We start from the raw sequence: 51,561 nt of genomic DNA, 5'->3' as shown, positions 1-51,561 counted from the left end.
AGGTACTGGTACTCAGCGCCAGGAGCTTCATTTTTCTATTCTCAGTACCGCTTAGACCTTAACCGAGAAGTATTGGAACCTGATGGATTCTTTGGTAATGATACTGAGAAGGCAGTGCGGCAGTTTCAGCAGCAGAAAGGGCTAATGGCGGATGGTGTTGTAGGTGCCCAAACACGAAAAGAATTGGGACTATAACATCGATTGTGTAACCAAATTCAAACAGATTGGAGAAAACCATGACTGACTCAAGCGATCTTCTATTTAATCAACCTGTAATTGTCGAAGCCTGTGAAGAATTTGTCGAACGGGATATGTTGGGAGTTAGAGGGAGTTTCGCCGGATTGGTCCAAGATGCACCCATGTTTTCGACGGCGGTGGTCAATGGCTTATCCCAGCAGTTGATATATCAACTGCAACTGATGATGCCAGATGCCTTTGTCAGTTTTGATGACTTCAATGTAGACTTGCAGGATGCAGCCTTTCCCTATGTACAACCCTCAGCAAAACAGGCACTCCAGAAAGCCATTCAAGATCGAGGTCAAACGATGCAGGTGAACTCTGCCTACCGCACGATCGCTCAGCAAATGCTGCTATACAACGATCGCTTCAACAACTCTAATCCTGTAGCTCCACCGGGAGCCAGCAACCACCAAACTGGGTTAGCGATCGATATTGATGATCCAACAGGCTGGGAAGTTTATTTAATGCGGTATGGCTGGAATCCATTGCCGGGCGATCCACCTCACTTCGACTACCAAGGCGACGGGACGATCGATCTTCGCAGTCAATCAATACTTGCTTTTCAGCAGCTTTGGAATCAGAATCATCCCGATCAAAGCATTACCGAAGATGGCGGCTTTGGCCCTCAAACCGAGGATGCACTTAATCGAGCTCCTGCTCCAGGGTTTCCTAAAGCGCCGTGGGATGACAAACCCAGAACTTTGCGCTTGGCGATGCCCAGAATGGAAGGCTCGGATGTACTCAAGCTTCAGGAAGGCTTGAAAAAGGTTGGGATTTTAGTTGGGACTGATGGTGAATTTGGGCCGGGGACAGATAAAGCCGTCAAGGAATTTCAGCAGAAGAAGGGTTTGAAGCCAGACGGCATTGTCGCTGTCAAAACCCGCGAACAAATGGCTTGAACTGTTGGCGATCGAGTTAACAAAATCTTGAGCTGAAGAATAAGTTGCTGAATGAGCAGAGTTTTCTGAAGAGCTATAACTTACGGCTCTAGAACTCTGCTGATACCTCAACTCTCTGAGTTAAATACAAATGCTGGAGTGATGAGGTAAAAATGGCTGACAAACCCGATCAAACACTGAATTTTTACGCCTTATTAATAGGTATTGACTACTACCTACCCAATCGGTTGTACAAGAATCTTAAAGGAGCCGTGCGTGACATTAACCTTGTAGCAAGCTACCTGTCCGAGACACTGAAGATTCCATCCGAACGGATTTTCAGGCTGACTTCTCCGAATCCTGAAGTCGCTGAAACGATCGCAACCAAAGACCCGGAACCAACTTATGAAAATATTGTGGCAAAGTTTCAGGCCATTACAGAAATAGCTCAGCCGGGAGAGCAGGTTTACATTCACTATTCTGGACATGGAGGACGGACGACAACCATCTATCCAGAATTGAAGGGGGATGACCAACTCGATGAGGGAATTGTGCCAATAGATGTTGGCAACGAATCTGGGCGCTACCTGCGGGATGTGGAATTGGCTACACTGCTGAAGCGGATGACGGACAAAGGGTTGATTGTCACGCTTGTCTTGGATAGCTGCCACTCTGGAGAAGCAACTAGAGGCGGCGATGTTGCAATTCGAGGTGCTGGAGAAACCGATACAGCATCGCGAGACTCCGAAAGCTTGGTTGCCCAGCGACAAGAGCTGATCGAAAACTGGCAGGCTCTGACTGATGAAATTCCTGCAAGTATTACCCCCGGGCAGTGGCTTCCTCAACCTAGAGATTACGTTTTGCTAGCTGCCTGTCGTCCTAGCGAGTATGCCTACGAGTATCGGGTGAATGGTAAGGAGCGACATGGGGCGCTGACGTACTGGATGATCGATACGTTAACCAGTAGCCCTTCAGGATTGACGTACAAAACATTGCACGATCGCGTCAGTGCGAAAATTCAAAGTAAGATGCCATCACAGATGCCGATGCTGTTGGGAGAAAGCAATCGCTTTGTCTTCGGAGTCGATCGCGGATCTTTACAATATGCCGTAAATGTGCTTGAAATAATTGAGGAAGAAGTCACTGAGGCAGACTCAGAACCGCAGCAAGTCCCCAAGCAAGTCCGACTAGATGCGGGGATGGCAAACGGTCTAAGTTCGGGCGCTCATTTTGCGATATATCCGTTTGGTATTACAGATTTTACCCAGAAAAATCAGCAATTGGCGATCGTTGAAATCTCAAGAGTTGGTGCTTCAGATGCCTGGGCTGATGTGATTGCAGTGCTGCGTGAGGACAAGATTGAGCAAGGATCTCAGGCAGTGATGCTGTCAGCCCCGATCGAGCTGGTGCGCGGAGTGCGCCTCTTCAAAAAAGAGGTTGGCGATCAAGAAAATGAATTGTCTCCAGCCATCAAGGAGCGGGAAGAAGTCGCACTAAATGCAGTTAAGTCAGCACTCGCAGAAAATGGCTGGTTGAAATTAGTAGATGCCCAACAGAAGGAAAATTATCAAGTTGCAGTTAACCAACATGGTGAGTATGAAATTTGCGTTGGCACGCCCATTAAAAACCTGCTACCCGCACTGAAAATTGAGGATACTGAGGCTCCGCAAAAAGTAGTGCAGCGTCTGATACACCTCGCAAAATATCAGGCGATTCAGGAGTTGAGCAATCAATTTTCTGAGTTGACTAATCAGCTAGAAGTGGAGTTTATGAGTCAGCCAAACTGGCAACCGGGAATGCCTAAAAAACCACAGTCATTTCCCGATTCAACTAATTTAGTGGTGAAATCGGGTGAAGCTACATTTTTACGAATCAAAAATGTTTCGCCTCAAGTTTTAAATATTAGAGTGTTAAATCTCCAAGCAACTTGGGAAGTTTCTAGCATTAATATCCGAAATCAAGCAACTTCATTTTACCCACTCAATCCCAATGACGAAATTTTAGAGCCGATGAACTTTCAGCTACCTGATACGGAGAGATATAACCAAGCTAGGGAAACGCTGAAAGTTTTTGCGACGATTGGGAAAAACGATTTTCGTTGGCTGGAATTACCGTCACTTGATGAAGAAATTGCGCCAAAGTCAGAAGTCTTCGCTCGTGACAATAGTCCGCTGGGAATGCTCTTGGCTGCGATCGGTGCTGATGTTAGCGAACCTCCGTTGCGATCGAGACGAGCAGTACCGATATTCGATCCGAGTCAAGAGTGGACAACAAAGGAGATTCAAATATCGATCGTGCGATAGATGTTTCAGAGAAGGGGACTTTCGATCCAGCGAAAGTAACGAGTAATACCAATTTCATAAAGTAGCGCTAGATATTACCCCCCCAACCCCCCCGCGAGTTCGGGGGGGCTAAGACTTCATCCATAGCACATCTTTAGAAAAATGGTATAAAATCTCAATCAGAGAACGAGGATTCGTATGTCAGACTTTGAACATAGCTATGCCCTAGTTATTGGGATTAACGACTACATCAACGGCATCTCTTCACTCAAAACTGCCGCCAGCGATGCTACAGAAATCGCCCATCTCCTCGATCGCGAATATCACTACACGGTTACTCTACTGCTCGATCGCGCGGCTACTCTCAGCCAACTTCGCCACGTACTAGAAACAGAATTACCGCAAAAAATCCAGAAGGGCGATCGTTTTCTCTTGTACTTCGCCGGACATGGCATTGCCCTAAACGGCGAGGATGGGCCTGAAGGCTATCTGATTCCTCAAAATGCGAAATTGGGCAACGTGAGCACTTACTTGCGGATGTCAGACGTAAATAAAGCCTTAAATGAGCTTTCCTGTCGCCACTTCCTAGGTATTTTCGACTGTTGTTTTGCGGGTGCTTTTCGCTGGTCGAGTACGCGCAAAGCGATTCTGATGGAATTGGGTACGATTCACAAAGAACGGTACGATCGCTTTATTCAAGACCCTGCATGGCAAATCCTCACCTCAGCGGCTTACGATCAAACGGCACTGGATGCTTTTAACCTGAAAGACGATCGCGGACAAACAGGAGTAGGAGTGCATTCACCGTTTGCCTGTGCGTTGATCGAAGCACTTGAGGGTAAAGCCGATGCCTTTCCTCCAGCAGAACCGGGTAAGCCAGCCGGAGATGGGGTGATTACGGCATCTGAACTTTATTTATATTTGCGCGATCGGGTGGAAATTGCCACAACAGCGCGGGCCATCCGTCAAACTCCTGGCATTTATCCGCTCAAAAAACACGACAAAGGCGAGTATATTTTCCTCACGCCAGGACACGCCCTAAATCTACCTCCCGCACCACCATTAGATCAATCCCAAAATCCCTATCGCGGTTTGCAACCGTTTGAAGAGGAACACAGCAAGCTATTTTTCGGGAGAACCGAACTCATAGAAAAATTACAAAATTTTGTCAAAACTCATCCTCTAACCGTGGTACTAGGTGGTTCGGGTTCGGGGAAATCTAGTTTAGTCAAAGCCGGATTAATTCCCAAATTGAAACAGGAAAAGAGCGACAAATGGTGTATGTTATCACCGATCCGTCCCGGTGAAACACCGTTTTCCGCCCTAAATAATGCCCTGGTTGATGCCGGATTACCAAATATCGAGTTAAGAAACCCCAAAAAAACTCTGACTCAAAGTATTGCTATTTGGGCTAAAAATTATCCCACTTGTAAGTTATTCATCTTTATCGATCAAAGCGAAGAAATCATTACACTCTGTCCCGATGAGCATGAGCGCCAGGAATTTTTCCAACAGATACTGAAAGCAATTAATGCCAATGGGGATAAATTACGGGTAGTATTAAGCCTGCGATCGGACTTTGAACCACAAGTTAGAGATGCTGGCTTAAAGTTAGTCTGCCAAGAACTTAAATTGAGCAATACCTTATTAACAAAAGGTTGGCAAAGCGGACGATTTATTATTCCGGCAATGACGCGAGGGGAGCTGCGCGAAGCAATTGAAAAACCTGCTGAAGCACGGGTTATGTATTTTCAACCCCATAATTTAGTCGAACAATTAATTGATGAAGTGGCAGATATGCCCGGAGCATTGCCACTACTTTCTTTCGCCTTGAGCGAACTATATCTTAAGTTTTTAAAGCGACAACAGGCAGCACGAGACAAAGGTGCAATAATCGATCGGACTTTGACTCAAGAAGATTATCAAGAACTAGGAGGAGTCATTCTCTCGTTAACTCGCAGGGCTGACGAGGAATATCAGGCGTTATTTCAAGAAAATCTAGCCTATGAACAAGTTATCCGTCATCTGATGCTGCGAATGGTTGCCTTCGGTGGCGGTGAGTTGGCGCGCAGACAAGTCCCGCTATCAGAATTGGAATATCCGCCACAAAAAAATAGTTTGGTCAAAGACGTAATTGAGCGTTTTCGCACAGCCAGGTTGTTAGTGAAAGGGCAAGATGCTGATGGGAATCCCTACGTGGAACCAGCCCATGATGCGTTAGTGCGGGGATGGGAAAAGTTGCTAGCCTGGACACAAGCGGAAAAAGAAAATTTAGTTTTACAACGGCGGTTGACACCTGCCGCTTTCGAGTGGAACAGCCAGCAACTGACAAGGCTTGATTGGAATGCCAATCCGCGCGATCGCTGGAAAAAGTTGTGGAAAAGAAAGCAACAGGCAAAATTTCTGTGGGATACTAACCCCCGCCTCGATTCCTTAAAGCAGGTACTTAATTCAACAGATAACTGGTTCAACCAGGTAGAGGCTGAGTTTGTACAGCGCAGCCTCCAGCGCCAGCATAGCAACCGCCTCCGAACAATTGGTTTGGTGGCGATCGCGTTTGCCGTTGTCTTGGGATTTGCTGGGTTGCAGTGGTATCAAAATCAAGTGGCTCAGATTAAAACCCTAACTGCATCTTCAGAAACACTGTTTGCCTCTGACCAAAAGTTAGATGCAGTGATAGAAGGCTTAAAAGCTGGGAAAAAAGTCAAAAGGGCAATTGGGGTAGATGACGATACCAGGTTCCGCGCTATAACCGCACTACAACACGCAGTTTACGAGGTGAGAGAGCGTAACCGCTTGGAAGGGCATCAGCAAAAGGTTGGGTTCATAGCTTGGAGTCCCGATGGCAAGATACTAGCTTCGGGAAGTGCTGACAAGACTATTAAAATCTGGAACGAAGACGGCAAGGAACTCAAGACATTCAAACATAATAGCCGTGACGTTTATAGCGTCGCTTGGAGTCCTGATAGCAAGATGCTAGCTTTCGGAAGTAGGGACGGCACTATCAAACTCTGGAACAAAGATGGTCAGGAACTCAAGATGCTCAAAGGGCATAAGGGTGAAGTTTTGAGCGTCGCTTGGAGTCCCAATGGCAAGATACTAGCTTCGGGAAGTAGGGACGGCACTATCAAACTCTCGAACAAAGATGGTCAGGAACTCAAAACGCTCAAACATAGCTCTGTTGTTCGTAGCGTCGCTTGGAGTCCCGATGGCAAGATACTAGCTTCGGGAAGTGCTGACAAGACCATCAAACTCTGGAACAAAGACGGTCAGGAAGTCAAGACGCTCAAACATAGCGCTGTTGTTCGTAGCGTCGCTTGGAGTCCCGATGGCAAGATGCTAGTTTCGGGAAGTGCTGACAAGACCATCAAACTCTGGAACAAAGACGGTCAGGAACTCAAGACGTTCAAACACAGCGCTGAAGTTTGGAGCATTAGCTTCAGCCCCGATCGTACACTGCTAGCTTTGGTTTCCGGGAGCTATGCAAAGACTATCAAACTCTGGAGTGCGGTGGATGGTAAGGAACTTTGGAGTCATAAGGCGCATAGTGATTATGTCAGGAGTGTAGTTTGGAGTCCCGACGGCAAGATGCTCGCTTCAGCGAGTATTGACAAAACCGTCAAACTCTGGAGTCTTAAGGGTGAAGAACTCAGGACGATTAAAAATAGTAGCTGGGTTGAAAGCGCAGCTTGGAGTCCCGACGGCAAGATGTTGGCTTGGGGAAGTAATGACGGTAGCATTAAACTTTGGGCGCTTGAGGGTAAGGAACTCAAGACACTCACAGGGCATGACGATGTGGTTAGGAGCGTTAACTTCAGCGCTGATGGCAGGATGCTGGCTTCGGGGAGTGATGACAATACTGTCAAACTCTGGAATATTGAAGGCAAGGAATTGCCTAGGATTCAAGGGAGTCATCGCGATAAAGTCTATAGCGTCGCTTGGAGTCCCGACGGTAAGATGCTGGCTTGGGGAAGTGCTGACAAGACCATCAAAGTCTGGAACTTGGTGAACGGCGGCAAAGAACTCTGGAAACACAAAGAGCGTAGCAATGTCAGGAGTGTCAGCTTTAGCCCCGATGGCCAACTGCTAGCTTCGACGAGTGGCTCTACCATCAAACTTTGGAACAAAGACGGTAAGGAAATCGCAACACTCAAAGGGCATAAGCAGGAAGTTTGGAGCGTCAGCTTCAGTCATGACGGTCAGATGTTGGCTTCCGGAAGTAGGGACAGCACTATTAAAATCTGGAACAAAGACGGCAAGGAACTCAAGACGCTTAGGGGGCATCGGGGTGAGGTAAGGAGCGTCGCTTGGAGTCCCGATGGCAAGATGCTAGCTTCGGGAAGTACGGACAAGACTATCAAACTCTGGAGTCTAGAGAATCGCAAGGAACTCTGGACATCTAATGGAGGTGATGGCTGGGTGTACAGCGTTAGTTTCAGCCCCGATGGCAAGATGCTAGCTTCGGGGAGTGATTACGGCGCCATCAAACTCTGGAGCCTTCAGGGTAAGGAATTGATGATACTCAAACGTAGCGAAGCTGTCAGGAGTGTAGCTTGGAGTCCCGACGGTAAGTGGCTGGCTTCGGGAAGTAGTGACAAAACCGTGCGGCTGTGGAACTTGGAGCTATTGGATCTCGATCGGGTATTGGAGCGCGGGTGTGAATGGGTGCGCGGCTATTTGGAGAATAACCCTAATGTTGAGAAGATCGATCGCCACCTATGCGACACCTATGCGACGAAAAGCGATCTTGATTGATGAGTAGATAGCTAAGCGACTGCTGGGATTTTAAAACAGCCCGTGCGATCGCCCTCCCCTAGAATTTCTGTGGCTCAGCTTGCGGGTTTGGGCAGGTTTTGCTGCCAAGTTTCACAAATTCCCGTAGCGGTATAATTGGCAATCTTTTTGATAATCAACGTGGCCAGTAGGGTAGCAATAGCAGGAGCAAGTCCCAGTCCAGAGATGAGAGCAGGAGCTAACATACTCGCAGCTTTGGTGTAATTCTGGCCGCTCGCTTCATCCAGGATTTTCTGAGTCTGTGCATCGTTTCCTCCGAGGGGTTTGCACATCAGCTCGTAAGCTAAGGGGTTTACGCGATCGACAAGCTGCCGACCAGCATCTAAAAATCTTGGATCGATCGATGCTCTAGCCGCAACGTTCACATCAATAGATTCCAAGGAAGCTGGGTCTATCCCTCTTGCTCCACGTCGTCCAGCAACATCATCCCCTATGGCTTGTACGCGAGAGCCAATCTGTGCTTCTAGCTGATCCTCATCAAGTTCCCACAAACTTTCTACAATAACTTCCACTTCTGCCATGATTACTTGTCTCCAGGTTTTAGTTAACAAGAGTGTTACTGATTATTATTGGCGTAGGAAACAATCTCCGGCAACCAATTAATGCAGTGTAACCAGGATCTAGTTAGATCTCAAAAATCTCAATTATTCTTATCATTTTTTGATTGAGCCATTATCTCTCTGGAGATGAGCCATGTTCGCGACTAATATCATTCCGGCCCGGCCGGAATGATATTACCCAAAAAAAGAAGTCGGGGGTAGCGCACGAGATCGTTTTACCTTTAATTAGAACGACCTACTTAATTACTAACCTCAGCCATTTCAATCACGCGGCCGTCATAATCCTTGACCAAAAAATTCAGTGGCTTTTCTCGGCGAATTTTATAACTAATGCCACGAGTTTGCACCCTCATCAATAGCTGATCCAAACAATCGCGATCGAAACAAACGTGACGTTCGCGATTTTTTTCCCCTACACCAGCCCCGCTAATAATGTGGAGTTGGGTATTTTTCATCAACTGATACCACAAACCCTCGGGACTCCCCATCGTTTGAGAGCTCGTTCCCCTGCCGACATTCGGCGACAAATACAGGGGATCGATACCAGTTGTCCCCAAGGTTTGCTCGTAATTGTAGTAGTAATGCAGTGGCACTTCTGCAACGGGGAGGTTTAGCATACCTTCATAGAACTCCCTGGCTTGTCCGAGATCCGATACCATCACCGTGTGTACTTTGGGAGCACTGGTGAGAAACATCCACATCGCCCCCGCATAGGCGGCCAGCAGCATCACCATAATCCCTTGAGTCGAAAACAAGCCGTCCAGGGGCAAGTCGGGCAAAAAAGAGCTCAAGTACAAAGGCCGAAGTCCAAAAGCCATAAAACTAACTGCTAGAGTCATGAATTATAAGGAAGGGTAAACAACGAAATTTATCAAGATTGCGGTCGCGATCGCCCGCGAGACTTAAACTATTAGCTTAGCCATCTATGTTAGCAAAAACTAGCGGTTAGGCCCTACTCGATGAAAGTCTTTGTCTACGGCACTCTCAAACCGAGGGAGTGCAACTACCGGCGCTACTGCGAGGGAAAGGTTGTGGATGCTTTGCCTGCGATCGCCCGTGGCCAACTTTTTGCACTGCCGATCGGCTATCCTGCGATGGTGGCCGGAGAGGGCATCGTCTGCGGTTTTCTCCTCTGTTTTGCAAATTCCGCTATTTTGGACGATTTAGACCGACTGGAAGACTACGATCCGCTGCGAGAACCGACGGAAAACGAATATCAGCGGGAAGAAGTGGAAATTTGCGATCGACAACTCAAACCCTTCGGCACGGCTTGGACATACTTTATGTTACCCGATCGCGTTCGTGCTCTTGGAGGCATCTGGCTGCCCGATGGGACGTGGGAAAATTGGTTTTTCACAAAATAATATTAGACGGCGGTTTCAACCGCCCTGTCTTCTGATCCCAAGCGTATTGCGTCAAACCTGTTACCCTAACCCCGAACTGTTTGAATAAACTGCGAGCCCGCAGCATCCAATTGAATCATTTTCTTATGAATTTGACCCATATGCACGCTAACAACTTGCTCTTCTGCTGCATCATTGGAGTTCCAACCCCAGATTTTTTCGATTAGCTGTTGGCGACTCCAAGATTGACCAGAATGATTTGCAAAAAAATACAAAATATTAAATTACAACGCTGTTAACTTGATAATTTTGTCGTTCAATGTTACTTCCCGACTCGCTGGATCGATCGCAAATCGAGCGAATACAATCCGTGATGGAGTCACACACCTTATGCGTCTCAACACAACTTCGATCCGAATGCCAATTGCGCCAGACCAAATGGTTTGCAGATATAATCATCAGCACCTGCGGACAGAAATTTAAGTCTATCAGCTTCATCTGTACGGCGGCTGAGCATAATCACAAAAACATTAGTACGGCGCTGCATTTCCCGACAAAGGTGATAGCCAGTAGTATCAGGCAAATTCCAATCGAGAATTACTACCATCGGCTTGAATTCCTCAAATACGGCTAAAGCTGTGTCGCCATCTGCTGCCGAATCTACTTGATATCTCTGGTTTAAAAAGCGATGAACTAGATTGCGGATCGGTGGTGGGTCATCCACAACTAGATTTTTAGCAGCAGTATTAGTAGTCATGGCAAAACTATTTTTTCCTAGTGTCAATTCAGACCTTACATATAGACCAAAGAAACCGGATTTTTCAAACAATCGGCAATTATAGCGAAGGATTCTCTTGAAAAAATCGGTTTGTTACCACCCGTGGTAAAGCCATGTTTTAGTGAAGCGTAAATTCCAGCTCGTCCCAAGCAAATGGACTTGTTTCTGCCAAGTCTTCTTGCAACTTAGATTTCAAATCAAAGGGTTTACCATAATCCCAAATTTTTATTTCTAGGTGTGATGGAAAAATTGTTATTTCCAGATCAATTGGAGTTGCCAATGGCAGATCTTTATGAGCATGGCGAACAGCATTTGTGAACCCTTCGATGCTGACGAGCTTAAATTCGCAAAAAACTGTTTCGGGAATAGGTAGATTCTCAAAAACTGCATCGACCCACTCTAAGACTTGAGCCACAGCCTTGATATCAGAATTTACTTTTAAGCTGATTTTTTTAAGTGGCTGATCTGATTGGCTATCTCGTTGCTTTTGCAGAAAATTCAAGCTTTTTAAAACATCTATTTGCTGCTTAAAAAAATAAGTTTCAGTGCTGGGTTTGGGCTGATATTTTTTCACAATTAACAGACAGTTTCGGCTGTCAAAAGTGCGGGTATAGCTTAGCTCATCGGCAATTTTGCCAATGACTTTTATACCTATTCCGCCTGATGGGATTTCATCAAAGTTATTTTTCATTGTGCTATCCTTTGTCATTTTAATGTGTACTTTTTTACCTAAAAAGGGAGTGGCATTATTTCACACTCCGTGCGATCGCCAGATCTCGCTAGAGATATAAAACCCATCTGGGATCTATAGCAGGGCTATTTCATTCTCAGGAAAATCATGATTTTGTAAGATCGTGCCCCGTGCCGACCCTCTCCTATCCAGGGCAACCACTCTTGCCACAAGGCTCCTACAAAAAATGAGATGGCCCTCGGAGCTATAGCCTGTGCTGTGCGGGACACTTGCCCTCTGTGAAAAAGCTTTTTACACTCCAGAGAGATGATCCCGTTGTTGTCCTTATCATTTTGTCTTGGTTGCTCACGTTTTGACAAACTTAGTTTGCGATCGCTAAACTGATCGAAAACTGACATTGACAAATAAACAAGTAAATTATATAATGACCAGCCTCAAGGTCTCTGAGGAGGGACTAGCAAGAATTAAGGAATGAAAATTTAATAACTTAAACACCTCTGATCCAAATTCCTCTCCCAGAAGTGCCGAGGGGAAAAGAGGCTCTTCCTCCAGATCTGCGTTACCAGGCTCTTCCTGGTAAGGAGGAAATACTGATTTTATTACCAAAAAATTGGGTTTAAAGCCCCGTCGTTCTACGACGGCTTTCCCAAAACTTGTGTTCTAATAACTTCAACAATCAAATTCTTTGATTGTAGTCGCCCTGAAGGGCATGGGGAGACTTTAAACGGACGGGGAGCGACAGTAAGACGACAATGGTCGCAAGTTGCGATGAACCAAATCCCCGTCCGTTCTACGGCGGGGAGTATGTCAAATTAGAGTTCTTGCAAAAGTCTTTTTAATCAAATTTTCGGACGGGCTATAAGAACCCATCCCACCAGAGAAAAAACTTTTTGTGGGATGGGCTCTTATAGAACCCATTTGACATCTTTTGTAAAATCCTTACAGGGGAACCATTCTAGCCTAAATCTAGAATTCTGCTGAAACCTAGTTCTGGTAATCAGTCTGGAATAGATCTCAAATGGGTTCTATAACAGCCGGGTATTCTGATTTTCGGTTACTGCTCAAAACAGAAATAAATGCTACTGCGCCTTTGGCAATGACTTGTGAGGGCTTGCTACACCAACTTTCGGAATATCCATCACCGGTGCATTCACCCCAAGCATCAAATCATTGGGATTAACAATCTCCATCACAGGCTCATTCAAAGCCACAATCAAACCATCAGATTCAGCAGGAACAGGCGATGCAGCAAACTGAGGAGCAAACAATTGGCGGCCGCCAGCGACACCAGACACCGCCGCAATCAACAAAGCTGCGATCGCACCTCCACCCAAAACCCAAGTCCGTTTCGTCTTGCGTTCCACCCGCTGCAAAACCTTCGCCGCCAACTCCTGTGCAGATTGTTCCGCAGCAGACACCGGCATTGACTGAAAGCCCTGCTGCATCATCATCAGTCGCGAGTACAAACGCTTCGTAGTGGGGTCATTTGTCAGCCATTCCTCAACTTGCCGACGTTCCGCCGCCGTAACTTCGCCGTCGATGTAGGCACTCAGCAATTCAAAGCGATCGCGCATCATAGTAGTCACATTCCCCTGGGGATAATTGTTGTTAGCTTGACTTTGGGCAAGTGAATCCCCGATACCTTGCTGATTCTGATTTTTATCCGATTCAAATTTATCATTCATATTTCACACCACTTGCTCAAATTGGGGGAAGCACGCGCTCGTTATTAGGATGATTTACTGCTTATTTATATTGTAAAATAGAATTTTTGATGTCACAGCAAATTTCATCAAATCTTCCGCGACCACACCTCGGAAATCACTCTTGCTAATGACCGTCGAGATATTTTTGCAATTGCAACTGCAATCTTTGACGAGCTCTAGCAATTCTCGACTTGACCGTTCCCAGAGAAACTCCGGTTATTTCCGCTATTTCCTCATAGGCTAAACCTTCAATTTCTCTCAAAACAATAGTCGTGCGGAAAACTTCCGGCAAATCGGCGATCGCCGATCGCAACTCGTCGTAAAATTCCCTAGTCGTCAAATCTTCATCAGGCCCCGGACTGTCGGCCGCAATTTCCCAGTCAATCTCCCCATCTTCCAGAGCACGGGGTACGTCCAGCGACAACGGAGTGCGAACTCGCTTGCGCTTCCGCAACTCATCGTAAAACAAATTAGTCGCGATGCGGCTCAACCAGCCCCGAAATTTAACAGGCTCTTGCAAGCGGTTAATATTCCGATAGACTCGAATCCAGACTTCCTGAGCCAAGTCTGCTCGGTCTTGCCAGTCAGGGGCCAAGTGATATAGAACCCTGTCTACGTGCGACTGATACCGCTTTAACAGTTCTGAAAAAGCAGCGCTTTCAGGTCTATTTCCTTCCTGACACCGCAACACCAAGTCATAATTAGAGAGTTTTTCGGCTGGCAATTGCACTCTTTGAACGGTCGCCACAACCGCAGACCAGGACAGGGAAATAAATTCGCTCATGGGTGGAATTGGCTCATCGAACATTCCATTGTGTTTGACGCAGCCCGATCGCGATTGGTTCCTGGACTCGGAAACTGCGATCGGCTTCTGACTAATGCCCAACAACTTCGCACGCTCCAATACTAACCCAACTGCTTGAACCGTCGGCCCAATGTTCCTTTTTCCAAATCGGTACATTGTGTTTGAGCGTATCTATTGCGTACTGGCAAGCTGCAAAGGCTTCGCCCCGGTGGGGACAGCCCACAGCCACCATTACGCTAATTTCCCCCACCTGCAAGTGTCCGACGCGGTGGTGAATCACGACCCGATTGATATCGACCCACTGGCGGCGGATTTCTGTAGCGATTTGCTGGAATACTCGCACGGCCATCGGTTCGTAGGCTTGATATTCTAGGGAAACTACAGCTTGACCGTCAGTTTGGTTGCGGACAGTACCGCTCATCATTACCACGGCTCCGTTGGCCGCGTCATCTGCCAAAGTGTAGATTTCCTCCACAGACAAAGGGGCTAAGGTAATGGCAAAACTGTCTTGAGTATTGCGTTCAGGAATTGTGCTGATCGAAAGTGCAGCGCTATAGTTCATTGCGAAAGAAATGGTGCGGTCGTACTCGATCGATCTTGACACAAATCAAGTCGCGAGCGATCGATCTTGCATCCTGATCAGGGATACATCAAAGTCAATCTTTAGCGAGATGTCGATTGCCCCGAACCGTTGTAACACTGCGATCAGGTAAGATATGTCTCCCATGAACAAAATTAAGACAGTGCTGGAAGATGACTAAGTAGGAGACTTGTGCGATCGAATAGTCGATCGGGCTGTAGCAACTCAATCAGTAAGCACACCAAAATCAGTAGTATCATGCCCAACTCGCTGCAAGCAATCTCAAACCCCAAGCAATGACTGCGCTCCCTTTTGAATGAAACCGTTAAGTTGAATTCTACCCTGATCGCGATCGGTGTAATCCAAATTTTCAGCAGAGAATGTAAACTTTATTTATTTTTTGATCCAGAAAGCTACTTAGATGACATCATGTATCTGTGCAGAGTTCAGCCGAATTGGCCGATACTCGGCAAAAGGAAAACGGTAACAACCTCTTGTGCCTGTTCTGACCAAAGAACAAGACGCAAACCCGGGGCTACCGACACGGGGAAAAGTAGGCTGCGGTTTCAACGCCTTGAATATTTCTTTACACAATAATCGAAATAGTTGTGTTAAAGTCACCAAAGCAAGTAGGAGAAACCATCTACGTGTTGAAACATCCTAGTACGGAAAAATTCCGGCAACTGACATATCCGACGCAAGAAGATTCGGAATAGTTAAAAGGCAAATAATGGCAGGTTGTAGAGCGTACCATATCTGTTGGCTAGCGATGGTCTGAAAGCGTCAAAAAAACAACAACGTATACACAATGTTTGGAGAAATCTAAACTGAGTGGGTAGGGGCGATTTGATAGCGCCTTTGAAAATCCAGATTCGGATTCCTCAAGAATCCCTTCGCCTTTAGGCATGGGGAGTATCAACTGAGTCTGCACCAAAAAACGTTAATCATAATCACGAGGAAACTATGGAAGCACTAGCATTGAGCCACTCTTTTGTTGCTTATGAATCTCCCGAGTCCGAGCTCCAACTGGAATTTAAAATTCCTAAATCTGCCGTAATAGGCGTTGCAGGTCTGGCAGTAGCCCTGTCTGTTCTGAGTGTCAGTGGCGAAGCGCAGGCAAGTTGCCACTACAAGCGCTGCGGCGGCGGTCATCACGGCCATAACAGCTACGGCGAAGTTGCCACCAATGGCGGCCGTCTGAATATCCGCCACCGCCCCAATGGCTGCGCTCGTGTCATCGGCAAGTTATACAATGGAGATAACGTAGGATTGACAGGTCGTTACAGACGCGGCTGGGCCCAACTAAAAGGCGGCGGCTGGGTTTCTACTGCCTGGATCAACTAATTCTTAACTAGAGTAATTTACATTTTCTAGAAAGAATTTTAATCGTTACCCGGTCGGCCCGGGTAACGATTATATTTTAAAGAGGCGATCGCTCCTGAGAATCATCAAAGCTCCGAAATTAATCACTAACAGCCCACAAGCTAAACTTTACCGCCGCCGATCAGATACAGTAAAGCCATCCGCACCGCCACGCCGCTGGTAACTTGCTGAGAAATCAAGCTAAATTGGGGATCGTCCATCAAATCTGAGCTAATTTCCACGCCGCGGTTGACCGGGCCTGGGTGCAAAACCTTTACATCCGGTTTGCAGAGTTTCAGCCGATCGCGCGTCACCCCATACAAAGCATGATACTCTCGTAAACTCGGCAGCAAATGCTGGCTCATCCGTTCCTTTTGTAGCCGCAAAGTCATCACAAAATCAGCATCAGCCAAAGCAGGTTCAAGCTGCCAGTGCAAAAATAACTTACCTTCCCTACCATCGCCACACTCAGCAAACAACAGCGGCAGCAAAGTCGGCGGCCCGGCCAAATGAACCTCAGCCCCGGAAGCCGTGAGACTCCAAATATTCGACCTCGCCACCCGCGAATGCAAAATATCCCCCACCACAGCAATTTTTTTGCCCGCTAAAAGTTCTAGGCGTGGACGTTCGGCATCTAACAAAGAACAAATAGTAAATAAGTCTAGCAAACCTTGCGACGGGTGTTCGTGCTGACCGTCTCCAGCATTCAGAACGCTGACTCTCGAACCCAATCTATCCATTTCCGAAGCAATTGTACTGGGAACTCCAGCTTGTTCGTGCCGGATTACCATCAAATCCGTTCCCATCGCCAGATAAGTCTTAGCGGTATCCAGAATAGTCTCCCCCTTGGTCAGAGAAGAACTTCCCGGTGTAAAATTCAGGGTATCGGCCGACAGTCGCTTCGCCGCCAACTCAAAACTGTTGCGAGTCCGGGTAGAAGGTTCAAAAAACAAATTCGCGACTACTTGACCCTGCAAAGCCGGCACTTTCTTGGTGCGGCGGCCGAGCACTTCCCGAAAACTGGCGGCAGTTTGCAGCACCGTGTCGTATTCGTCGGAGGTAAAATCAGCTAGAGTGAGAATGTGTCGCCTTGTCCAAGTCATACAATTTTAGATTTGAGATTTGAGATTTAGTGCATCAGGACGATGGGTTTGGAATTTGCGCGGGCCTGCGTGGGCCAGCTAGAATGTTCGATCGACAGTCGCGGGGATTCCGATCAACAGTATCCAACAATTTTTGACCACCTTTGCAGTCACTAGAGTTTGACTACATCGCCCAATACTTGACTAAAGTTACAAAGAAGATAGCGGAATGCGGAAAGCGAGCGTGACTTTAGTCCGCTCGATGAAAGCGAGGCGAGGGACTTCAGTCCCCTTCAATTTTTCTTAAATTTATTCCTAAAACTACGGGAAATTTCATTACTTGTGTTACACTGTAATAGTCAAGGTTAAACTCCTTTGCCGGAAGTGAAACAGAAACTAAGACACACTTTTAGGCATAAACCAGGGGACAAAGAGCGACGATAACTCTATAAACAGTCGGGGACTAAACAAAACAGTCCTGAATCCAGTAAACAAAATAATTTCCTTTTTGTTAAGTAGGGTAGGGCATACCCAAACTCTTCTTGTCAATATCCTAGTATGCTTTTGGAGATAAACCCAAGACGGGTGGCTGCGAATCAGGCTCGTTAATTGGTAGGATTCTACGGTTAAAAGGTCTGAGTATTGCCTTTCATGACGTAACGCTTAAAGGTCAGTCGCTGAATTAAGAATCGAGCGTGGTTTTAACCCGCTTGAGTGTCAATCATAGCTATCGATAACGAGGGTATTGACAGGTTGGTAATTATCTGCTAGCTTAAACATAATGCCGGGAACCAAGGCTTAAAATATTTTCAAAAAGTAAACCGCAGTCAATTCAGAACTGACCAGCCTGCAAAAAGGTCGAACGGAATACCACGATTCGTTAAATTGGTTGAAAATAATGGTTGAACAATAGCTAAAAGCTTCAAAAGCAATAGTTATAAGCGGGCAACGCATAGGGTGTTGCTCCACTCGAATCTACGCCTGTGAACAAGTAGGAGCCGACTCCTGCTGATTGAGACAGGAAGCAGACCTTCGGGAATTACTTCTAGTTGAATGGTGAAACAAAGATCAAGTTTAACCAAGTTTGGTAGAGCAGCTATAATGAGTTTATCTAGCTCAAACGCCACTCTCACAGACCAGCTAGCGTCAAAGTGGCAACAGGTGGGGTTTAGTCGCCCGAAAGCGGAAATTAGGCTGTAACAGCGAAAGACCAGTAATTGCAGTTTGTCGCCAACTAAGCCTTGTCAAAAAAAGCCGATCGCAGCCGTTGCATCTGCTATCATGTGGAAATAATCGAAGCGGCAAACCTCCCACTGCTGATCGACAGCATATAGCGCGACATTTAAAAGATGATTAATTCTTTGAAGTCGGTCTTGACTCTTCAGTCTTGCTTATAGGCCCTTGTCAAAATGAACTGTGTTAAGATACAAGTTGAATATGTAGCTTCCCGACAAAAATCTACACGTATCTTGGCTAGACGGTTCTTGGCGAAACTGCGGTAAAAAGTGTGCGCTGGGAAGTAGTAATTACACAAAATTTAAACAATTCAAGAGGTATTATGAGCCAGCAGGTTATACAGCCGATGGTTAAGTTCCAGCGTCAGGTGCATTCTCTCGTCACGTCTGACATTATCAAGCCGACAGACAGTATTTGGAAAATCGCTCTGCTTTATGGCGACGAATGGCCTTACTGGAAACAGCAACTCCTAGAGTTTGATTTTTCTATGCAAGACCCCGTTAGCGAGTTGATAGCTGTAGAAGCTTGGGACGAGGAATAACAGTTGACAGTTGACAGTTGACGGTTGACAGTTGACGGTTGACAGCTTGCCGTGAGCTCCGTCGTTCGGTTGACAGATAACAGCTTGCCCGAAAGCCGGTCGTTCGGTTGACGGCAGGACTCCTAACTAATGACTAATGACCAATGACTAATGACTTCTTTTAGAGGCAAGCTGCTAAAGCTCTAGCTAATTGTTGAGCAGTTTGAAAACGATCGCCAGGCTTAGCTGCTGTGGTTCGCAAAATGACCTCCCGCAACTTCGGGGCGATCGTCGGAATATTTTCGAGCTTAAACCCGTAACCTCTAGGGATTTTTCCGTAAAACTTTTGAGGGCTTTCCGCCGTCAGCAAAAAAATCAAAGTAGGCCCGATCGCATATAAATCCGACTGAGGGAGAGGCTGTCCCCGGTCTTGTTCTGGTGCGGTGTAGCCTTCCACGCCGATGCGAGTGCCCGGAGGAGTGCCGATTTCTTTAACGGCGCCAAAATCCAGCACTGTAATGCCATTGTCGCGGTGCCTCACTAGCAAATTAGCAGGTTTAATATCCCGGTGGACGATCGGGGGTTTTTGAGAGTGAATGTAGTCCAAAATTTCACAGGTTTGGATCATCCACTCGATCGCCTGTTTGGGAGCAACAGGGCCGCGGTTGTAGATGCGTTTTTCTAAATCCTCGCCGTGAAGCATTTCCATTACCAAATATTTTTTCCCCCCTTCGACAAAAAAGTCAAAAAACTGAGGAATACCCGGATGGTGCAGCGCTTTGAGGGTCTTAGCTTCACGTTCAAACAGTTCTTGAGCTTTGACTATTTGAGCCATGTCAGCGTTCATTTCCTTAAGGACTACCAAAGAAGCTGCGGGGGAACTTCCGGGTTGTTGAGCTTTGGCTTTTTCTCGATCCCAGGCTAAAGTCGTTGTTCCCATACCGCCTTGGCCCAAAGTTCGCAACACTTGGTAGTGGCGGATTGTGCGATCGACTTTAATCGGTTCACCACAGTGGATGCAGAATAAATTCCCCGGCGGATTTCCCGCGTGGGTACACCGTGGCATCGCGGGGCTGAAGGTAGGGATCGCTTCAATTTTGCCGCCGAGTTCAATCGTGACAGCTTGGAAATGCAGAGTTGGGCCGCCCCGCGCCAACTGGATCAGGGCACCGTCGGCTATCCAACCCTGAGACATGAGAATACCGTTAACAAAAGTGCCATTTGTCCCCGAATTGACTAAATACCACTGACTGTCGGTGCCGCTTTTAAGTCTTTGCAATTCCACGTGATCCCGCGACACAAGAGCATTGAAGAGCACAACGTGATTTTCAGGAGAGCGGCCGATGCGGACAATGGACTCGCTCTCGAAACTCCACTGTTGCAGGGGGGTCTGTTTTTCTGGATCTAAAAGAGTCAGCAGCATTTTCGATTCATAGGATTAATTCTGCTCGGTAAGATTTATATAACGTGGACAAGACTGATATCAAGGACAGATTTGAAACTTATTTCCTGCTTCTTTCTAGGGAGTCGGTTGCTTCTAGTTTACAGGCGGGAATTCAGGACGGCGTATCCTTGACGAGCCAAACTCACCGATAACGGGAATTAGAGCTCGAATCATTGCTGCGTTTAAGTCCCCATCGAGAGATGGTCAGACTCACAATCACAAACTCGTTTTTTTGGCATTGGTTGCTTGTTACCGCCAGCGCCACAAGTTTTTGATGATGGATATGTCGAAGGGTTGACAGTTAACTGTTACCTCTGGCTAAAAGGAAGAAAATTGAAACAATGAATAATTTTGTTTTATTTCCCCCTCAAAGGAGGAGGCTTTAAACCCATTTTTCTCGGTAACAGGACAGAAAGTCAAGCCTTGCCCGGAAAAGGCCGTTGCTGTTCCCGAACCCCCAACAATTACAGTTTTAACCTAGCCGGCCAGGGCGCTGCTTTGGAACCGTTGACAGCAGCCAAATTCTAAAATCGAAATGGGCCTACCTGCGCCCGAATGATAATTGCCGTGATATTGTCGTGACCGTTGCGTTTGTTAGCCAGTTCAATCAACTCAGCAACTCCCTGGTCGAGATTAGCTTGGGGATTGAACAGAGGTTCGAGAGTGTTCCGCCAGTGAGTTTCCAACAAATCATTATCTGTCAGACCGTCGGATGCCAAAATCAATAAAGTATCTTCGCACAAGTCTAAAAACTGCACGTCAGGCTTGAGAAAATTACCGTCTCGCGGGCCGAGGGCTTGAGTTAGTTGATAGGCGTCGGGACGGGAATAAGCAGTTTCCGCGTCAACCCCGCGCTTAATTTCGCGTTGCCCTACTTCGTGGTCTGAGGTGATTTTTTCTAGTGTCTGTCCCTTGCGGAGTCGGTAGAGGCGGCTGTCGCCGACGTGGGCAACGGCGAATTTGGTGTCTTGAACTAAGACTACGACTAGGGTTGTACCCATGCGGGCGCTGCCGGAACGGCCGTCCTTTTGATTGATTTCAAAGATGGCTTTGTTGGCTAGTAGGACTCCTTCGCGGATGGTGTCGGCCTGGGGGAGTTGATTTTGCCAACTGGTTTGAAAGAAGTCTCTGAGGGTTTCAGCGGCTAGTTGGCTGGCTACTTCTCCGCTGTCGTGTCCGCCCATGCCGTCGCAAAGAATGTAAAGCCCTTTGGTTTGAAAGATTCGACCGAAGGAGGTTTCGAGTTTGTTAATCTGAGTCCAGATGCTGAAGAAGTCTTCGTTGTGGTCGCGGGTGCGGCCGACATCGGTGAGGCCTGCATCTTCTAAGCAGTAAATCTGGACTGGCATGGGCTGGGTTAAGACTTCGCCAACAACTTCGGGGGGCGAGTTGTCGGGGATGTGATTTTGGAAACGGGTGGGGGTTAAGGTTGGTGGAGGTGCGGGTTGAAGTTCGAGGGGAACGGTTTCTAGGCGCGATCGCAATTCTTCTATTGTGCTAATCTCGCCTCTATACATTTGTTGCAATAGTTCGAGCAATGCGCCAAACTGAGTGCGATCGGAATGGTTAAATATCACCTGCCACAGTTGCCCCAAATCTACCAGTTGCAGGTTTGAGCCGTCGGGTTCTGGATACAGACGTTCCAGTCGTAAAGAGGCCAAGGAAAAGGAAGAGTCGGGGTTGACTCGCAAATTTGTCAGTTCCAACAAGCTTTGCCGGCAGCGCCAGGGTTCTAGGGCTGCCCAGAGTTCTGTCATTTCGTGCAGCCAGTATAAGATTTGCTGGGTGGAAGTTTCGGGTTGACTCCAGCGTTCTACCAGCAGTGGCCATTGCGAACAATCTTCTAGCAGCAGCACTGCCTGTTCGTTGTCTGACCAGCTATCGTGAATGACTGGCAGGTTGTGAGAAAATTGCCACCGGAGTGCTAGATAAGGTTCAGCTATGCCTTGACAAAGCTCTGCTAAGGCGGAATTGGTCGAATCTTCTCCGTCTGTGATTGCTCTGTAGGGAGAAGTTCGTTGGGCGACGCTGGCTCCTTTGGCTGCTAGCATTGCTTTGAGGGGTGACATTTGCAGCGGCTGACAGTCCAATACTGTTACTGCTACTGTGTCTGAGGGTTTTCTTGCGGGCAGGGTTTCTAGGAGTTGGTAGCGCTGCTGGCTGTCTAAATAAGCTCCTGCTGGCTGGGAAGAAATTAAATATTCGGCATTGGAGACGGGGATTTCTGGGGATTGGGGAGATGCGTCGTCGGGGCTGTCTGTTGGTTCCTGCCTTGCTTCAGGCTGTGGTGCGGTTGTGAAATTGTTGTCAGATGGGGTTATTTCGCGCTCTGGCGCTGTAGTAGAGATTTTTTGGTCTGTTTGAAATGATTCTGGCGCGATCGCCCCTACGCCAACCACAATGTCAATTTCTGGGCTGCTGCATTCGGCGGCATCGGCCTGTTGAGAATCGGCGGTGATTTCTGTTTTAATGGCGTCTTTGATTGGTTTGGGAGGGTTTTGGGCCGATGCGGTTGCTGAAAAATTGTCGGTTTTTTGTGTAATCTCGGCTGATGGTATGGTTGACTGGTCTAGCTGGACTACTGGAAAGTTCGATCGACCGTAGATTACTGCCCGCCACACTTGACCTGTTGCGACGCCACAATTCTGACATAATGCGGCGCTAACAGGGACTTGGGTACCGCATTCGTGGCAAGGTTTGTAAATTAGGGAATTTCCGCATTGTTGACAAAACTTGTTTGGGTCGGGATTTTCAAATTGGCAGCGGGGACAGAGGAGCATAGGGGTTTTATATTGGAGATGTGCGATCGAGTTTGAGGGTTCGGCAGTTTTGGGTTTTGGGCTGTGAGTTATAGGTTATGAGTTTTGGGCGTGACTCGCAACGGATAACTCCCATTGCCATATACCTTATTTTATCGATGAATTGAGAACTAAGATATTTCTTACAACTGAGATGTTGCGTCCCTGTCAGGAATTAGCCCTGCGAGGGAGAGAGGGAGAGGGGGAGAATGGAGAATGGGAGAATGAGAATAGAGGATTGAAATATACAATTTAAATCCAGTAAAGTTTGAAAGCCTTCTCCATCTAAGATTTCGCGTGTTCGCCTGACAAAAAAGTTATTTGATGAGTGGAACAGGCATCTTGCCTGTTTTTCATCATTGTGGCAGATATCAATTAAAAGGGATTTTCTGTATAATCTTCTTGAAAAATGGTCTCTCGCGCGATCGACACAATGGTAGAAATGGGTACTTCACAAAAATATTTCCTGCGGAATTGTTCTTCAGAGACTGCTGCTAGGAATTGCGCTGCATAACGGGCGGCGATGGGGGAATTTTGCTCTGAGAATTGGGTTGAGGGGCTAGAAAATAAGGTTTTGGAGATGTGATCTCCGATTTCTCTGGTTTCGGGTTGTCTGGTGATGTGGAAAGCTCGATCGCGATAATTGACTTTGAAACCGAGATGTTTTAATGTGGTAAACCCTAGTTGCAGGGAAGTGTCGCTGATGGCGAGTTTTTGGCGGAGTTGCTGTCTGGTGACGGGTTTTTTGGTGCGGCTGAGGTATTTGGCGATGCCGATTAGCTGTTGGCAGATTTGCTGTGGGGCTACGAATGGCGGCAATGTATAGGCGATCGCCAGTTTTTGTTGCTTCTGCTGTGCTTGCCGAAACCACACGCGCAATTCGTCCCAGCTTGCGGGGCATTCTTTAAGGATAATTGATTTTTCGCGATCGAGCATTCCTGAATTGTCAGCTAGATTGTCCGCTGAAATTTGAGATTCCAAGTTTGTGCTAACCGCTAACAACTCTTGATCATTATTTCTATTACGCCAGTCTAAGATCCAATCTATTTTAGTTGGGGAATTAATTTTGCCCTCTTCCGTGCGGGAATGCACTGATATCAACCGCACTTCATAGTCCGATGTATAAGTATTAAAATCGAGTTCAACAGTGGCATCGCACCGCCCTTCGGGAACTTCGTCTCGATAGTGTCCCCACCAAATGCCTGAAAATCCTTGATCGCTAGATTCATCCCAAATTTCAAAAGAAGTTTTGATATACTTTACTTCTTTTCCTTGTGAATCTTTAATATTCCTATTGTAGATATTCTTAAACCAGCAGTTTTCAATCAGCAATTTAGGTGCGGGGTTGCCCATTCCACAGGGTTCGAGCAATTTTAACTCTTGAAATAACTGTTTGCCTAATTCGGCGACAGTAATTTTTAAGTCGGCTTGAACAGGGGCGGCTGTTAAACTATCTATGCTGTATTGTTGTCGCAGTTGCTGATTTACAGCATCGGTAAATAAAGGAATATTTTCAACAGGGAGACTCAATCCGGCGGCGAAGGGATGACCGCCGAATCTATCCAATAAATGTGCTTGATCTTTGACTAATTTATAAAGGTCGATTTGATTTGCTGAACGGGCAGAACCGCGGGCGATTTTAGATTTGGGATTTGGAATTTTAGATTGGGAAAGTTTTTGCGAATCGGGGTTGAAAGAATCGATAAGCTGAGTGTCAGGAAGACTTTCTTTGATTTCTTCGCTACCTTCTGTGCAGAATAAAATTACCGGGCGGCCGTATTCTTGGGCGATTTGTCCCGCAACTAATCCTAATACTCCTACGGGCCATTGTGGGTCACTGAGGACAATCACGCTGGTGGTTGAGATGTCGAGTTTAGCTAATTTTTGGGCTGCATCTTTAGCCACATCTTTTTGCAAAGATTTGCGTCTGGTGTTGGCAATTTCGGTTAAATTTGCTAGTTCTTCGCAGCGTTTTTTGTCGCGGCTGGTGAGGAGTTCTACGCAGAAGCTGGCGTCGCCTTGGATGCGGCTGACGGCGTTGATTCGGGGGCCGAGGCCGAAGGAAATGTCGGTTGGGCGATCGCCCGCTCGTTTGCATAGTTCGAGTAATTTAGCAACTCCCGGACGAGTGGGATTTGCAATTTGTTTTTGCAGTTGTTCGATGCCGAGTTGTGCTAAGTAGCGACAGTCTCCTGTAAGTTGGACTAAATCGGCAATTAAGCCGATCGCCACTAACTCCAATAAATCCGTAAGCGGGCGCTGCGGAATATCCGGCAATGTGTGATATAGTGCTTCGATTAATTTGTAAGCTACCGCAACGCCCGACAAGTTAAACAGTTGGTGGTTGGGATCAAAGTAGCGGGGATTGATGATTGCTGTCGCTGGCGGGCGATCGTCTGGTAATGTATGATGATCAGTGATAATTGTATCGATGTTTAAGCTAGTGGCATATTTGATTTCAGCGATATTTGTGCTACCAGTATCACAGGTAATAATTAAGTTAATTCCAGATTTTGCTAACGCATCTATTCCGGGAATATTGAGTCCATGAGATTCAGTTAAGCGGTTAGGAATATAATAAGTTAATTGGTCATTTTGAGCAAAAAACTCTCCCAATCCATCCCACAAAACAGAGGTTGAGGTAATGCCATCAGCATCAAAGTCTCCCCAAATTGCGACTTTTTCGCTATTGTTTATTGCTTGCTGAATTCGTGTCATCGCCCAATTCATTTCTAGTCCGAATTCAAAGGGACTTGCTGGCTGGTAAAGTTTGGCATTTAAGAAACCTGGTATTTCTTCGGGGTTTTGAATTCCTCTATACCAGAGAAGTGCAGCCGCATAGTTTCCCGGAAGTTCTGGCGCGTGATTTCTGACAGCTTGGATTAGCCAATCTGGGGGTTGGGGTAAGGGTTGATTTTGCCAGTTTTGAAGTAATTCTGTCATAGGTTATTTCATAAATTCCTGTAGGGGCGGGTTCACCAACAATCTTTAATTCAAATCGACAATATCTATAAACCCGCCCCCACCCAGCGACGATCCAAAGAGTTTGGATAGTGAAATTTTTAGTTAAATAGATATTTCCTCGATTATAGCAAGATTTGGCAGCCAATTTACGGGAGTTTCTGCTGGAAGATTTGATGAGGAAGCTTTGCTGTCTTGGGTGCGGTTACAGCGAGTGGCGAATTGACAGGAATCGCAGAGATTGGAACTAATTTGTACTTGGGGGAAGAATTCGCCGCCTTCGGAATAAGGCTGTCGCCAGTCGGTTAGATGCTGCAATATTTGGCTTAAATCTTGTTTTGTGCGATCGTGTTCTGTTTGGTTGTAAGAAAATGTAAGTTTTTGCGGCGGTTCTTCTCCTTGTAATTGTACGAACCAGTATGTCATAGAAACTTGTTCGGGGGAATAGTCGCTGGTTTCTACTAAAACATATAAATAGAGGCGAGTTTGCCAACTTTCGGCTATCCATTTAGATTTTTGAGGGCGCGGATAGGTTTTCCAGTCGAGAATTTGGGCTGTGTTTGGTTCGGCGATTAATAAGTCGTAGATCACGGTGAATAGGTAGTCTTGAAAAATTAGGATGCGCGGGTGTTCGGCTTGGCGGAAAATGCGATCGCTATTTTCGGAATTCGCGAAAAGTTCGGGGGCGGTGTTGATCAAGGCTGCTACACAACGTCCTAATTCTGGGTCTTGTTGGGTGATATATTCAATGGGGAGTCCGAGTTCTCGCTGCTGCATCAATAGGTGAAAGTGGCTGCCCCATGTGAGTTTTTCTTTGTGCTCTGGGGAGGCGGTGGTGGCCAGTAGTTCTAGGTAGCTATGCTGGAATTTGCGGGGGCATTCTTCGAGGATTTTGAGTTGGGTTTGGGATAGTCGGAGCATTTTTTTGTGTGATGTTGTTGGTTTTTTGGTAAAGTTTTGTTGTGCAAATTATGAAAAGTAAGATTTTGTTGTGCAAATTATGAAAAGCATAGGAGTCGGCGGTTGAAACCGCGACTATACAAACAAAGTCCGCCTTCGCGGACTGAAGAGTAAACATGAACGAGCAATTCCCTACGGATTATAGCGATCGCAGCGCCTGTTCAAACTCTCGCAGCGCCACACTAGAACCAATCTGCCAAGTGCGATCGCAATATTGAGGAATTAAGGTTTTAAGATCGTAACCGGGAAACCACCGACTCGTTTGAGACTCACGGTACTGCTGCGACTCCAATTGATAGATCGATAATTGACTTTGACGATAAACCCATAGTTCCAAAGGTGCGATCGCTTGATAATCATCTGGTTTTGTCGTGCAAATCAGATCAATTTCAATCCCTAAATCTGGGGGTGGATCTGTTTCTAAATCAATGCGCTCTTTTCCTAATATTTGCTCCCGATTGTCGATATAAAAACAGTAATCTGGTTCGATTCCCTGTTGGTTAATCCGCTTCAGCGTAATTGGCGTAAAAGATTGCCAATGTTTCCTTTCATGCCGAAGTAGAGTTTTCACCAAATCGGCTAATAAATCGGCTTGATTACCATGTTTGGGCAATGGTGACATAATTCTAATTTCTTGGGTTTTGCTGCTGTAGCGAATTCTCAATCCAGCCTTATCCCCTCGACGAGCTAGCAATGCCTCGTAATCTTGCCAAGTTCTAAATCGCAGAATGAGTTCGTCTCCTGCTGCGAGGGAAATTGTATCTTCAGTAATTGTGGGTAATACCATATTTTAATTCCCTGCAAAGATGGCTTCTTCCTAATCATACCAAAGTTAGAGTTAAAAATCGCACTTTCCCCACCTACCTACAAATACCCAATTTGTTGAGCAAACCACATCGCCGCCGTGCCATTTCCTTCAACCAAAAGCTTCAAAGTCTCGGACAGCAAAGCAATTGGTAATCCCTCAAGTGCTACCGAAAAATCACATTCCTGATACTTTCCATTCTCGATCAATCGAAATGCCAATACTCTCACACCCTTAATATCTATTACCCAATACTCAGGAATTCCTAATGCAGCATACAAGCGCTTTTTTTCATCCAAATCGCTCGTCAAAGTAGTATCAGAAATCTCCCCCACTAAATCGGGAACTCGCCATTGATTGAGATTAATTCGGCGCGGTTCTCCTTTTTGCCACTGCGGGAAATCTCCGCCGATGTATAAAACTTTATCTGGTGCACCTGAACCCACTTGAGGTTTCTCAATTACACAACCGCTGAGAGAATCAAAAGTTTGTCCTATTTTGGTGGTAAACCACACAAAAAATATGATAGTAAATAGATCGTTAAATCTGGCGTGTTGAGGCCCTTCATTACCCATATTTATCCAAATATATCCTTCATGAAAAAAAATCCTGGCTTCTGCTAAAGACGGATTTTCGCAAGCCGCTACATAATCTTCCCACGTTGCGGCTTGCCATTGTGGAATTTTGCCCGCTTCAGGAAGGATGAATTTTGCAGTTGTCACAGTCATAATTCACCAACAAATTGAGGATAGTTTTATACTAGCTTATCTGATTTTAGCTAAACAATGAAAACCCGTAGAGCCTAGTTTTGAGTTTGTAGTTGAATCTCAAATTAATATAGCTTTCCAATTTGAGAGGGGCGATTTCTGTTCGGGATAGCTTTGCCGCCTGTGGGGAAAGCCTCTACTTTTAGAGGGGCGATCGCGGGGGGAAAGCCGCTATTTTTAGTCTGGTTGCAAGTCAAAGACTACCAGCAGCGAAGCTTGAGGCATGAGTTGAGAGACACAGCAAGTGGCCGTCAGCATCCGATCGACATCGCATCTTGCAGCAGGCATCAAGTAGTCGCCCCAGTATCCACTAGCACATTTTTGATGGTAATTGAACGTATTTGCTCAGCCATAATCGCACCATCTTCACAGCGAATTTGATCGGCATGATTCGCGATTGTCAGCGTTGTAGTAATTTTACCCATTGTTTCTCAGATTGTTGATGTCATGATTGTATCCCTCCCTGGATAATCTTAGTTTGCTTGCAACTTTTTCGTAAAAAATCGCACTTAATCAAACATCACAAAATCACTCTTTTGTCAACACAAAAACACTTCCTTCATTCCCGCGCCCGATTCGCAAATCGCCATCCAAATAAGTAATATCCAGCCATCCCTGCTGTTCACGAGTATCCAGCTTGAAATCTACAGCAGCAAACTTTTTACCTGACTCAATCTCATCGATATATTTTGCCGGAGATTCATAGCCTATCAACCTTGTTAAACCCAAAATCGATCGCTCAAATTTTACCTGCACTCGCCGTTCTGAGGTCGCCTCAAATCTCGCAGCTACGCTGACAATTCCTTCCAAATAAGGCAATCCGTAAACTTCGGCAATGTTATAAATTTTTGATTCTTTGACGCGGATGGATTGATAAATTTGACCCAATTTTAACAGCGGAAAACTGTCAATATTCAGCAGGGCGCGGCTGCTGGTGTACAATAACCGCCAATCGCCATCTAAAAGCTCTGCGGCTTCGACGGGGCGAGACGTGGGGTTGTAATCTTCCAATTGGGCGATCGCACTTAAGATCGCCTGTTTGTCGGTTGCAGTGGCTAGCAAACCGCGATTCTTACCAGCAATTATCTCTAATAGTCCTGATTTTTTAAGCATAGTTTTTTAAGAGTCAGTAGTCAGTAGTCAGTAGTCAGTAGTCAGTAGTCATTAGTCATTAGTTAGTAGTCCATGACTTATGCACAGGGACTAAATAAATCGTTTTTTTGCCCACGTTTATGATTGGGCTTTTGTGGGCCCAGCGCGTACCCTAAATTTACTCTAATCTTCAGTCCGCGGAGGCGGACATCGTTTGTATAGTCGCGGTTTCAACCGCCGAGTATTATTGGATTTAGTATGAACAATGCTCGATTACTCATTCTAAATTACTGTCAACTGTCAACTGTCAACTGTCAACTGAATTACCCATTACCAATAACTAAGATACCAAATTTCACAAGATAGAGCATCGTCCGATATAGGTATGCTGATTCTCGCTCATTTGTGGCGTAACACCTGAGAAGTTCCGCCGCGCTGACAGCACCCTGTTGCTTAATTTTATCCAGCATCTCTATCTGAATTTTAACAGGTATTCTTCTGTCTTGACCAAAACTGGTAAACCAAATTGTTTGCAACTCTCTCAAAAGTTCTGGTGTGGCGATCGCACCCAGACTCAGCATCATATCATTGGTTAAAGTTCTAGTCGCATAATGACCCAACACCCGAAACGGATCGTCGCCCAGCGGATAAGGCGGTTTTCCGGCTTTTACAGGTGCTGACTCTGGTGCAGAACCACGAATTTCTGCTAATTCCCGCCACAACTGTTCGTAAGCTGCAATTACGACTTTCCAATCATAAATCTTCCTCGCCCTTTGTCTCGCATTTTCCCCCATGCGCTTTCTCAATTCCGGGTTGTCAATTAATTGGCACAAAGCGCGGGTGCAGGCATCAATATCAACGGCTGTGGCGAGGGAAGTGTGACCCATGTAAGTCGGCCAATTTAAGCTACCGTCGTGATAATTTAGCGCTAAATCTAAACAAGCTTCCGGCGGCGGGATGAGTGTGGGAATGCGGAAACCGTCGATTTCGTGGCGTACTGATTCTTTGTATCCATTCCAATCTGAAACTATGGCTGGTAGTCCGTTTGCCATTGCTTCAATTGGCGTTAGTCCGAAGGTTTCTTGAATGTTGTCGGAAAGCGAAATAAAAATGTCAGCAGCCGACCAAATATTAACTCTAATTTCTAGATTTCTGCCGTCTAGAAAAATAGCATTTACGGACGGACAAAATATTTGGGCGCTATTTTTAAAGTCGGGTTCTTCTCTCGGATCTTCGATCCAACCGGCTTGAATTAAGTGGATTTTCGCCTTTGTCTGCTGGGCGGCGCGTTCCAGGGCGATGTACATTGGTACCGGATGGGCTTTGGCAGAAAACGTCAATCGGCCGACAAATAACACGACTATATCGCCGGGAGAAATGCCGAGTTCTTGCCGTTGCCGATCGCCCACCTCGACTGCTTCTGCACCCTGCGGAAACGCGCTGCAATCCACTCCTAGGGGAATAACGGGCAATTTGACCAAAATTTCCGGTTTACCGCCGTTGCGCTGCGCTAAATACTCAGACCACTCGGTCATAACTCCTTCTACGGCTGTTTTCACGGCGTTAGATGTGCAGATTAGGGCGTCCCAAGGCTGAACTGGTGCAGTGATCAAATTGCCGATCGATTCCATGACATACTTAGTTGCGATCGTGTGGGTAACACCGCAAACGCTGTAAGCCCGCTGATCGACAAATCTGCGCCCCCAAACCAGATCTGCCAGGGCGGGATCGGGTCGATAGACTGTACCTGGTTGAGATAGCAAATCTGGTCGATCCGTCGAAATCCAGCGGACTTTCCGCGGTTGTTGCAGCCAAGGTTGGATGCGCGAACAAAACTCCTTAAAAGTTGCTTCGCTGTCTGCGCAACAGTAGAGAGAGTCAGCGGTTCCGTGTTGGACTAAGCTTTTGAGAAATCCTTCTCCGGCTGAATGACGCCCTAGAAGTTTTTTCCCTCCGGTGTCGTAACCCTCTTTGTTGTATAAAACCGCCGCCGTTGTATCCATTCTGAGATTTATTGTTTGAGAGTTGGCTGAAGAAGAAGAAGGTAGAGCGTATTCGCTATCAGGCTTTGACGCACAGCCAGGAGACTGTTTTGGCTCAACCGCTGGCTGGCCCGGTGTCCCGTGATACTTTAAAAGACGATCGTCTCAGATTACAATACTTACGGCTAAAGAGGGATTGGCAAGATCGGATTTTAATGTTATCCTTAGGCCCATGATTGGGGCATCGCCCGAATCAGTAAGCCATCCTATCCGATCCGGAACCAAAGAGTGTCTGTGGTATAATTCCTTAGCTCTGCTAAATGCCGGATTTGCAAGTGTTCTATCGAAGGAGCAGTCAGTCGGCACAACATTAGTTCTACTCGATCGCATCTTTGTCTTTAGAAACCGAGAATCATGTATAACCCATCTCTGCGCCAAATTCCTCGTCACTTGCCTGCGGATGTAATTCCATTAAAGCAGCAATCTTCTCTTTTAGACTGGTTGGAATCTAACAATCGCCTCTTAGCAAGGGATGTCCAAGAACCCGACTATCTGCACGAAGAAGAAATTTCTGAATTAATGGCAGTTGACGACAGTCCTTATGATGATTTAGAAGAAGAAGCAGAAGATGATGCAGGTGCAGGGGACGAATAACTCGTCAAATAGTCAGTCGATTTGAAATTTTAGATTCACTTGCAACATTAAATCCGGGAAACCGAAATTGAGTCTAAAAATTGGGGAAAATCGACCACTAATGAAGTCTAGGGCTTGTACCAGTTTTTTGCGGGTCAAGGAATCAATCGGAAACAGGGAAGAAAAACTAACAAATTTCGCCATCTCCTGTATCGCACCCTATTCCCCAATTATCAATTGCTTATTCTCCAATGGTGTGTGTGTTGAGGAGTGTTATGGATAACTTTTTGGATGAGAAAATCCCTTTTACTATGCCTTTCAAGCTTACGGGCAGGAATTTATTCCTCCTGCTGAGTTTAGGGCTCTGTATTGCAGCGATCGGTTTAGATGTATCAGCAGGTAGATTTTTGAATTCGCCTGCATCGCTATTTCTGCCAATAGCTGTTTGTGCCTTAGTTGCATCGGGTTTGGGCTATATAGTCGTGCCTTTACTCCAGGAACTAAAAGCAGGACAAATAATTCGCGAAGACGGCCCCCAAGCCCACTTGAAAAAAGCTGGAACTCCAACAATGGGCGGAGTTTTTTTTGTGCCTGCGGGAGTCGCAGTCGCTTTACTCTGGTCTAGATTTAACTCAGATGTTGTTGCTGTATCGGCTTTAACTTTAGCTTACGGTTTCATCGGCTGGATTGACGACTGGCAAATCCTCCGCCGCAAGTCGAATAAAGGTATTTCACCTCGGATGAAATTGGCTTTGCAAGTAGGTTTTGCAGCTATATTTTGTTTGTGGCTGATTTTACACAATCCAAGTATTTCTACGAACATTGCTTTGCCTTTCGGTTGGGTATTACCTTTGGGTTTTATGTTTTGGCCGCTGGCGGGTTTTGTGTTAGTTGCTGAAAGCAATGCTACTAATCTTACCGACGGTGTTGACGGGTTGATGGGAGGCTTGGGGGCGATCGCACTTTTGGGATTAGGTGCATCTGTAGCCTCAACTTCGCCAGAATTAATGATTTTTTGCGCCTGCATTAGCGGCAGTTGTCTCGGCTTCTTAACTCACAACCGCAATCCAGCGCGAGTGTTTATGGGCGATACAGGTGCTTTGGCTTTGGGCGGTGCTTTGGGTGCGGTAGCTTTATTAACAAATAGCCTTTGGATATTATTAATAATCAGTGGGATTTTCTTGATTGAAACGGTGTCAGTAATTGCTCAAGTAGGTTATTACAAAGCTACAAAAGGCCCTGATGGCATCGGCAAGCGTCTGTTAAGAATGGCTCCACTTCACCATCATCTAGAACTCTGCGGCTGGTTGGAAACTCAGGTGGTTGGTATCTTTTATTTAACTAACGGGGTGTTAGTGTTGATGATTCTGATGTTGACTGGTAACAGTTAAAACCGGATTATTAATAAACTTGACAGCATATGTAGCTGATGTTTTCTACCATGTTAAAAAACAAATAAGATGCCCGTTCCACAAGAACTCAATGCAGTTGTGGAACGGGCATCTTGCCCGTTTTAGACTCAAAAAACAGGCAAGATGCCTGTTCCACAACAACTTCAGACTCCAAAAAACAGGCAAGATGCCTGTTCCACAAAAATTCAAGGTAATACCAATTCTGAAAAATAGGTTTATACATGGATTGTACGCGAGCATCTGTAGAGAGACGGCATTGCCGTGTCCGATTTGCGGAGGTTTTTCGTAGTAGTGACTTTAGTTCTGATTGACTCAAAAATCAGTAGAGAGGATTAATGAACAATGAGCAGTTTTTACCGATTGTTTCGGTGGTGATACCTGTTTATAATGGCGAGATGGATTTGCCGGAGTTAATCGAGTGTCTGCGATCGCAAACTTACCCGCCACACAGTGTAGAATATCTCTTAGTAGACAACAAAAGTCGCGATCGCACTTCCACCATCCTTCAAGCAGCAGCATCTAACCCCCCCTCAGTCCCCCCCTTGCTAAGGGGGGGAAGTAAGAAGGGAAGTAATAATCAAATCACCATTCGCAATCTCAGCGAAAATAAGATTCAAAGTTCCTACGCCGCCCGCAATCAAGGGATTCGCGCCTCAAAAGGCGAAATCATCGCCTTTACCGATGCAGACTGTCGCCCCGAAACTCAATGGTTGGAAAATTTAGTTAAACCATTCGCTGACTTAGAAATAGGAATTACCTGCGGTGAAATCCTCGCCCTTCCCGGTAACACTGTCTTAGAAAAACACGCAGCCCGCGACAATACTTTATCTCAAAAACATACTCTCGCTCACCCTTTTTGTCCCTACGGTCAAACGGCAAACTTAGCTGTACGCAGGCAGATTTTAGCACGAGTCGGTTTATTTCGCCCGTACCTTACGAGTGGTGGCGATGCGGATTTGTGCTGGCGGATTTTGCGGGAAACATCCTATAAAATTTACTTTGCCGAAAGTGCGATCGCCCGACACCGCCACCGCAGTACACTGAAACAGTTGCACAGTCAATGGTATCGCTACGGCGAGTCGAATCAATATTTGCACGAACTCCACGGCGTGGATTTGATGCGAGAATTCACAACAGGAGAATATTTGTATCGGCTGGCTAGGTGGTTGTTAAAGGAATTACCGATTGCTGCGGCTAAAATTATGATCTGCAAACTCGATCTGGTAGATTTGTTCAATACGCCGATCGGTCTTTTGAATGTGAGAGCAAGGGCGATCGGACAGCGACAAGCCACACTGCCTTTAGCAGCACGGGACATTGAGCAGCTTTAATCCTTAGAACCAGACAGGGGGTATAAACCGCGCCTGTACAGGCTTGTACCCACTAGAAAGCGGGTTGAAGACCTCTGTTGTCCTCTTGGGTATGCAGAGGCAAACATCGTTTGTGTAAACCAGGTTTCAACCGCCGTCTGAATCTTGGCATCATATAAGTAGAGTTTATCTGTATATAAGTATGCTGAATCAGCGAATATGAAAATTTCAGGCAATCCTTAATATAAAATTAATAAGTCTATTTTGAAGCTCCCGGTTTCAAAAGGACAGGAAACTCGCAGTCACCCCAAAAAATCTTTACTTCTGACGATCGAGATTATTCTCAGATTGTTAAATTTTTGTAACAATTACAGGTAATGCCAATGGCTCAAATCCTACTCCAGACCGTTTGGTTTATACCTTGCTATCCACTCATCGGCGCATTTCTCTCGATACTGTGGTTCCCAGCAATAACTCGCCGCACGGGGCCTAGACCCTCCGGTTACGTCAACGCCATCTTAACTTTCTTCGCTTTCGCCCACGGCGTCATCGCCCTCACAGCAATCTGGAACCAACCGGCGCAACACCAGTTCATTCCCTGGCTGAACGTAGCAGGTTTAGACTTAACCATTCCTTTAGACATCTCTGCTGTCACCGTCGGGGCGACAGTTTTGATCACCGGACTAAACCTTCTGGCGCAGATTTATTCTATCGGTTACATGGAAATGGACTGGGGCTGGGCGAGGTTCTTTTCCCTGATGGGGCTGTTTGAAGCGGGGATGTGTGGCTTGGTTTTGTCCAACTCTCTGTTTTTCAGCTACATGATTCTAGAAGTCCTGACTCTGGGAACTTACCTGCTAATCGGGCTGTGGTTCAATCAGTCTTTGGTGGTGACAGGAGCCCGCGATGCTTTCTTGACTAAGCGCGTGGGAGACTTATTTCTGTTGATGGGAGTAGTCGCAATTCTGCCGCTGGCGGGAACTTGGAATTTTGACGAGTTGGCAGTTTGGGCTAAGACTGCAAACATCGACCCCACAGTGGCGACGCTGTTGAGTTTAACTTTGATTGCCGGCCCGATGGGCAAATGCGCTCAGTTTCCCCTGCACCTGTGGCTGGATGAGGCGATGGAAGGCCCCTTGCCGGCAACGATTTTGCGGAACACGGTAGTTGTGGAAACCGGCGCTTGGATTTTGATTAAATTGCAGCCGGTCATCGCTTTGTCGCCCGTGGGGCTGAAGACAACTATTATTGTAGGCGCTGCAACGGCGGTGGGTGCTTCCTTAATTGCGATCGCCCAAATCGACATCAAGCGCACGCTATCCTATATAGTTAGCTCTTACATGGGCTTGGTATTTATCGCAGTCGGTACCGGACAAACCCAAACAGCTTTGACATTGATATTTGCTTATTCCTTGGCAATGGGTTTGTTGGTGATGAGCATCGGTTCAGTAGTTTGGAACAGCATCACTCAAGATGTCCGAGCTCTTGGCGGTTTGTGGGCGAAGCGCCCAATATCCGGCATATCATTTCTTGTCGGCGCTGCTGGAGTGATTGGACTTCCACCCTTCGGCTGCTTCTGGGCTTTATCAGAATTAGCAGGCGGGCTTTGGAATACCCACCCTTCACTGTTAGGAATCCTGCTATTTGTCAACGGCGTAACTGCTTTTGGCTTAGTGCGCGTTTTCGGTTTAGTCTTCGGCGGCAAACCAAAGCAAATGACCGAACGTTCCCCGGAAGTTTCCTGGCCTTTTATCTTGCCGATGACCGTGTTAATGGGATTTACCTTGCACGTTCCGCACTTGCTCGCAGCGTGGCAATTGCTGCCTTTGGCAACTTTGAATTATACAGCAGCGGGACTGTTAGTTTTGTCAAGTGCGATCGGCATCGGTGCAGGGGCATTTATTTATCTCAACGAAAAGTGGGAAAAACCAGTGCGAATTGGTTCTCAAGCCGTGCAAGACTTCTTTGCCTACGACTTTTACACCGCCCAACTTTACCGCGTCACAGTGGTATTTGCAGTCGGTCTGATATCCCAAATCATATCCTGGATCGATCGCAATATTGTTGACGGATTCGTAAACTTAATCGGTTTAGCCACAGTTTTCGGCGGACAGAGCCTCAAATACAACGTCAACGGTCAAACTCAATTTTACGCCCTGACAATTTTGTTCGGAGTTGCACTTTTGGGACTGCTAGTAAGCTGGCCTCTGTTGGCTCGCCTCTCGTTAATTGTTGGTGGGTAAAGAGATATAACGTATAAAATTTTAGGTGACATTTACAACCTAAAATTTTAAATAAATGAAATCTTGAATAAAGATTTCAAACCCTATCCAACAATGCCAAATACATGAAAGACAATAACCGACCAGTCAATCTTTCCCGACGTAATTCACTCAAATTTGTAGCAGGAGCAATAGGTACAGGAATACTCGCAACACGACTAGGCGCTGATGTGGCTGCACCGGCACCAGCAATTGCTCAAAATGACATGACTCCCGATGCTGCTTTAAAACAGTTAATGGACGGGAACAAGCGATTTGTTGACAGAAAACGCACAAATCCCCACCAAGACTTATCCAGGCTCACCGAAGTAGCCAAAGGTCAAAAACCCTTTGCTGCTATTCTCGGCTGTGCAGATTCCCGCTTTCCTTCCGAGATTATCTTCGATCAGGGATTTGGAGATTTATTCGTCTGTCGCGTGGCCGGAAATGTGGTTACTCCAGAAGAACTGGGCAGCCTGGAATTTGGCACGCTGTTGTTGGGAGCAAAAGTGCTGATGGTAGTCGGGCATGAAAACTGCGGTGCGGTAGGTGCAACCCTCAAGGGCGGTGAAGTTCCCGGCCAAATTGGCAGTTTAGTCGATTCAATTAAGCCTGCTGTAGAAAGCTCGAAAAACCAACCGGGCGATCATCTCGAAAATGCCGTAAAAGCTAATGTTTTGCTGCAAGCTAAAAGGTTGAAAGCATCTCCAGTTATCTCTAAGTTAATTGAGGAGAACAAACTGAAAGTTGTTGGTGGATACTACGATTTAGATACGGGTGCTATCAGTATTGTTGCTGATTCCTAATGCAATTTGTGATTAATAATTTGGGGTAAAGTCAACATCTAAACTCTCAAATCATTAATGGCTAAAACCTAGAAAATAGATTCTTTACTCTTCACTGTTCACACATTATGCTTAGTGCCTTGCTCTGGTTGCCCGCGTTGGGCGCTGCGGTAGTCGGGTTCTTGCCCGGAAACATGAATACGATGCGGGTGCGTTCAGTAGCCTCCGCTTTCGCTGCTGCTGTTTTTCTGTTGAATATCCTGCTGCTGACTCAATTTGATACGACAAATTCAGGACTGCAATTTCAAGAATATTTGCCTTGGATTCCCCAATTAGGTTTGAGCTACAACTTAGGGGTTGATGGCTTATCTTTGCCACTGGTGGTTTTAACCGGATTACTGACGGTATTAGTAATCTATGGTACCGGTGAAGAAATCGCTCGCCCCCAACTTTATTACTCTTTGATTTTACTGATCAATGCGGGGGTGGTGGGAGCTTTAATGTCTCAAAATTTGCTGCTGTTCGTCCTGTTTTACGAACTAGAATTAATTCCGTTTTACCTGTTGATTGCGATTTGGGGCGGCAAGCAGCGGGAATACGCTGCGATGAAGTTTCTGATTTACACGGCAGTTTCGGGACTTTTAGTTTTAGCGGGATTTTTGGGTGTAGCTTGGCTGAGCGGCTCTTTAAACTTCGATTACAGTGCGATTACTACTCAAGACTTGTCCTTGAAAACGCAATTAATCCTGCTAACAATTGTGCTGCTGGGGTTGGCAATTAAAATTCCTTTAGTTCCCCTGCACACTTGGCTACCGGATGCCTATGTCGAAGCTTCGCCAGCAACCGCAATTCTGTTGGGAGGGGTTTTGGCGAAGTTGGGAACTTACGGTTTAATCCGGTTTGGTTTGCAGATGTTTCCCGAAACTTGGTCGATTATCGCTCCCGGTTTAGCGATAATTGGTACAGTCAGCGTGATGTACGGTGCTTTGAGCGCGATCGCCCAAAAAGATATCAAGCGCATGGTAGCCTATAGTTCGATCGGGCATATGGGCTACATCCTCGTCGCCTGTGCAGCCGGAACAAAACTCGCCTTAATCGGTGCAGTCGGGCAAATGGTAAGCCACGGCTTGATTTTAGCTTTGCTGTTTTATCTAGTAGGCATCATCGAAACCAAAGCCGGCACGCGGGATTTGGACGTACTCAACGGCTTGATGAACCCGTTGCGAGGTTTGCCCACAGCAAGTTCCCTGTTAGTTTTGGGAGGCATGGCAAGCGCCGGCATTCCCGGTTTAGTCGGTTTTATCGCCGAATTTTTAGTATTCCAAGGCAGTTTTTCAGCATTTCCAATTCCGACTTTGCTGTGCATTTTAGCCTCCGGGTTAACAGCAGTTTACTTTGTAATTCTGCTCAACCGCACCTGTTTTGGAAAATTGGACAACGCCACGGCTTACTACCCTGCGGTTAAGTTTTCCGAAAATATGCCAGCCCTAGTCTTAGCCGCTCTCATTTTCTTCTTGGGAGTGCAACCGGTGTGGCTGCTGAAGTGGAGCGAATCTACTACCAATGCGATGGCAGTAACTCTGTCAACGGGCAGATATTCTCAAGTAGCTGTTAGCTATCAGCCGGATAAATAGAGCGTGAGAAAGTGGAAGATGGAAAAAGTACGAGTCTTTGATGATTCTGCTTTCTTCTTCTTTCTCATTTCTTCTTCTTCGTTGTCCCAGCAGATTATAAATGTGTTAAAATAGGATAGAGCCGTCAACTACGGCAGCTTCATAAATAGACGCGAGAGTTTTAGCTCACTGACAAAATAGCACTGATTGCCAGGAAATAAGAACTCATGAAACGGAAAAAGATTTTTAGTTTGCTCGCAGTGGTAACCATTCTTTCATCTGGAGCAGCCACTTCTACCTTTGCACAATCCCTAACTCGAATCAGCAATTTGCGACCGTCGAGAACACCAATTACCATCTCTGGAAAAGTAGTCGGTTTTGGAGACGCTGATGAAAATGAGTGGATTATCGACGACGGCAGCGGTCAAATTAGAATCGATGCTGGCCCCCGCTCCTGGCGCGATATTAATGTATCCAAAGGTGAAACAATCAGAGTTGTTGGCGAGATGGACGACGGTGAATTTGATGCTTTTTCTATTACCCGCTCGAACGGCTCAGTAATTAACATCCGCTCTCCCAAAGGCCGGGAGCCTTGGGATGACAAAAAGGACGATTAACTGCATAATTTTGCGCTCTTTGTCCGCAGAGCCTGGAATTGCGAACAAGAAGATTGCCTCCGACATTCCTGGAGGCATAAAAACATTCAAACCTTAGTTTTTTACCATTCCTCGTGACTTTAACGAAAAATATTCGTAAAGGAAACAAATTTCTGACTGCCTGTGCGTAAGCCCTAGGCCTAATTCCAAATATTTCTAAATAGTCAAATTCATTCAAACCAAGGAACAAACAATGGTACAAACACCTACTAAACCAGCAACTAAATTGCCTCCTTCCAAGCACGAATTTGCCGAAGTAATTCACAGACTGGAAGCTGGCGGCGCGATGATTCCAGATACGCCGGAAAATCTGATGCAAATCATCGCGATTTGGAAGGCCTACGCGGTGCCGATGGACTTCTACTGGCGGGATTTACTTTACATCGCCGAACGGGTATTTTTACACCCGCTGCCCTTCTTTAAATACTTCTTACCCCAGGAGTATTTAGATTTGCAAAATCACTATTCAGGTGATGGTGCAGATTTACGGATTTGGCGGGGGACTGGAAGCGCACACCCGGAACTTTTGGAGTTCATGGAAAATGGTGAAACTGGCAAAAAGTCGCGACTGTTTCACCATTTGTGGCACGATCGCATTAACATGGAATTTGCCGAAGAGGTCATGAGGTCGATGCTTTGGCACCGGGGGATGTACGTGCCTGTCAATCAGTTTGACCCTTATCTCGACAGCGACGAATACAAAGCTAATGCCGATCGCGCCATTAAAGCTTATTTCAAAAAAGACCCGTTCATGCTGGCTATGCACAAAGCATTCCCCGAAATGTTTTTAGAACAATGCCGCCAGATGTCTTATTACAGCAATCTCGGCTTGTTTTGGGAAGTCATGGCCCCGGTGTTTTTTGAAGTTTCCGACTTGTACGACGAAGGCAAAGTTACCACTGTCCCGCAGGCGATGGATTTCATCACAAATGGCATATTTGCGATCGCCGGAAGGCCAATTTATCACCACGTTGTCATCGACGGCGAAACCTACGAAATAATCCCGAAATCTAAAGGTTTTACTTGGCTGTATGAAGCAGCGCTACCTTACGTAGAAGCTATATTTTACCGCACTTCGCCGTTCCGGGGAACCAAATCGTACAACGCGCAAGCCAGGGAAGTTCCCGACGATCAAAAAGACTTCCACTACGGAGTTTTGTATGCAGATAAATTCCCGGTAGGAACTGCTGGAATTCCGCCGACTTTGCTAGCACAAGATATGCTGCACTTCCTGCCGCCTTATTTGATGGATTTCTACAAACAGCGGTGTCGTGGCGAAGATGATATCCTAAATCAAATTGGGGTGACGTTCCAGCGATCGATGTACTGCGTTACTTCGGGGGTTATTCAAGCTTTGCGGGTTGCGCTATTATATCCTTTGGATGACCCAAATCCGAAGCATTTGAAGGCGAATCGGGCGTTTTTCGAGTCTCAGATCGATCGCTTCTGCCGCCCAGAATACGGCATGAAATATGCGGCGAAGTTGAAGAACATTCAGACTTCGGATTACAGATAGTCAGTTGACAGTTGACAGTTGACAGTTGTCAGTTGACAGTTGTCAGTTGACCTTTTGCAAAAATCGCAAACAATCTTGAAATACATCTGCGTTAATCTGCGTTAATCTGCGGTTTCTATCTCTAATCTAAGATTTGTGCAAGATATCTACTGACTACTGACTGCTGACTACTGACTACTAACTACTGATTAATTACAATGAACAGCAAAAATCTAGCTAAATATATTGAAGCAACCGACGGAATTTCCAAACCGTGGCTGTTGGTGCAACTGCGACTGAAAAAACTGCAAGAAAGGCGATCGGACATTTCTGCTGAAGAATATATCACAGAACTTGCGGAACTTCACCAAGATTTAATGAATCTGGGCGAATGGTGGGTGGGAATCGAAAATGAAGTGTTTTAATTCGTTAGCGATGCAAACACGATATAGTTTGTTAGTCATTTTTGATATGCGGCTAATTAGCCGCATATCAAAAATTATATAAATAAAATTTATTGATGTAACCGGATGCTTGACATTATAAATTTGATTGGCTAAATTCAACTTATAGTATTTTTCCTTAGTTCATATAAATTATCAGTAGGAGTGCGTTAACAGTTGACAGTTGACAGTTGACAGCGAAGTTTTTAGGCAGGGGATTTAAGTCCCAGCCTAAAAACAATCCATCTAAAGGTGGGGGCTTAAATCCCCTGTGATGCAGGTTAAGTTGTGAATCATCTATCCGCACCTCTGGTATGGTGCGTCATATCCTCACATTTTCTCCATATTTCAAGCGAACGGTCTGACGCTAGGGTAAAATACGAAATATTCACCTACTTGAATGTTGCAAGCTGGTGAATGTTTTTGGCACATTTTATCGGATTTTTATCTCTAATTTAGGTGCATCTAAATGGGACAGATAATTATTAACGAATTCCGGCGCGCTACCGGAGACTTGACTGGCAATGAATATGTAGAGTTACTGCTAACAGAAGATGTAAGTGCAACTCAGCTTCAGAGCTATTTTGTGGGCGACTCAACTCTTCCAACAACAGCCAAATATTCAGCTTACCAATTTACGAATATGGCGAGTATTGCTCCTGTGTTTAAAGCAGGAACAATAATTGCGATCGGCGGTTCAACCGCCAATCAAGAGATTGCCTACAACCCCATACCGTCGGGAACAAATAATGATTGGAACATTCGATTGAGCCTTGAAGGTGGATTTTTGACAAAGCTGCTCCCCGTGGGAAATTTTGATGGGGATTTCGCAGCTTCAGATGTTGTTTATGTTGATAATACTAGCACTACAAACTTCAATACAGTAGATGCGATCGCCTGGAGGACATCGGGAACCCACGGAGCCTTTGGGAGTGCCGCTAAGGTTCAAATTTCCGCACCAAACAACGGGGGAATTGTCGAGTTTTCTAGCGCTATTAGCGGTGTCAGCGTCACTGCTAATTATGCTGTGAATAGTTCCGGTTCCTTGGGTTTGCCCAACGGCGGAATTAATACTATTTATATTAATAGTCTCCGCAACCCGCAGCTCAACAGCGCTCCAATTTTTGTAAATCCTGTTAATACGCAGATCGCAATTGATGAAGACACAGCCAATGCAGCTAACACGGGCTTTAGTATTTTCAACACCTCTAGCGAGTTAGGAAATGACGCGAATGGCGATGCTTTGGGTGTCGCAGTTACCGCCGCAGACAATACTAACGGCAACTGGCAATTTTCAACTAACGGCAATACTTGGACAAATTTCGGCACAGTGTCGGAAAGTTCAGCAACAGTGCTCGGCTTGACTCCTCTTTATAATGGCTTACTTGGTAACACTCCCAGTTCTCAAAATTGGCTGTCTTTGACTAATTTAAATCCCGCTTCTCCGACTGTTCTTGCTTCAGAAATATTTAGCGGGAATGGAGCTAATTTAAACAGCACTGATGCTAATAGTATTTATGCTGGCTACACAGTAAATCCTTTGAATTCGTCATTTACTACGCTCGATCGCAATTCTGGCTTTAGCCTATCTTTTGATCTGCAAATCATCTCGGAATCCCGCACGAATCAAAATCGAGCTGGTTTTAGCATTGTTGCGGTTACTAGCGATCGCAAAGCAATTGAAATCGGTTTCCAGCAACTATCTGCAACTTCCGGCAATATTTTTGCCCAAGGCGACAACATTACTCCGAATCCAGGCGGACAAACTAATGGCTTATTTGTTGCTGCTGAAAATGTTGCTTATAACACTAATCTTGCTACTAACTATACTCTGAAAATTCTAGGCGACAATTACTTTATTTCCGACAGCAATAATGTTATACTTACCGGCCCGCTGCGAGATTATGCTGCATTTACTGGCGCGATCGATCCTTATGAAACTCCTAATTTTCTATTCCTTGGTGACGACACAACCTCGGCGCAAGCTAACATTAACTTGACGCGGGTTTCACTGCAAACGCCTGGGAAAGTCCGGTTTGTACCCAACCCAGATTATTACAGTACCACTGGAAGTGAACCAAAAATTACGTTTCGGGCGTGGGATGGAAGTAACGGAGTGGGTAACGGTACTGCGGGGGTTAATGCTTCAGTTACTGGGGGAACAACACCGTTTAGCACTAATAGTTTGACACGTTCGATCGCAGTTAATGCAGTCAACGATGCACCTGGGTTTGTCAAAGGGGGCGATCGCACTTTTAGCAACTCCGGCGCGCAAACCATCCCGGGATGGGCGACGGCGATTTCTCCGGGCCCCGCCAACGAATCGGGACAAACTGTGGCTTTCCAAGTAGTCGGAAATGACAATGCTGCTTTGTTTAGCGTACCACCTGCGATCGACTCGGCGGGCACTCTAACCTTTACACCGGCGTCAGGGGCGATCGGCAGTGCTAATATCACTTTAAACCTGAAAGATAATGGCGGTATAGATAACGGTGGTGTCGATAGTTCGGCTAACCAAACTTTCAGGATAAACCTCAATAATCCAGGCACATTTAACTTCAGCAACGCCAATTATATCGTTAATGAAAATGGTAATTTTGCCACAATTACCGTTACTCGCACTGATTCTAGTAATGCGGCTGCTGCTGTAAATTATAGCACAAGTAATGGCACTGCTAATTTTGGAATCGACTATAACCAAACATCGGGAACCTTAAATTTTGAAATTGGTGAAACTGCTAAAAATTTCACCATTAAAATTGTAGATGATTCGGAAATAGAAGGCAATGAAACTGTTAATTTAATCCTGAACAATCCCACGAATGAAGCCGATTTAGGAGCGATTTCTAGTTCTGTTTTGACTATTGTAGATACCACTCCAATTCCGACTCCAATTCCGACTCCAATTCCGACTCCGACACCGATTCCGACTCCGACTCCTGCGGAAACTCCAATTCCGACACCAACTCCAACTCCTGCGGAAACTCCGACGCCAATTCCAACTCCAACTCCTGCGGAAACTCCGACGCCAATTCCAACTCCAACTCCTGCGGAAACTCCGACGCCAATTCCGACTCCAACTCCTGCGGAAACTCCGACGGCGAAACCAGTTGCGACTCCGACTCCTGCGGAAACTCCGACACCAATTCCGACTCCGACTCCGACACCTGCGGAAACTCCGACGGCGAAACCAGTTGCGACTCTAACTCCTGCGGAAACTCCGACACCAATTCCGACTCCGACTCTAACTCCTGCGGAAACTCTGAAGGCGAAACCAGTTTCGACACCAACTCCTGCGGAAATTTCAATTCCGACACCAATTCCAACTCCAACTCCTGCGGAAATTTCAATTCCGACACCAATTTCGACTCCAACTCCTGCGGAAACTCCAATTCCAACGGCTAAACCTGGGGAAATTGCGATCGCAAATCCGAATTATGCGATCGCCCAAACCGAAACTTCCCAACCTGCGCTAATTCCTGCTGTTTCGGAAGACTGTATGTGCGATCGAATCAATTTACCCGATCGCGCTGCCATTCTCCGCCCCAATATCCCTGAAAACATCCTCAGCGGTACAAACAGCAGGGATTCCCTCACCGGTAGCCATATTAATGACAGCATCAACGGTTTTAATGGCAGCGACTTGCTAATGGGCTTATTGGGTAGCGATAATATTTACGGTGGTTTTGCTAGCCCGGTTGCTGTGGGCGCGGATGTAGATAGCGACACCATATTTGGTAACGAAGATCATGACTACATCGTCGGGCACGCTGGGAATGATGTTATTTATGCCGGGAAACATGACGATCGGGCGATCGCAGGCAAAGATCATGACGTAGTTTGGGGCGACAAAGGCAACGATACTTTGCTTGGGGATGAAGGGGGCGATCGTTTATTTGGCGGCACTTCTGACTCGTCTGAGGGCGACTTAACAGGAAAAGATTTGCTTTTTGGGGATAACGGCAACGACGTTTTGTACGGGCAAGAAAGCGCAGATACTCTTGTTGGCGGCGAGGGAAATGATACAATTTTCGGCGGCAAAGGTAACGATCTAATTTGCGGCGAATCTGGCAACGATTTGCTGTTTGGAGATTTGGGAAGTGACACGATCTGCGGCGGCGAAGGCGATGATACAATTTTCGGAGATATTGAGAATATCGCGACGGATGCTAGCAGTCAAAAAGATTATTTGTGCGGCGGTAACGGCAACGATCTAATTTTTGGCGGTGGAGATGCCGATCAATTGTGTGGCGGTGAGGGTAGCGATACTCTGTGGGGCGGTAACGGTGATGATACTTTGATTGGGGGAAGCGGGCGCGATTACTTTTGCTTGACTGCGGCGGAAGGTGGCGATGTTATTGTTGATTTTAGGCAAGGTGAGGATTTATTGGTTTTGATGGGAGGCTTAAAGGGCGATCGCATCAGCATTCTCCAAGAAAACACTACAACCTTAATCAAAATTGCCAACACAGATAAAATCTTAGCTACTCTCAACGGCGTACCAGCTAATCTCATCACTCAACAAGATTTTATCGTAATTGACTTTGGTTCGTAGTGAGGACTTTAGTCCTTCTTCACTTGCGTAAGCGATGTTATCATGAATTCACTCAGAGAGTTTCTAGAAAAACTGGGAGGAACGCCAAATGTTAGAAAAGCTTTTAAGTAACAGGAATTTGTCTCTAATTGCGAAGCGGTATGGTTGGCAGTGTATCGTCTTCAGCCTGTCTTTAATTCTAATTCTTAGCGGATGCAGATTGCCCCAGGCTGTCAGGCAGCAGACACCGACAGCAGACAGATTGCCTGCGTCGGTTGCCCAGCAAACACCGACAGCAAACTACAAAACTTTTACCGATTGGTGTGCCAATAAAGTTAATTTGAACCCAGAGGCTAGAATTACTGTTGATGCGTTGTTGAAGGAAGCTGGAACTAATGAGTGCCAACCAGCTAACCAGAAGCTTTCAAGTCTCCCTCAACTCTACCTCGCTGGCAATAAAATATCAGACATTACACCCCTAAAATCTCTGACCAACCTCACTTACCTGTACCTCGCTGGCAATAAAATATCAGACATTACACCCCTAAAATCTCTGACCAACCTAACTTTCCTTGAACTCTTACAAAATAAAATATCAGACATTACACCCCTAAAATCTCTGACTAAACTAACTGCTCTCAGTCTCAGTAGCAATGAAATATCAGACATTACACCCATAAAATCTCTGACTAAACTAACTGCTCTCAGTCTCAGCGTCACTAAAATATCAGACATTACACCGCTGAGATCTCTGACTAAACTAACTAAACTCGACCTCGGTGGCAAGGAAATATCAGACATTACACCCCTGACATCTCTGACTAAACTAACTGAGCTCGGTCTTAGTGGCAATGGAATATCAGACATTACACCCCTGACATCTCTGACTAAACTAACTTTCCTGAACCTCGGTGGCACTAAAATATCAGACATTACACCCCTAAAATCTCTGACTAAACTAACTGCTCTCGGTCTCAGCAGCAACGAAATATCAGACATTAAACCCCTGACATCTCTGACTAACCTAACTTCCCTCATCCTTAGCGGCACTAAAATATCAGACATTAAACCCCTGACATCTCTGACTAACCTAACTTCCCTCATCCTTAGCGGCACTAAAATATCCGACATTAAACCCCTGACATCTCTGACTAACCTAACTTATCTCGCTCTCACAAACAATCCAATATCAGACATTAAACCCCTGACATCTTTAACTAACCTAATTGAGCTCATTATTAGAGACACTAAAATATCAGACATTACACCCCTGACATCTCTGACTAAACTAACTAAACTCGACCTCGAAGACAATCCGATCGCAAATAAAACCTGCCCCCTCAAACCAGAGTCTATCTGTCAGTTTTAACGGCTGGGGAAGAGTGCGCCACGGAATTTTTAGCAGGAAGTACGATCGCACTTACACACAACCAATCCCTAAAAAGACCGTTTTGACAGTGATTCGCTGTGACTCGTTAACTCTGGTTTCAAGGAAATTGGCAAAAACACTAACACATCCAAATACCACCACCAGCGTTGAGGAGGAATAGCTTCAGCTTTTCTGATGTCAGCTAAATTGACAAAGCGCGACAACTCATGATAAAAATCATTTACATTTTCAATTAATTGGCGATCGCCCTTGGTGAGTAACGTCTTTTCGGCTTCACTCAAGTCAGATTCAATTTCTACGAGGCGATCGCGAATTTGAAGCATTTCCAAGTGTTCTGCACCGCTGACATCAGGAAACTCAACACTAACACAATAGTTTTTTAACACAGAATTCATAAGCAACCAGATTTATCCAACTGGTTCGCAATCAAGACTTCAGTCCTTCCTTAGCTTAACTCAAGAAAGGACTGAAGTCCGAACGATCGAACCTAATTCCCTATTTAAAACCAGTCAACACCCCATAAATTGCCCAAATCGCCATCGCCCGCAAATAGTGACTCGCCCGAAAAGTCCCGCCCGCCGTAATAGCTTCCGGCGTGCGAAACTGCAACCCATTCTCATAAATCTGCCTCACCACCGCATCAGTCAACTTAAACGCCTTATCCTCCATTCCCATCTGTACCAAAAAAGCCGCCAACCCAAAATTAATCCCCGTCCAAACTTCCAAAGGATGAGTCGCGTTCGGATTTTCCGGCGCACCGTTTAGCATTACTCCATTCGCCGCCCCAAACTCGCCGTCATTGAACTTTAAAAAACAAGATTTATACACAGTTTCTAAAGCGCTGACAGCACATTCTGGCGGCACAATATCCGGCAATCCTAACAATTTTGCGTAAAATTGACCGCACAATTGGTCTGCCATCACTACTTCCGAATTACTCTCGCTATCCAAACGGTAATATTGACCGTTCCACAGTTTTTCCTGATAGTTCGGTCTTGCTTGTAGCAGCCAACTGTGATATAATGCAATCTTTGCTTGGGGATTGGGAATTATTTCGGGTGCTGCATCTTCTAAGACTTCGCCGATCGCGATCGCAGCTTCCAGCGCCGCCAACCACAAACCCCCGCAATACGCACTAATCCCCCGCATTTGCCAATCATCAAACGTCTGATCCGGCGCACCCGAATTCTCAGGAATGCCGTCCCCATCCTCATCAAAAGTTTTTAGATAAGCCAAAGCCTCAACAATGGCAGGCCAACAATCTTGCAAAAACTCACAATCTGTGCTACCAGTCAACAGAAAATCCCGATAAACCTGCAACACAAAATCGCAAGGTAAATCCTTCCATAAATTGCAATCTTGATAGCTAGTATAATTCGTTTTCTCCCAAGGATGTTCGTTGGGAGCACCCAAATCGTGCGGTGTCGAACCGACAGCTTTTCTAATAGCCGCAGATTGATTCCAGCCAACAACTCGCGGAGTATCGTCTCCCGTCGAAATTGCCCTCGCAAAGGCAATCATTACCGACTTTTCCAATTCAGGCCACAGCATCAACAAAGCAAAAGAACCGTACAGTCGCACGTCTAAACTTTCGTACCAGCGGTAATCAATGCACTCCAAAACCCCAAATTGACCCTTGGGATCGCGTTCATCCGCCGCAGTCCAAAGAGTACCGCCGTCAGTCAAAATGTACAACTCATTAAACAGCGCCATTTTAAAACTATCTGACAAATCTGTGCGTTCTAAAATGGGTTTTTGCCAAGCTTCAATACTTTCGCGCCAAGTATCGGAATGCTTCATCGCGGTACGAATAATCGGCCAAACATTTTTGCCATTCCGTCCGAAGAAATCAGTATAGCGGCGGTAGTAAGAAACTCCCGATGCAAACTCAGTAACTGGCAAATCCCAAGCTAAAATAAAGGGAATTTTGCGAGTTTTGCCTGGTCTAATTGTAAACCGAACTGCGATCGCACAAGCCAACCGTTCCCCTGCGGCGGCGGCTGTCTCATCTCTGTCATCCAACAAGAAACCTTCACTAGAAAAGTGTCGCCAAATATCCTCGCCATTCCCCACCGGATTCCAGCGAGTTTGATAGAATACTTCTACCGCCGGATTGGTAATAGTTGCGATCGCCCACTGTCCCTCCCCCTCTTGTGGCTGATCGTTAGCACTCAACCGCGCCATCACGCAACCAATTCGGTGAAAATCTTCCACAAACAAATTCAAATTTCCGGCACTTTCTCCCCACCGGGGTTGATAGTCATAAAATGGACTACCATCATCTCGCACCATGACTTCCGGCGACTTGTTAGCATTAGTAAACCAGCCGACAATATTCTCCCAAGTCAGCATGATGCTGAGAGTAATCGGCGCATCTGTAGGATTGTGCGCCACCCATTCAAACATCGCAACTGGGTAACTGGTTTCTTGATAATTATTCGGCAAAATTGGCGAAAATTGCTCGCAACTTAATTGAGCCTCAAACACATTTTCATAAACAAACCAACTACGCGGATACAAAGCATGATAAGTCCCAGAATTTGACTCTTCTCCCGTTATTTCTTCATCTTCCCTTCTTCCTTCTTCCTTCTTCCTTCTTCCTTCGGAGGGATACCATTTCCAACTAGATAAACTGCCATCTGTCGGAGGTTCAGTAGATAGTGCATAGGCTTGTTTCTTACCTTTTGTTTCTTCAAAAACGCTGAATTGACAAGCGGGTAAACTGCGAAAAATATGCTCGCCGCCGTCGATGTGCCAGAGGTTGAAGTCGCCACGGGGCGATCGCCCGATGCAGCCAGCCCCGAAGCCACCCAGAGGCATTCCGTGCCAGGGCCCGTCGTCGAGATTGCTTGCATAGCGGACTGTATAGGGATTCTCCCAACCGAGGCCGATGGGACGTTTCCAGGTATGCGGAGGGATGTTTGGGTTAGATGTGCGATCGTTATTCATGGGATTTATCTTAGCGCGCGATCGGGCTTAACAATCATTTTTTATTTAAGAAAACCGGGCGGTTGAAACCGCGTATATACAGACAAAACCCGACGGGAGTGGGTTGAAGAATACCGGGCAATTAAAATTATGTTATTTTCTTGAGTCCCTCTGAGCTCGGACTTCGTTTTTGTAGACGCGGTTTCAACCGCCGTCTCATCTAACGGGGCAGAATATCATCTAACCGCAGTTGCAAACTCTTTAATAGAGGAGAAACAATCGGTTCGCCCAAGCGAAATAGTTGCTTGGTATAATCTCGATCAATCAGTTCGCAAACCGTGACAGTAGGTTGTTTCGGTGTAAGGATTCAGGTCTAAGATTGGGGAATTAAAGAAGGCATAAATAAGTCACAAAAATGGGCAGATATAGCATCAC

The 51,561-nt window shown here is 46.1% G+C and carries 38 protein-coding genes; 19 read left to right on the top strand and 19 right to left on the bottom strand.

Annotated elements, in window-relative coordinates; genetic code table 11:
* The 4 genes from QUB66_RS22640 to QUB66_RS22625 all read left to right on the top strand — a co-directional run.
* On the top strand, window positions 1-195 hold a 195-nt coding region (locus tag QUB66_RS22640; protein ID WP_332969790.1), incomplete at its 5' end, for a peptidoglycan-binding domain-containing protein.
* A 41-nt stretch (window positions 196-236) separates the two neighbouring features.
* On the top strand, window positions 237-1,139 hold the full coding sequence (locus QUB66_RS22635; RefSeq protein ID WP_332969791.1) for a peptidoglycan-binding protein: 903 nt from the start codon (window positions 237-239) through the stop codon (window positions 1,137-1,139).
* Between the two features lie 152 nt (window positions 1,140-1,291).
* Complete coding sequence (locus QUB66_RS22630) at window positions 1,292-3,421, top strand: caspase family protein (RefSeq protein ID WP_332969792.1); 2,130 nt, start codon at window positions 1,292-1,294, stop codon at window positions 3,419-3,421.
* A gap of 177 nt (window positions 3,422-3,598) precedes the next feature.
* Window positions 3,599-8,155 (top strand): nSTAND1 domain-containing NTPase, encoded by a 4,557-nt coding sequence (locus tag QUB66_RS22625; protein WP_332969794.1) that lies wholly within the window; start codon window positions 3,599-3,601, stop codon window positions 8,153-8,155.
* A 74-nt stretch (window positions 8,156-8,229) separates the two neighbouring features.
* On the opposite strand, the gene QUB66_RS22620 is transcribed toward QUB66_RS22625, so the two are convergent.
* Both QUB66_RS22620 and QUB66_RS22615 read right to left on the bottom strand, forming a co-directional pair.
* Complete coding sequence (locus QUB66_RS22620; RefSeq protein WP_332969795.1) at window positions 8,230-8,715, bottom strand: hypothetical protein; 486 nt, start codon at window positions 8,713-8,715, stop codon at window positions 8,230-8,232.
* A gap of 278 nt (window positions 8,716-8,993) precedes the next feature.
* On the bottom strand, window positions 8,994-9,593 hold the full coding sequence (locus tag QUB66_RS22615; RefSeq protein ID WP_332969797.1) for a glyoxalase-like domain protein: 600 nt from the start codon (window positions 9,591-9,593) through the stop codon (window positions 8,994-8,996).
* Window positions 9,594-9,713: 120 nt separating this feature from the next.
* Here QUB66_RS22615 and QUB66_RS22610 point away from each other — a divergent pair, with 120 nt between their 5' ends.
* A complete protein-coding gene (locus QUB66_RS22610; protein WP_332969798.1) occupies window positions 9,714-10,118 on the top strand; it encodes a gamma-glutamylcyclotransferase family protein in 405 nt (134 codons plus the stop codon).
* A gap of 65 nt (window positions 10,119-10,183) precedes the next feature.
* On the opposite strand, the gene QUB66_RS22605 is transcribed toward QUB66_RS22610, so the two are convergent.
* The 6 genes from QUB66_RS22605 to QUB66_RS22580 all read right to left on the bottom strand — a co-directional run bounded on the left by QUB66_RS22605 (window position 10,184) and on the right by QUB66_RS22580 (window position 14,639).
* Window positions 10,184-10,372 carry a winged helix-turn-helix domain-containing protein gene (locus tag QUB66_RS22605; protein ID WP_332969799.1) on the bottom strand — a complete coding sequence of 63 codons (189 nt, stop codon included), beginning with the start codon at window positions 10,370-10,372 and terminating at the stop codon, window positions 10,184-10,186.
* A 122-nt stretch (window positions 10,373-10,494) separates the two neighbouring features.
* A complete protein-coding gene (locus tag QUB66_RS22600; protein ID WP_321161673.1) occupies window positions 10,495-10,854 on the bottom strand; it encodes a response regulator in 360 nt (119 codons plus the stop codon).
* Window positions 10,855-10,993: 139 nt separating this feature from the next.
* The gene (locus QUB66_RS22595) at window positions 10,994-11,566 is read right to left on the bottom strand and encodes an ATP-binding protein (protein ID WP_265239865.1); all 573 of its coding nucleotides are present in this window, start codon (window positions 11,564-11,566) and stop codon (window positions 10,994-10,996) included.
* Between the two features lie 1,079 nt (window positions 11,567-12,645).
* Window positions 12,646-13,251 (bottom strand): anti-sigma factor family protein, encoded by a 606-nt coding sequence (locus QUB66_RS22590; protein WP_265239866.1) that lies wholly within the window; start codon window positions 13,249-13,251, stop codon window positions 12,646-12,648.
* A gap of 145 nt (window positions 13,252-13,396) precedes the next feature.
* A complete protein-coding gene (locus QUB66_RS22585) occupies window positions 13,397-14,056 on the bottom strand; it encodes a sigma-70 family RNA polymerase sigma factor (RefSeq protein WP_265239882.1) in 660 nt (219 codons plus the stop codon).
* A gap of 91 nt (window positions 14,057-14,147) precedes the next feature.
* The gene (locus tag QUB66_RS22580; RefSeq protein ID WP_332969800.1) at window positions 14,148-14,639 is read right to left on the bottom strand and encodes a molybdenum cofactor biosynthesis protein MoaE; all 492 of its coding nucleotides are present in this window, start codon (window positions 14,637-14,639) and stop codon (window positions 14,148-14,150) included.
* A 996-nt stretch (window positions 14,640-15,635) separates the two neighbouring features.
* Between QUB66_RS22580 and QUB66_RS22575 the strand changes: the two genes are divergently transcribed.
* Window positions 15,636-16,001 carry an SH3 domain-containing protein gene (locus tag QUB66_RS22575; RefSeq protein WP_265239867.1) on the top strand — a complete coding sequence of 122 codons (366 nt, stop codon included), beginning with the start codon at window positions 15,636-15,638 and terminating at the stop codon, window positions 15,999-16,001.
* Between the two features lie 140 nt (window positions 16,002-16,141).
* Here the strand turns inward: QUB66_RS22575 and QUB66_RS22570 are convergent, their stop codons facing one another.
* The gene (locus QUB66_RS22570) at window positions 16,142-17,122 is read right to left on the bottom strand and encodes an aspartate carbamoyltransferase catalytic subunit (protein WP_265239868.1); all 981 of its coding nucleotides are present in this window, start codon (window positions 17,120-17,122) and stop codon (window positions 16,142-16,144) included.
* A gap of 1,537 nt (window positions 17,123-18,659) precedes the next feature.
* On the opposite strand from QUB66_RS22570, the gene QUB66_RS22565 reads away from it, so the two are divergent.
* A complete protein-coding gene (locus tag QUB66_RS22565; protein WP_006631282.1) occupies window positions 18,660-18,878 on the top strand; it encodes a DUF4327 family protein in 219 nt (72 codons plus the stop codon).
* A gap of 160 nt (window positions 18,879-19,038) precedes the next feature.
* On the opposite strand, the gene QUB66_RS22560 is transcribed toward QUB66_RS22565, so the two are convergent.
* From QUB66_RS22560 to QUB66_RS22535, 6 genes are all read right to left on the bottom strand, one after another.
* Window positions 19,039-20,280, bottom strand: a complete 1,242-nt coding sequence (locus tag QUB66_RS22560; protein WP_265239871.1) for an FHA domain-containing serine/threonine-protein kinase — start codon at window positions 20,278-20,280, stop codon at window positions 19,039-19,041.
* A 545-nt stretch (window positions 20,281-20,825) separates the two neighbouring features.
* Entirely contained in the window at window positions 20,826-23,081 is a 2,256-nt protein-coding gene (locus tag QUB66_RS22555) for a serine/threonine phosphatase (RefSeq protein WP_332969801.1), read from the bottom strand.
* Window positions 23,082-23,474: 393 nt separating this feature from the next.
* Entirely contained in the window at window positions 23,475-26,042 is a 2,568-nt protein-coding gene (locus tag QUB66_RS22550) for a single-stranded-DNA-specific exonuclease RecJ (protein ID WP_332969802.1), read from the bottom strand.
* 123 nt (window positions 26,043-26,165) lie between these two features.
* The gene (locus tag QUB66_RS22545) at window positions 26,166-26,981 is read right to left on the bottom strand and encodes a PD-(D/E)XK nuclease family protein (RefSeq protein WP_332969803.1); all 816 of its coding nucleotides are present in this window, start codon (window positions 26,979-26,981) and stop codon (window positions 26,166-26,168) included.
* Window positions 26,982-27,159: 178 nt separating this feature from the next.
* Window positions 27,160-27,807: a Uma2 family endonuclease gene (locus QUB66_RS22540; RefSeq protein ID WP_332969804.1), complete on the bottom strand. Its 648-nt coding sequence runs from the start codon at window positions 27,805-27,807 to the stop codon at window positions 27,160-27,162.
* 77 nt (window positions 27,808-27,884) lie between these two features.
* Window positions 27,885-28,553 (bottom strand): Uma2 family endonuclease, encoded by a 669-nt coding sequence (locus QUB66_RS22535; protein WP_332969805.1) that lies wholly within the window; start codon window positions 28,551-28,553, stop codon window positions 27,885-27,887.
* Window positions 28,554-28,715: 162 nt separating this feature from the next.
* Between QUB66_RS22535 and QUB66_RS22530 the strand changes: the two genes are divergently transcribed.
* Window positions 28,716-28,973, top strand: coding sequence for a hypothetical protein (locus QUB66_RS22530; RefSeq protein WP_332969806.1), 258 nt, complete (start codon window positions 28,716-28,718; stop codon window positions 28,971-28,973).
* Window positions 28,974-29,120: 147 nt separating this feature from the next.
* Here the strand turns inward: QUB66_RS22530 and QUB66_RS22525 are convergent, their stop codons facing one another.
* Together QUB66_RS22525 and QUB66_RS22520 are read right to left on the bottom strand one after the other, a co-directional pair.
* The gene (locus QUB66_RS22525) at window positions 29,121-29,705 is read right to left on the bottom strand and encodes a PAP/fibrillin family protein (RefSeq protein WP_332969807.1); all 585 of its coding nucleotides are present in this window, start codon (window positions 29,703-29,705) and stop codon (window positions 29,121-29,123) included.
* A 302-nt stretch (window positions 29,706-30,007) separates the two neighbouring features.
* Window positions 30,008-31,687: a glycosyltransferase family 4 protein gene (locus QUB66_RS22520; protein WP_332969808.1), complete on the bottom strand. Its 1,680-nt coding sequence runs from the start codon at window positions 31,685-31,687 to the stop codon at window positions 30,008-30,010.
* Window positions 31,688-32,080: 393 nt separating this feature from the next.
* On the opposite strand from QUB66_RS22520, the gene QUB66_RS22515 reads away from it, so the two are divergent.
* The 11 genes from QUB66_RS22515 (at window position 32,081) to QUB66_RS22465 (ending at window position 48,177) form a co-directional block, all read left to right on the top strand.
* Window positions 32,081-32,320, top strand: a complete 240-nt coding sequence (locus QUB66_RS22515) for a DUF3134 domain-containing protein (RefSeq protein WP_265240088.1) — start codon at window positions 32,081-32,083, stop codon at window positions 32,318-32,320.
* 254 nt (window positions 32,321-32,574) lie between these two features.
* Window positions 32,575-33,690, top strand: coding sequence for a phospho-N-acetylmuramoyl-pentapeptide-transferase (gene mraY, locus QUB66_RS22510; RefSeq protein WP_265240087.1), 1,116 nt, complete (start codon window positions 32,575-32,577; stop codon window positions 33,688-33,690).
* 356 nt (window positions 33,691-34,046) lie between these two features.
* Window positions 34,047-35,042, top strand: a complete 996-nt coding sequence (locus tag QUB66_RS22505; protein ID WP_332969809.1) for a glycosyltransferase — start codon at window positions 34,047-34,049, stop codon at window positions 35,040-35,042.
* Window positions 35,043-35,404: 362 nt separating this feature from the next.
* A complete protein-coding gene (locus QUB66_RS22500; protein WP_265240085.1) occupies window positions 35,405-37,264 on the top strand; it encodes an NAD(P)H-quinone oxidoreductase subunit F in 1,860 nt (619 codons plus the stop codon).
* 104 nt (window positions 37,265-37,368) lie between these two features.
* Window positions 37,369-38,088, top strand: coding sequence for a carbonic anhydrase (locus QUB66_RS22495; protein ID WP_265240084.1), 720 nt, complete (start codon window positions 37,369-37,371; stop codon window positions 38,086-38,088).
* Window positions 38,089-38,195: 107 nt separating this feature from the next.
* Window positions 38,196-39,701: an NADH-quinone oxidoreductase subunit M gene (locus QUB66_RS22490; RefSeq protein ID WP_265240083.1), complete on the top strand. Its 1,506-nt coding sequence runs from the start codon at window positions 38,196-38,198 to the stop codon at window positions 39,699-39,701.
* A gap of 206 nt (window positions 39,702-39,907) precedes the next feature.
* Window positions 39,908-40,297: a NirD/YgiW/YdeI family stress tolerance protein gene (locus tag QUB66_RS22485; RefSeq protein WP_332969810.1), complete on the top strand. Its 390-nt coding sequence runs from the start codon at window positions 39,908-39,910 to the stop codon at window positions 40,295-40,297.
* Between the two features lie 232 nt (window positions 40,298-40,529).
* A complete protein-coding gene (locus QUB66_RS22480; RefSeq protein ID WP_265240081.1) occupies window positions 40,530-41,852 on the top strand; it encodes a CO2 hydration protein in 1,323 nt (440 codons plus the stop codon).
* 197 nt (window positions 41,853-42,049) lie between these two features.
* A complete protein-coding gene (locus tag QUB66_RS22475; RefSeq protein ID WP_265240080.1) occupies window positions 42,050-42,256 on the top strand; it encodes a hypothetical protein in 207 nt (68 codons plus the stop codon).
* Between the two features lie 487 nt (window positions 42,257-42,743).
* Entirely contained in the window at window positions 42,744-46,829 is a 4,086-nt protein-coding gene (locus tag QUB66_RS22470) for a choice-of-anchor Y domain-containing protein (protein WP_332969811.1), read from the top strand.
* An 88-nt stretch (window positions 46,830-46,917) separates the two neighbouring features.
* Window positions 46,918-48,177, top strand: a complete 1,260-nt coding sequence (locus tag QUB66_RS22465; protein WP_332969813.1) for a leucine-rich repeat domain-containing protein — start codon at window positions 46,918-46,920, stop codon at window positions 48,175-48,177.
* 68 nt (window positions 48,178-48,245) lie between these two features.
* Here the strand turns inward: QUB66_RS22465 and QUB66_RS22460 are convergent, their stop codons facing one another.
* Window positions 48,246-48,593: a hypothetical protein gene (locus tag QUB66_RS22460; protein ID WP_265240078.1), complete on the bottom strand. Its 348-nt coding sequence runs from the start codon at window positions 48,591-48,593 to the stop codon at window positions 48,246-48,248.
* A gap of 100 nt (window positions 48,594-48,693) precedes the next feature.
* Window positions 48,694-51,147 (bottom strand): GH116 family glycosyl hydrolase, encoded by a 2,454-nt coding sequence (locus QUB66_RS22455; protein WP_332969814.1) that lies wholly within the window; start codon window positions 51,145-51,147, stop codon window positions 48,694-48,696.
* Window positions 51,148-51,561: the final 414 nt, after the last annotated feature.

Source organism: Microcoleus sp. A2-C3 (assembly GCF_036706065.1).
Lineage (GTDB): Bacteria > Cyanobacteriota > Cyanobacteriia > Cyanobacteriales > Microcoleaceae > Microcoleus.
The sequence above is the reverse complement of the archived record's forward strand: the minus strand, read 5'-3'. Positions and strand labels throughout refer to the sequence as shown.

Coding starts and splice junctions, on each gene's coding strand:
- QUB66_RS22535 (WP_332969805.1), bottom strand. CDS start 28,553: ATGACTGTGACAACTGCAAAATTCATCCTTCCTGAAGCGGGCAAAATT.
- QUB66_RS22560 (WP_265239871.1), bottom strand. CDS start 20,280: ATGCTGCTGACTCTTTTAGATCCAGAAAAACAGACCCCCCTGCAACAG.
- QUB66_RS22485 (WP_332969810.1), top strand. CDS start 39,908: ATGAAACGGAAAAAGATTTTTAGTTTGCTCGCAGTGGTAACCATTCTT.
- QUB66_RS22580 (WP_332969800.1), bottom strand. CDS start 14,639: ATGAACTATAGCGCTGCACTTTCGATCAGCACAATTCCTGAACGCAAT.
- QUB66_RS22545 (WP_332969803.1), bottom strand. CDS start 26,981: ATGCTCCGACTATCCCAAACCCAACTCAAAATCCTCGAAGAATGCCCC.
- QUB66_RS22610 (WP_332969798.1), top strand. CDS start 9,714: ATGAAAGTCTTTGTCTACGGCACTCTCAAACCGAGGGAGTGCAACTAC.
- QUB66_RS22515 (WP_265240088.1), top strand. CDS start 32,081: ATGTATAACCCATCTCTGCGCCAAATTCCTCGTCACTTGCCTGCGGAT.
- QUB66_RS22625 (WP_332969794.1), top strand. CDS start 3,599: ATGTCAGACTTTGAACATAGCTATGCCCTAGTTATTGGGATTAACGAC.
- QUB66_RS22470 (WP_332969811.1), top strand. CDS start 42,744: ATGGGACAGATAATTATTAACGAATTCCGGCGCGCTACCGGAGACTTG.
- QUB66_RS22540 (WP_332969804.1), bottom strand. CDS start 27,807: ATGGTATTACCCACAATTACTGAAGATACAATTTCCCTCGCAGCAGGA.
- QUB66_RS22585 (WP_265239882.1), bottom strand. CDS start 14,056: ATGAGCGAATTTATTTCCCTGTCCTGGTCTGCGGTTGTGGCGACCGTT.
- QUB66_RS22630 (WP_332969792.1), top strand. CDS start 1,292: ATGGCTGACAAACCCGATCAAACACTGAATTTTTACGCCTTATTAATA.
- QUB66_RS22500 (WP_265240085.1), top strand. CDS start 35,405: ATGGCTCAAATCCTACTCCAGACCGTTTGGTTTATACCTTGCTATCCA.
- QUB66_RS22615 (WP_332969797.1), bottom strand. CDS start 9,593: ATGACTCTAGCAGTTAGTTTTATGGCTTTTGGACTTCGGCCTTTGTAC.
- QUB66_RS22600 (WP_321161673.1), bottom strand. CDS start 10,854: ATGACTACTAATACTGCTGCTAAAAATCTAGTTGTGGATGACCCACCA.
- QUB66_RS22505 (WP_332969809.1), top strand. CDS start 34,047: ATGAACAATGAGCAGTTTTTACCGATTGTTTCGGTGGTGATACCTGTT.
- QUB66_RS22525 (WP_332969807.1), bottom strand. CDS start 29,705: ATGCTTAAAAAATCAGGACTATTAGAGATAATTGCTGGTAAGAATCGC.
- QUB66_RS22480 (WP_265240081.1), top strand. CDS start 40,530: ATGGTACAAACACCTACTAAACCAGCAACTAAATTGCCTCCTTCCAAG.
- QUB66_RS22555 (WP_332969801.1), bottom strand. CDS start 23,081: ATGCTCCTCTGTCCCCGCTGCCAATTTGAAAATCCCGACCCAAACAAG.
- QUB66_RS22475 (WP_265240080.1), top strand. CDS start 42,050: ATGAACAGCAAAAATCTAGCTAAATATATTGAAGCAACCGACGGAATT.
- QUB66_RS22565 (WP_006631282.1), top strand. CDS start 18,660: ATGAGCCAGCAGGTTATACAGCCGATGGTTAAGTTCCAGCGTCAGGTG.
- QUB66_RS22550 (WP_332969802.1), bottom strand. CDS start 26,042: ATGACAGAATTACTTCAAAACTGGCAAAATCAACCCTTACCCCAACCC.
- QUB66_RS22590 (WP_265239866.1), bottom strand. CDS start 13,251: ATGAATGATAAATTTGAATCGGATAAAAATCAGAATCAGCAAGGTATC.
- QUB66_RS22570 (WP_265239868.1), bottom strand. CDS start 17,122: ATGACTTGGACAAGGCGACACATTCTCACTCTAGCTGATTTTACCTCC.
- QUB66_RS22595 (WP_265239865.1), bottom strand. CDS start 11,566: ATGAAAAATAACTTTGATGAAATCCCATCAGGCGGAATAGGTATAAAA.
- QUB66_RS22465 (WP_332969813.1), top strand. CDS start 46,918: ATGTTAGAAAAGCTTTTAAGTAACAGGAATTTGTCTCTAATTGCGAAG.
- QUB66_RS22495 (WP_265240084.1), top strand. CDS start 37,369: ATGAAAGACAATAACCGACCAGTCAATCTTTCCCGACGTAATTCACTC.
- QUB66_RS22460 (WP_265240078.1), bottom strand. CDS start 48,593: ATGAATTCTGTGTTAAAAAACTATTGTGTTAGTGTTGAGTTTCCTGAT.
- QUB66_RS22635 (WP_332969791.1), top strand. CDS start 237: ATGACTGACTCAAGCGATCTTCTATTTAATCAACCTGTAATTGTCGAA.
- QUB66_RS22490 (WP_265240083.1), top strand. CDS start 38,196: ATGCTTAGTGCCTTGCTCTGGTTGCCCGCGTTGGGCGCTGCGGTAGTC.
- QUB66_RS22455 (WP_332969814.1), bottom strand. CDS start 51,147: ATGAATAACGATCGCACATCTAACCCAAACATCCCTCCGCATACCTGG.
- QUB66_RS22520 (WP_332969808.1), bottom strand. CDS start 31,687: ATGGATACAACGGCGGCGGTTTTATACAACAAAGAGGGTTACGACACC.
- mraY (WP_265240087.1), top strand. CDS start 32,575: ATGGATAACTTTTTGGATGAGAAAATCCCTTTTACTATGCCTTTCAAG.
- QUB66_RS22620 (WP_332969795.1), bottom strand. CDS start 8,715: ATGGCAGAAGTGGAAGTTATTGTAGAAAGTTTGTGGGAACTTGATGAG.